Below are 42,037 nucleotides of genomic sequence, written 5' to 3'. Positions count from 1 at the left end.
GCCTGAAGTGCGCTGCACCGCAGCCAAGCTGAGCCGAACGACGGTCCACTGATCCCTGGTGGTGGCGACGTCTGCGCTTGCCGCCACGAATCGCCTGCACGAGCGCGTGCTGCCGGTTTGTGGGTAAAATGAAGCATCGTCAACCACCGTTCAGGGACCCTCGTGTTCGACCGCCTGCGTAGACAAATACGCACCATCCTGGTTGCCTGTGGGCTGCTGCTGAGCTTGGGCGGCTGTGATCTGATCCAGCAAAGACTCGGGCTCGAAGATCCGGCGGTCAAAGCCGCCCGACTCGAAGCCGAGGGGCAGGCAGTCGGAGGCGGCTGCCGGCAATCGGGACGCGCAATCGAAGACTGCTACGCGATCTACTCCTGGCTGCAAAAATCCGCGATCTATCAGGGCTGGCGCGACATGGACGGCTACATGCGCGAAAACAAGCTGGAAACCGTCGAGCCACTGCTGCCACCGCCACAGAGCCCGGGCGCCAGGCGGAGGAACATGGCGGCGACGCCCGCCGAGGTCAGCGACGAAGCGAAGGCCGACGCTGGGCCTGACAAACCTGACGCCGAAGCACGCGCCGCCGGCAAGCCGACCGGCAAATCGCTCTAGGCGTCCCGCGCCCGCTGTTCAGGGCGCCGGATTGGTGTACTGCAGATGGATGTCGTCGATCTCGGCCAGCAGCGCCGACGACAGGGGTACCACCCGAGCACCGAGATTCTCGTCGAGCTGTGCGATGCTCGTCGCGCCGATGATGGTGCTGGCCGTAAACCAGCGCGAGTAAACGAAAACCAGCGCCAGCTGGCTAGGCGTCAAGCGGTGGCGGTGGGCGAGCTCGGCATAGGCAGCGACGGCGGGCGCGACATTGGTCTTCGAGTAGCGCTGACCAAAGCCGGCGAACTGGGTGATGCGGCCTGGCCCCTTGGGGTCGGCCAGATACTTGCCGGAAAGCGTGCCGAAAGCGAGTGGCGAATACGCCAGCAAGCCAATATTTTCACGATGACAGACCTCGGCCAGACCGGTCTCGTAGACGCGGTTAAGCAGGCTGTAGGCATTTTGCACGGAAACCGGACGCGGCAGACCGTGCTCCCGCGCCAGGCGAACGAACTCCATGACGCCCCAGGGATGCTCATTGGACAGCCCAAAGTAGCGAATCCTGCCCTCGCGAACCAGCGTCGCCAGTGCCTCAAGTGTTTCAAGAATCGGTGTCGCGTCACTTTCCCGGTCGGGATCGTACTGCCACTGGCCGAACATCGGCTGATTGCGCGCCGGCCAGTGCAACTGGTAGAGGTCGACGTAATCCGTGCGCAAGCGCTGCAATGAAGCGTCGAGCGCGGCACGCAAGCTGGCCAGATCAAAAGCCAGCGGACCGCCACGAATCCAATTGAGGCCGCGCGCCGGCCCGGCCGCCTTGGTCGCCACAATCACCTTGTCGCGCGCCTGTCTGGCCAGCCAGTTGCCGACTATTTCCTCGGTTCTGCCATAGGTTCCCGCCCGCGGGGGCACCGGGTACATTTCGGCCGTATCGATGAAATTAACCCCGGCAGCGCAGGCGCGGTCGAGCTGCGCGTGCGCTTCAGCCTCGCTGTTCTGCTGGCCAAAGGTCATCGTGCCAAGACAGATTTCCGACACCTGCAGGGTACTGTTGCCAAGCTGGCTCTCGTTCATCTTTCCTCCGTTTGCGTGCTGCCGGCAACGACAGCAGTCCGCGAACCACCGCGGCAGCCTACGCCAAATACCGCGCGGCGGCCCACAGCTGCCATCCTCGTCTATAATCCATTGCTTAAACGGTGGGCCTCGGATCCGCCCTTTACCCGCCGCATACCTTACACCAATCGCGACCTCTCACTCGTCTCGTCTCTACTGACCTGAAACCGTTGCCAGACCATCGTCATTCGCCGCAGCGACCAGGAGAAGGCGCAGCTTCCTTCGGGATCCTGTGCGCCAGCAGAGACCTCTTTCAGCGGCGGCTAGAGGAACTCCTCAGGCAATCCGGAACTGGTACGCCAGCGCTGCTCGAAGCGTTCAGCCGTGAAGTCGGCGCAGCCCATGATCAACTGGCCTCAGCCAATCCGCTTGATGAATTCGACGCGGCAGCCAGTCTGACGGCCTCGCGGATGACACTGGTGGGAGACGACGACCTCGAGCTGGACATCCGCATCCGCGACATCGGCAGTCACCTGCGGGCCGCCGGGGGGCATGACCTGTGGCGCTGCCAATTGCGCTACATGGCGCTGCTGCAGCTCCCGGAAATGAAGGAGACCGGCAATCCAGTGGGCTCGGAAGCGATCTGCCAGGGACTATGGGCACTGTGCTTTCAGAGCAACTGCGACCTCGAACAGAAGCTGGCACTGCTCGACCATATCGAGGAACACTTCCGGCGGCAGCTGCCCGCACTTTACCGGGAACTCGACGAGCTGCTGGCTGACCACGGCGTCGAGCGGATGCCGGCACAGAGCACGCCAGATACGGTGGCCACCCGGTCCGACGCCAATCGATGGAGCGGAAGCGGAAGCGGAAGCGGAAGCGGAAGCGGCGAAACGATGGCCAATCCACTGTCGACACTGCAACAGACCATGCGCCTGCGGTTGGACGCTGGTCAACCGGCGTGTGCAAGGCCGGCCACTGGCGATACTGGCCCGCGATCGGGAAACGCGACGCTCGATGCTGCCGCGATGATGATGCTCAAGCACTTGCTGCATCGCCTCACCACCCTCGAAGACCGGGCCGCATCCGCAGGCACCACCGTGGTCGCCGCAGCGTCGCGGCCGCCGATGCCGCTGCACGCTCTAAAGTCAATGGATCTCGACCTGCCGCTGGGCAAGCCGGAAGCGATCACCATCGACACCATGGCTCTGATCTTCGAGTCGATCTTCGATGACGCCGACCTCCCCGACGCCGTCAAGGCAAGTATCTGGCGCCTGCAAATCCCTCTCCTCAAGCGGGCGATCGTCGATCCCTCGCTGTTCGCCGACAGCCAGCATCCGGCACGCCTGCTGATCAACCGGATGGCGCGGGCGGCCATCGGCCTGCCTCGTGGCACTAGATGGGAGCACCCCATCTGCGAGCGCATCGCCGCCGTGACCACCGCTGCCCGGGGGCCCCTGGAAGAACGAAACGCGGCGCTGGACCCGTTCCTTGCCGAACTCGATGTGTTGATCGCTGAACGCGACGAGGCGATTCGCCTGGCCGCTGACGGCCATGTACTACTGGTGGTCGAGCATGAGAAAAAGCTCTTCGCCGAGCAACGAGCCGGCGAATGGTTGCGTGCAAGCCTGGCCAGGACAGGTTCAAGGGAAATCGCATCGTTTCTCGAAAAATACTGGTTGCGGGTGATGCGCGCCGCCGCGCTGGCAGCCGGCACCGACGGCACGCGCTGGCAACAGAACGGGGCGACGGCTCAGGAACTGATCTGGAGCGTTCAGCCCAAGCACACCGCAGACGAACGTAAACGCCTTGCCAGCATGGCATCGTCTCTGGTCAGCCGAATCGGGGCCGGTCTCGATGAGATTGGTATCGCCAGCAGCGATAAAGGTGACTTCCTCAACATCCTGTTCGAACTGCAGACCGGAGCTCTGCGCGCCCAGGCACCCGTCACGGCATCACCGCCGGTCGCGCCCGGGGAAAGCCAGCGCGACAGCCCGGGTGCCGACCTGGTAGAAAACAGAGGGGCCAAAATCCTGACCGACAACGGGTCGCAGGTGCAGTACCTGGGACTGGCGGTGAAGGCGAGCCCGCCCACCAGACCCTCGGCTGCCGTCTGGCAAGTGGGCGACTGGCTACGCTTCTGCCTGCCGGACAAGAAGCCCCAGTGCGGGCTTTGCTGCTGGCAGAGCCCTTCCTCGGCGACGGTCGTATTGTTCAACCCGGACTGGGATGGCGCCGTCGCCATGCCACCGGCCGTCCTGGCCCAGCAGATCACCGATGGCCGGGCGCAGGTCATTTCCCGTATCGCCATCTTCGACACGGCTGCCGAACGCGCTCTGGGCCTGCTAGACCAACACTGACGCCCTGCCCGAGAGCAGCATCACGGTCCCCGACCGGTGCGCCAAATCGATGTATAATTGCGTTTTTCTGCGATTGAGCGTTGACTGTCTTGACCGATTCGAAGGCTTCACCCATACATTTCACTGATCTCGGCCTGGCGCCGGAACTGCTCCGAGCGATTGCCGACCAGGGCTACACCGAGCCGACGCCGATTCAGGCACAAGCTATCCCGGTAGTGCTTTCCGGCCGCGATCTGATGGGCGGCGCCCAGACCGGCACCGGCAAGACGGCCGCGTTCACGCTGCCGCTCCTGCAACGCATTCTTCCCTTCGCCAGCCCGAGCCCCTCCCCCGCACGCCACCCGGTACGGGTGCTGATGCTGGCGCCGACGCGCGAACTGGCAATCCAGGTGCACGAGTCGGTCAAGACTTACAGCAAGCACGTTCCGATCAGAAGCTGTTGCGTCTACGGTGGCGTCGACATCAAGGCCCAGATTGCCGAAATCCGCTGCGGCGTCGAAGTGCTGGTCGCCACCCCCGGACGCTTGCTCGATCTGGTCGAGCAGAAATGCCTGCACTTCAACAGCGTCCAGGCGCTGGTACTCGACGAAGCCGACCGCATGCTGGACATGGGCTTCATACCCGATGTCACGCGGATCATCAACATGCTGCCGCAGCAACGCCAGAGCCTGCTGTTCTCGGCGACTTTCTCGGAAGAGATCAAGAAGCTGGCCGACCGGATGCTCAAGTCGCCGGAACTGATCGAAGTCGCGCAGCGCAACACCGTCTCCGACACCATCACGCACCGCGTTCATCCCGTCGCCAGCGACGCCAAGCGTGCGCTGCTGGTCAAGCTCCTGAGGTCATCCGATTTCAATCAGGTGTTGGTGTTCACACGAACGAAGATCGAGACCAATCGGCTCGCTCGCGATCTGCAGCGCGCTGGAATCGCCGCCGATTCGATCCATGGTGACAAGAGCCAGCTGGAGCGCCTGAAGGCGCTGGAAGCCTTCAAGGATGGCTCGGTACTGGTGCTGGTAGCAACCGACGTCGCCGCGCGCGGCCTCGACATCGACGAGCTGCCGCACGTGATCAACTTCGAACTACCGCGCACGCCGGAAGACTATATCCACCGCATCGGCCGCACAGGTCGTGCCGGCAAACCGGGTACGGCAATTTCGCTGGTCGCGGCCAGCGAGGTCCAGTATCTTGCCGACATTGAAAAACTGATCAAGATTCAGGTCGAGCAGGTCATCGTGCCGGGCTTCGAGCCGGAATACGGCTACACCTATCCCCCAGGGAACAAGCACAGCCTTCGCCGGCAGCCTGTGGCGCCATCGCCGGCGCCGGCCTCGCCCGCTGCAGCACGCAGTGAGCGGTCGTCGAGCGCTCGCAACGCGGGGCGCGAGGGCCCAAACAGCCATGGTGGCGGCCGACGCGCCAGCCACATCGCAGCCGATGGCTTCGATTTCAGCAAACCCTACGAAAGCCCCGAACCTCATCCGCTTGCCGCCGCGGTTGACGAGCAAGCAGCAACCAAGCTCGGCCGGGTAGTCGAACACCCACACAAGCGACGCCGCGCCGTGGCCGCACTACTTGGTGGCCTCGGGCGCGAGTAGAAGCACCACCGCCGTAACCTAACAGGCCGGCGAGGGCAGCACCCCGACCGAGACCGGCAATCGGTAGAACCGGAAGCGCGTCAGGAGGGTGCTTCGACCAGCTTCAGGATGGCCAGCGAGATATTATCGCCGTCGCCCGCACCCGCTGCGCGAGCCTTGCCAATCAACAGCTCCGACGCTTCCCTTGCCGACGACGCGCCGTCGATCGCCCAAGCCAGTTCCTGATCAGTGAAGTAACCCCATAGCCCATCGGAACAGAGCAGAAAGGTGTCCCCCGCCTGCAGGTCCTCGACTTCCCCAAGAGCGATCTTTGGCGCGTCGACACCGCCCAGCGAAGTCAGCAGAATGTTTCGGTGCGGATGAACGAGCGCCTGTTCGCGCGTTATCTTGCCTTGCACGACCAGTTGCCCGACGTAGGAATGATCGGTGCTGCAGAACATCAGGCTGTCGCCCCGAAAACGATAAAATCGGCTATCGCCACAGTGCGCCCAACTGACCTTGCCCGGCTGCAGCAGGACCATCACGGCGGTACTGTGCGGCTCCTTCTCGTTGATGAAGCGCGAAGCCTTGATCAGCATATGCGCTTCATTGATGGTCGATTCCAGCAGGACCCGCGCCGATTCTGTGCGCGCCGAGAAAGTCTCCAGATTGTCGCGCGCGGTATGGATCACCTGCTGCGCGGCGATCACCCCGCCCGTATGGCCCCCCATGCCGTCGGCCAGCACCGCCATCACCACGCCGCCACCGCGTGGATGCGGCAGAATGGCCACCCGGTCCTGCTGCTCGCGACGGTCGCCCTGGTGCTGGGCAACGCAAGCGTCAAGTGAAATCGACATCAATCGCCTTGCCAGGCAGCACCGCTGTGGACAGGATCACCCTAGACATTCCGCTGTCGAAGATCGCCGGGGCGCTGCAAGTGACTGCTGGCATCTGGATGGCGCTCGATATAGACGCGGTGTGCGACAACCACCAGGGAATGAACCTCTTCCGTGGTCAGGGCAGGAAAACTCGCGCGCACCATACGATAGGCCAGATGCTCGAGCGACTGCCCCGCCCAGCCCTGCGCCGGATCGAAAAACGGCTCCATCATCACGAAAACCTCGTCGAAGGCGTCCCGAAGACCCGGATTCCGCCGCCGCTCTGGTTCCTCGCCGGCTGCCTGCTCAAGCTGTTCGCTCATTTCACTTCATCGCCTTTCCCGCTTTCACTGACTGCTCCTCTTCGCGCGCGCGCAGGACACGCCGCTGAACTTTGCCGGTGGTGGTCATCGGCAGGGCATCGACGAATTCTATCGCTTTCGGCGTCTGGTAGGGAGCCAGATACCGGCGTACCTGTTGCTGCAGCTCGTCAACCAGCGCCGGCGTCCCGACCACCTCCGGTTGCAGAACGACGAAAGCCTTGACCAGGGTACCGCGCACCTCGTCCGCGACGCCGATCACTGCGCAGTTGGCCACGGCTGGATGCTTGAGCAGACAGTTCTCGATCTCCGACGGACCGATGCGATAGCCACCGCTGTTGAAGACATCATCCGCTCGCCCCTGGTACCACAGATCGCCATCGTCATCGATCCTCGCCAGGTCACCGGTCAGCCCCCAGCCGTCACCCACGAATTTCTCCGCCGTCGCTTCGGGATTCTGCCAGTAGCCGAGCATGATTACCGGATCGTCTTCACCGTTGCACTGCCGATGCACCGCCACCTCGCCGAGCTCACCCGGCGGCAGGGGCTTTCCCTCGCCGTCGACGACCGCCACCCGATGGCCCGGATAAGCGCGCCCCATCGAACCCGCCTTCGCCGGCCAGCACGCCGCACAATTGCCGACGACATAGTTCATTTCGGTCTGCCCGAACATCTCGTTGATGGTCACCCCGAGCTGTTCCCTGGCCCAGTGAAAGACCGCTTCACCGACCGGTTCGCCGGCGCTCATGACGGTCCGCAGGTCGAGATCATAATGCGCCTTCGGCTCCGGCACCGCCTTCATCATCATCTTCAAAGCGGTCGGGAAGAGAAATGTGTTGCGGATGCCGTACTTCTCGATCAGCGCAAAGGCCTTGGCGGCATCGAAGCGTCCCTTGTAGGCCAGCAAGGGCATGCCGAAATGCCAGGTCGGCAGCAGCACGTCCCACAGACCGCCAGTCCATGCCCAGTCGGCTGGTGACCAGAACATGTCGCGCCCCTGCGGGAAGAAGTCGTGCGAGCAGGTATAGCCGCTGAGGTTACCCAACAGCGTCCGGTGCGCCATCAGCGCACCTTTCGGCTTGCCCGTCGTGCCACTGGTGTAGATGATCATCGCCGGATCGTCGGCGGCGGTGAGGGCTGGGGTGTAGCGCGGCGACGCGTGCTCGAGCACCTCCGCCCACGGCCTGACGTCGTCACCGACCGCCGCGCCGACGCCGATGACGTGCCGCAACTGCGGCAGGCGGAGGCGAAGCTGCCGCACGTCAGGCAGCGTCGTTTCATCGACGATGGCGATATGTGCACCGGCATCGCCGAGCCGGTATTCCAGCGCATCCGGCCCGAAGAGGTGCGACAAGGGCACCGCCAGAGCGCCCATCTGGTAGATCGCCACATGCGCGACGGCGGTTTCCGGACACTGCGGCAGGAGGATCGCCACGCGGTCACCAGGCAGCGTGCCGAGCGCCGCCAGCACATTGGAGAGCCGGTTCGCTTCGCGCTGAATATCCCAGAAAGTATGCGCCGAAGTGAATCCGCTCTCGTCCTCATAGTACAGCGCGAAGCGGTTGCGCTCGTCGGCCCAGCGGCCACAAACATCGACCGCGATGTTGAAGTGCTCCGGTACCTGCCAGCGAAACTCCTGACAGAGTGCCGCGTAGCTGCCGGCCGAACGATCGATCTCCATGCTTCCTCCGCTTGCCCGAGGCTCCGGCTGATCAGCCGCCGCTCAGGCGCTCGTCTATCAGTTCGATCCAGTGTCGTACCGGCATCGTGCTGCCGCTTTGCAGATGCGTCTGACAGCCGATGTTGGCAGTGACCAGCACTGCCGGCGAAGCGGCCGTCATGGCTGCCAGTTTGTTGTCGCGCAACTGCTCGGCGAGGACCGGCTGACTGATCGAATAGGTCCCTGCCGAACCACAGCACAGGTGCGGATCGGCCACCGGCGAGAGCTGGTAGCCAGCGGCCGCGAGCAAGGCTTCAACGACGCCCCGGATCTTCTGCGCGTGCTGCAGCGTACACGGGGAATGAAAGGCAACGCGCTCGCCGCCACCGGCACTGGCTTGACGCAGCAAGGCGATCAGCTGATCCTGCTCGGCGGCGAGGACCTCGGAAGCATCGCGCGTCATGGCCGCGATCCGTGCTGCCTTTTCGGCGTAGGTTGGATCGTCCTTGAGCAAGTTACCGTACTCGCGCACGTGCTCGCCGCAGCCGGAGGCGGTCATCACGAACCCTTCGACGCGACCACTTTCGACCTCCGGCCACCAGGCATCGATCACCTGCCGCATATCATCCAGCGCCTTCTCCTGTGCGTGCAGGTGGTAGCGCAGCGCACCGCAGCAGTTGGCGCCTCGCATCTCGACCAACTCGATACCGAGTCGATCGAGAATCCGTGCCGTCGCCGCATTGGTATTCGGGGTCAGGATCGGTTGCACGCAACCAGCCAGGGCAATCATCCGTCGCTGGTGGCCGGCGGACCGCGGCCAGGGTTTGGCGGCACCGCCAGCGGCCATGGGCACTTTTGCTGCCAGCGCCGCCGGCAGCAGTGGGCGCATCAACTGGCCAACGATCACCGCCGGCTTGAAGATCCAGCGCCGCGGCAGTGCCTCACAGAGCAGGAAACGCATCGCCCGGGCGGCGAGCGGGCGCGGCACCCGCTCCTCCAGCACCGCACGGCCGATCTCGAGCAGGCGATGATATTTCACGCCCGACGGGCAGGTCGTTTCGCAAGAGCGGCAACTCAGGCATCGATCGAGGTGGAGCTGCGTCGTTGCGGTGACCGCTTGCCCTTCGAGCATCTCCTTGATCAGATAGATGCGGCCACGGGGCCCGTCGAGCTCGTCGCCGAGCAACTGGAAGGTCGGACAGGTGGCGGTGCAGAAACCACAGTGCACGCAGGTACGCAGGATCGCGTCGGCCTCGCGCCCGGCGGCGGTGTCCTTGATGAAATCGGCTAGATTGGTTTGCATGGTCGGCGCACTCTCATAGTCCCGGATACATCCGGCCGCGGTTGAAAACCCCTTTTGGATCGAAGGCGTGCTTCAGCTTGCGATGAATGCGCAGCAGCGGCGGCGTCAGTGGCTGGAAGACACCGGCCGACGCCTTCAAGCTGTCATCCGCGCGAAACAAGGTCGCATGCCCGCCGACCTTTGCCGCCGCCACGCGGATCGCCCGCGCATCCCCCCCACGCAGCCAGCGCTGTGCGCCGCCCCACTCGATCAAGGTCGACCCGGCAAGCGCCAGCGGCGGCGCTACGGAAGGCACCGACAGACGCCACAAGGGTTCCTTCTCACCGCCAAAGAAGGCGTAGGTCTGCTCGCGCAGCGACTGCCAAAAGGCCGTCGACAGGCCATCTGGCAGCTCCTCGCCGCCGAGATCCCGCTGCGCAGCAGCCACCGCAGCGGCGGCTCCCGAAAGCCGCAGCGTCAGCACGTCCTCGTGCCAAGCCGACGCCGAAATCGGCAAAGGCCTGCCGCCCCAGTGGTTGAGCTTGCTCAGCGCGGCCGCCTCATCGATTTCGAAGCGCAGGCTTTTCTCGGCAACCGGCAGCGGCAGCACTTTGAGCGACACCTCGAGCACAACGCCGAGCGTGCCGAGGCTGCCGGCCATCAGGCGCGCCACGTCGTAGCCGGCCACGTTTTTCATCACCTGGCCACCGAAGGAGAGCACCTCGCCGGTACCGTTCAACATCTTGACGCCAAGGACGAAGTCGCGCACCGCACCGACCGCCTGCCGCCGGGGTCCGGACAAGCCGGCAGCAAGCATCCCGCCGACCGTCGCCGTGGGCCCGAAATGCGGCGGCTCGAAAGGCAGCCACTGCCCTTTCTCGGCCAGCGCCGTGGCCAGTTCGACGAGCGGCGTGCCGGCCCGCGCGGTCACCACCAGTTCGGTTGGCTCATAAGCGACGATGCCCCGATGAGCGCCGACATCCAGGCGCTCGCCGTCTTCCGTGCCGCCGTAAAACGCCTTGCTGCCGCCACCACGAATGGCCAGAGGTCTGCCCGACTTGGCCGCATCGGCGATGCGACCGATCCAGTTTTCGATCAATATGTCCATCACGACCTCGGCGGAGTGGCGGCCGTACCGGCGCGGGCCTGGGTGTATTCACGGCAGCGCGCCAGCGTCGGCACCCCCTTGCCGGGATTGAGCAAGCCATGCTCATCGAAGGCCGCTTTGAGCCGGTGAAAAGTGGCGATTTCCCCCAGGGTGAACTGCTCGGCCATGACGTCGATCTTTTCGATACCAACCCCGTGCTCGCCGGTAATGGTGCCGCCGAAGCGGACCGACAGTTCGAGAATCTCGGCCCCGAAGGCAACGGCACGCTCGAGCTCTCCCGGCTGGTTGGCGTCGTACATGATCAAGGGGTGAAGGTTGCCGTCACCGGCATGAAAAACGTTGGCACAACGCAAAGCGTATTTCTCGGACAGACTGTTGATCGCTTCCAGCATCTCGGCCAGACGTTTCCTCGGGATGGTACCGTCCATGCACAGGTAGTCGGGAGTCATCCGCCCGACGGCCGGAAACGCCGCCTTGCGCCCGGCCCAGAACTTCAGCCGCTCGGCCTCGTTCTGCGAGACGCGAATTCCGGAAGCGCCGCTGTTCTCGAGAACCGCCGTCATGCGACCGATTTCCTCGGCGACTTCCTCCGGCGTCCCGTCCGATTCGCAGAGCAGGATGGCCTCGGCGTCCATGTCGTAGCCGGCATTGACGTACGGTTCGACGGCGTGAATCGCTTTCTTGTCCATCATTTCAAGGCCGGCCGGGATGATGCCGGCGGCGATGATACTGGCCACCGCGTCGCCCGCACGCCGGACGTCGGCAAACGAGGCGATCACCACCTGCGCCAGTTCGGGTTTTGCTGTCAGTTTGACGGTCACCTCGGTGATCATCGCCAGCAAGCCTTCGGAGCCGTTGAGCAGCGCCAGCAGGTCGTAGCCCGGGGCGTCCAGCGCCGCGTTGCCGAACTCGACGATCTCGCCGTCGATGGTCAGCCCACGTACGCGCATGACGTTGTGCACGGTCAGACCATACTTCAGACAATGCACGCCACCGGCGTTCTCGGCGACGTTGCCGCCGATGGTGCAGGCAATCTGCGATGAGGGATCGGGCGCGTAGTAGAGGCCGTAGGGCGCGGCGGCCTCGGAGACCGACAGGTTGCGTACCCCGGGCTGTACTACCGCCGTCCGCGACAAGGGGTCGACGCTGATGATCTTCTTGAGCTTGGCCAGCGATACCAGCACCCCGTCGCGATGCGGCGTCGCCCCGCCCGAGAGACCCGTGGCGGCACCGCGCGGCACCACCGGTGCCTTCAGCTCATGGCATACGCGGAGGATCGCCTGCGCCTGCCCTTCGTTCTCCGGCAAGGCGACGATCAACGGCAACTGCCGATAGGCGGTAAGGCCGTCACAATCGTAGGGCCGCATCGCTTCTTCCTCGATCAGCAGCGCATGCGCTGGCAGTGCCTCGCGCAGACGCTCGATCAACGCCAGGCGGTCAACGGCGAAACGCCGGTCGGCAACAGTGCCTTCGGTGCTCATGGGCTATCCTCCAACGAAACAGATGATGATGGTGGGAAACGGCAGAAGCGGCCCGTAGGGTGACGCTCACCTGACATCGCCGAAGCCTTCGCTGACCAGATCGTCGGCCAGCGCGATACCCACCCGCAGGGCCGCGCCTCGCACGTGTTCATGGGCATGATATCTGGCGTTTCCTGGATCGCCGGCAGCGACCGCCGCGAAGATCAGTCGATGCTCGGCCTGCGCCTCCTGCGGCAAAGCACCGTTACGGCCGGGCATGGTCCACGCCAGCCGACGCGACTCGGAAAAATGCCGCCCGAGGAATTCGAGCAAGCGATGAGCGTAGCTGTTATGGGTTGCCGCGGCGATCGCCAGATGGAAATTGTCATCGGCTTCGGAACCATCGCTGCCGCTGGCCAGCGCATCGTCCATGGCCTGCAGGAAGCAGCGCATCGCCGTCACGTCCGCCGGCAGGCGCCGGCGCGCGGCGAGTTCGGCGGTCGAGCTTTCGACCATCGCGCGCAACTCGAAAATCTCGCGCAACTCGACCAGCGCCGGGCCGTCGCCCTGCCAGAACCTCAAGTTGAGGCTTTTTGGCACCAACGCGACAAAAGCACCCGCCCCCTGCCGTGTTTCGACGCGCCCGTCGGCCCTCAGCCGCGCCACGGCTTCACGGACCACCGCACGGCTGACACCGAAGGTTTCGGCCAGCACTTTTTCAACCGGCAGCTGCGCTCCAGGCTTGATCTCGCCACGCGCGATCTTCCCTTCGAGAGCGCGCGACACCTCTTCGCTCAAGCGCGGCCGGCGGACGATTGCCTTCAGCTCATTGGTGACCATGGCGCCCCAGTTGTCTGACAACTTTTTCGCAGAGTACACCAACTGGCTACCGATGCAATACCTGAGGCAACTGAAGGAAGCGCTCCGGCGCAGGGTATGGCGCCGCTCATCGTGTGCCGCAGCCAGCTCTCGCCAGCCATGGATCGATGCCAGAGCACTCTCGGCCCGATTTCGCTTTCTGATACAATCGCCCGCTCGCCGCGACAGCGCACCCGCCGCCAGCCGCAAGCGGCAGGGTCTGAACCAAAGGTCGAGGTCACAGAATGCAAGTTCTTGCTCATCTGAATCGCGTATTGCCGGGGCTGCAGCCCTTGGTCAAGTACCGTGCCGCCGACTGGCCGTACGATTTGCGGGCTGGTTTATCGGTCGCCGCGGTAGCCATTCCGATCGCCATCGCCTACGCACAACTGGCAGGCTTCAGCCCGTCGACCGGCTTGTATGCCTCGATCCTGCCGATGGTGGTGTATGCCTTCGCCGGCACCTCTCGCCAGCTGATCATCGGTCCCGACGCCGCCACCTGTGCGATGCTGGCCGCGGTAATCGCGCCCTTGGCGGGAGGCAATAGCGGGCTGCACCTCACCTACGCCATCGCGCTCACATTGCTGACCGGCATCTTCTGCCTGTCGGCAAGCTTCCTTCGCCTCGGTGGTCTGGCCGATTTTCTCGCCAAACCGATCATCATCGGCCTGCTCAACGGCGTCTCGCTATCGATCATGATCGGCCAGGTCGGTAAGGTTCTCGGCAGCACGCCGACGGCCACCCGCTTCTTCAAACAGCTGATGGAAATGCCCGAGCTGGTGCTTAAAGCGCACTGGCCGACAGTCATCCTGTCGATCTGCTGCGCAGCGGTGATGTTCTTCATGCCGCGCTACACGAAACTCGTTCCGGCGTCTCTGGTGACCATGATCGTCGCCGGTCTGGCCGCGTTTCTGTTCGGGCTTGACCATTTCGGCGTGGCGTTGATCGGTCCCGTCGCCGCTGGCTTGCCTGATCTGGAATTGCCCGAGTTGCACCTGGACGTCGTTGGCGAGCTGGCCGCTTCCGCAGCTGGCCTGGCCCTGGTCTTGTTTACCAGCGGCATGCTCACCGCGCGCAGCTTTGCCGAACGCAACGGCTACGACATTGACGTAGACCGTGAGTTTGCGGCTTTCGGTCTCGCCAATATCGTCTCGGCGCTGTCACAGGGCTTTGCCGTCACCGGCGCCGATTCGCGTACCGCGGTGAGTGACGCCAACGGCGGCCGTACCCAGATGGTCAGCATCGTCGCCGCGTTGGCAATCTCCTTGCTGCTGCTGGTCGGGACGGGCCCGCTGGCCTGGTTGCCAATACCCGCATTGGGCGTGGTGCTGATCTTCGCCTCCTGGCACTTGCTCGATTTTCAGGTCTTCAGACGCTATCACGCCATCGAGCGGTCGGCCCTGGTACTCGGCGTGATCACCATGTTCGGCGTGCTGGCCTTCGGCGCGATCAAGGCGATCATGCTCGCCGTGTCGCTGGCCCTGGTGATGTTCATTCGCAAGGTCGCGCGTCCCGCCTGCGAGGAACTGGTCAACATTCCCGGCAGGGCGGGGCTCTACAATCACAAGCTTTTTCCCGATGCGGAGATCATTGACGGGCTTCTGCTGCTGCGCTTTTGCGGCCCTCTGGTCTTTTTCAACGCCAACCATTTCCGTGCCGAAGTGCAGCGGGCGATTGCGCGACAGCCGGCGCCGGTCGAGCGCGTGGTACTCGACATGATCGCCATGACCGACGTCGATATCACCGGCATCGATACGCTTGAGCGGCTCGACGGGGAACTGGCCGCCAGGAACATCACTCTGATTCTGGCGGGACGGCAGATCGAGTTCGAGCAATGGCTGGTCAACACCAAGCACCCCGACGAGGCGCTGCAACAGCGTGCTTTCCCCACCATGCGCCAGGCGATTCGCCACTGGCGGGTGCGCGACGAACTGGAAACGGCAGCCGACGAAACGGACGGCGCAGCGGAACCGGCCAGCAACAAGGACGCCCTGCCGGCTTCACGCTAGCCGTCCAGGAGCTCACCTGGCCGACGAGATTACCGGCAGCCGGGCGACGCTGTGGTTTGGATGACTGCCGGAGCAGGATGCGACCACGCTCAGCCCGGCCGGAGACGCCCGGCGCGAGACAAAACGCCGCCTCAGCCCAGGCTTGCTGCCGCTCTCCGGCTATTGCTGCCCGAGAAATCAACCTACCTTCTCGTTCTCCAGTGCCTTGGCAGTGATCTGTTCGTACAGATCAATCAGCCTGGCCGCGATTTCGTTATATTCGGGATGCCGTGCCACGATGGGCCTGGCGTCATCGATGTCGGCAAACACCCGTTCGAGGAAGGCAATGTCCATGTCGTCGAGCCGCGCGCCGCCGTCCACTTTCTCCTTCAGATCGATAGCGCGGGGCAAGCGCTCCTTTGCCAGGTGCTCCAGCAATACTTCAGCCAGTCCCCGATCGTCCGATTCCTGAGTCATCACTTGCTCCTTCTCCGATGGCGGCGCCGATGCGGCGACTTGAACCGGGATAATGCCAGCTCTATCCAATGACTGGCAATAGCGGGTGGCAGCGTCCGCAGCCGCGGATCGAAGCGCCAGGCGCGCTCTGCGCTGCACAGCAAAACCCGGTCAAGCGCCATGCCGACGCTGGCAAATCACACGCCGTTACACAACCGGGACAGAGATGCCACAGATCATGAGCGGCGGATTCGCTACTCTCTTTCCTGTCGCTGCCGCGCCCTCCCCCCCTCCCCCGCGCGGCATTGACTGCAGCACCCGGCCCGCCCAGACTCTCCCTCTGTGCGGGCCGTTCCTTTTCTGGCAAGCGCTAATCAGCGTTCCCGCCGTCGACAAGCGCGCGACGGCTCAAGAAGCTGGTCATTCGACATTCAAGACATCTCGTGGAGTGGTGGTAATGAATCAATGGGTCAAAGCTACCGTATGCATGCTGTCGTCGCTCATTCTGGCCTTCGCACCGGCGACCGTCGGCGCTCGACAGGCCGCGCCGACAGGACTGGCGACCGGTGTCGAAAAGCTGAGTACGGTTGAAGGCATCAGCGAATACCGGCTGAGCAACGGCCTGCGCTTCATCCTGTTTCCCGACGCAACCAAGCCGACGGCCACCGTCAACCTCACTTATCTGGTCGGCTCGCGCCATGAAAACTATGGCGAGACGGGCATGGCGCATCTACTCGAACATCTGATGTTCAAGGGATCGAAGAACTTCCCTGACCCGACCCGGGAGTTCAAGTTGCGCGGTTTTCAGATCAATGGCTCGACCTGGCTTGACCGGACGAACTATTACCTCACTTTCCCCGCCAGCGAGGACAACCTCAAGTGGGCTCTGGCGTGGAATGCCGACGCGATGGTGAACTCATTTATCGCCAGGAAAGACCTGGATAGCGAAATGAGCGTTGTGCGCAATGAATTCGAGATGGGTGAAAACAGTCCGTCAAGCGTGATGCTGAAGCGTATGCAATCGATGCTCTTTGACTGGCACAACTACGGCAACAGCACGATCGGCGCCCGCAGCGACATCGAGAACGTCAGCATCGACAACCTCAAGGCTTTCTATCGGACCTTCTACCAACCGGACAACGCGGTCCTGACGGTCGCCGGCAAGTTCGACGAACAGCAGGTAGTGAAGTGGATTGTCGCCCGCTTTGGCAAGCTGCCGAAGCCGGCGCGCACGCTGCCGCAGTATTGGACCGTCGAGCCCACCGCCGACGGTGAACGCCAGTTCGTCATCCGGCGCAAGGGCGAGGTTCAGCTGCTCACTCTCGCTTATCGAACGCCTGCGAGCCTGCACGCGGACTCGGACGCCGTCAGCATGGCCGGTGAAATACTGGGCGACACGCCCAATGGTCGCCTCTACCAGGCGCTGGTGCGGCCCGGATTGGCGGCACAGGTGTTCGCCTACACCATGGGTGCCCGCGAGCCCGGCTTTGTGGTTTTTGGCGCGGTGGTCAACAAAGGCCAAGCACTGGAACCCGTACGCGACAAGATGATCGAGGCGATCGAGGGGGGCTTCGCGCGCGAAAGCGCGACGGCCGCCGAACTCGGCCGCGCCGTGCAGCAGGCTCGTACCGCCTACGAGCGGGCGCTGGCAGACCCGGAAGCTTTCGCAGTGACCCTGTCGGAATTCATCGCCTTGGGTGACTGGCGGCTGTTCTTTTACGGCCGCGACCAACTCGACCAGATCAAGCCCGAACAGGTGGACGCTGCCGCCAAAAAGTACTTCGTGCGGGACAACCGCGTGCTCGGCACTTTCATCCCCGAGGATTCGCCGCAGCGTGCGGTCATCACCGCTGCGCCCAGCGCGGCCAGTTTGCTGGCGAACTTCAAACCGCAGGAAAAAGGCGACGCGGGCGAAGCCTTCGACGCCACCAACGACAACATCAACCAGCGCTCGCGGTTGCCGAGCTTCGGTGACCTCAAGATCGCACTGTTGCCGAAAAAGAACCGCGGCCAAACGGTGAATGTCGCCACCAGCTTCCGCTGGGGTGACGAACAATCGCTCCGCAACCGCGAGATGGCCGGCACGCTGGCGATAGCCATGCTGACGCGTGGTACCAGCCAATTGAGCCGTCAGCAGATTGCCGACGAGTTCACCCGTCTGAAGATCAGTGGCGGCCTGACCCACTTCGAAACGACCCGTGAGCACCTGCCCGAAGCGCTCCGGCTAATGGCGAATCTGCTCACCGACCCCAGCTTCCCTGCGGCCGAATTCGACGAGCTCAAGCACCAGACGCTGACCGCCTTGCAGGCCCAACTCGACAATCCGCAGGCGCTGTCGAGCGATGCCCTGGCTGCGCATTTCAATACCTATCCCCCGGGCGATCCCCGTTACCACATGAAGCTGGGAGAAGCCATCGAACAGTTGCGCAAGACGACGCTGGACGAAGTCGTCGCCTACCACCGTGATCTGGTCGGAACGGCACGGGGCGAGATCGCCATCGTCGGCGACTTCGATGAAAAAGCAATCGTCGCCGAACTCGGGCAACTATTTCCCGACCACGTCTCGCGATCACCTTATGGGCGCGTCGACCGTGAGTTTCGCGAAGTCAAGCCGCAGAGGATCGTCATCGACACGCCGGAAAAGGAGAACGCTTTCGTCCGCGCCCGTCTCGACCTCGCGCTGCGCTACGACGATCCGGACGCACCCGCCCTGTACGTGGCGAACAGCATTTTCGGTGGCAGTAGCGGACTGTCGAGCCGGCTGGTAGACCGCCTGCGTCAGAAAGACGGCATCAGCTACAGCACCGGCTCGACCTTGTCGCTCGGTATGCACGAGAGAATGTCGAGCTGGACCTTTGCCGCCATGGCGGCGCCACAGAACGTCGTCCGTGCCGAGCAGGCCTTCTTCGAGGAGCTGCGGCGAGCCCGACGCGACGGATTCACGGCCGAAGAAGTGGCCGAGGCCAAGAAAGGCATCCTCGAATCGCGTGCCGTCACGCGCTCACAGGACAGTGCAGTCGCCGCCGGCTGGATATCCTGGCTTGATCTCGGCCGCGACTGGCGGTTTTCGAAGGCGTTCGAGGAGAAGATCGCGGCGCTGACCCCGGAACAGGTCAACGCGGCGTTCCGCAACTACATCGATCCCGAGCAACTGACCATCGTCATCGCCAGCGATACCAGCAAGAGCCCCGGCAGCTGACGCCAGCCCCGCACCGCCAACGGCCGCCGCGGCTTGCCTCCTCGTGATCGGCCTGCGCGGCGAGGGTGCCAGCACCGGCGGCACGGCATTGCCCCGCCAGCGCACTCCTCGACCGACTACTTCTTCAGGCTGTCGCGGATTTCGCGCAGCAGCAGCACATCCTCGGCCGGCTCGGGCGGTGCTTCCGGCGCGGCAGGCGGCTCGCTTCTCTTCAGGCGGTTCACCTGCTTGATCATCAGGAAGATGATGAAGGCGAGGATAATGAAGTTGACCAGGATGGTCAGAAAATGACCATAGGCGAAGACCGGAACCTGCGCCTTCTTCAGCGCATCGAGGGTCATCGCCGTACCTTCCGGGACACTGCCCAGAACCACGAACATCCCCGAAAAATCAAGTTTGCCGCCCATGATCAAGGCCACAACCGGCATGATCAGATCGCCAACAACGGCTTCGACAATCTTGCCAAAGGCGCCGCCAATGATCACGCCGACGGCGAGATCCATGACATTGCCCTTCATCGCGAACTCCTTGAACTCCTGCAGCATGCTCATGATTTCTCCTTTGTTTGGGGTTTGAAATGATCGCGACGAACGCCAGGCCCTTCTTGCTGGCGCGGTCAGGCGACCGTGTAAGCTTTGCCGGCATTCCGACAAGCGCATCTTCGCCAAGTTCAGAGACCGCGCAATCTTTCCCCTGCCGCGGCCAGCGTCGCTTCTTGCTTGGCGAAACAAAAACGGACGACGCGGTCGTCATGACCGTCATGATGGAACACCGACACCGGAATGACCGCCACACCGACTTCGCGGGTCAGCCAGCACGCAAAATCCCGGTCCGGCAAGTCAGAAATGGCGCGGTAGCCGGCCAGTTGAAAGTAGCTGCCGCGACACGGCAGCAATTCGAAGCGCGAACCCTGCAACTGGCGGCGAAAGAATTCGCGCTTCTGCTGATAGAACGCCGCCAGGCCGAGGTGACGGGAAGCGTCACGCATGTAGTCGGCGATCCCCAGCTGGCACGGGGTATTGACCGTGAACACATTGAACTGGTGAACCTTGCGGAACTCGGTCATCAGCTCGCGAGCGCCCAGCACGTAGCCGATCTTCCAGCCGGTGATGTGATAGGTCTTGCCAAAAGACGAGACGACGATGCTGCGCGCGGCCAGTTCCGGATGACTGGCGAGGCTCTGGTGCTGGGCACCGTCGAAAACGATGTGCTCGTACACCTCATCGGAGAGCACGATAATCCCCGTAGCACGCGTCAGCGCCGCCAGTTCGGCCAGATCGGCGCCGTCGAACAGGCTGCCGGTGGGGTTGTGCGGCGAATTGACAATGATCATACGCGTGCGCGGAGTGAGCAGCGAACGCACCTCTTGCCAGTCCGGCCGGTAGTCGGGAAAGCGCAGCGAAGCGTACACCGCCGTGCCGCCCACCGTTTCGATCGCCGGCACATAGCTGTCGTAGACCGGGTCGAAGACGATCACCTCGTCGCCGCCCCGCACGAATGCGGCGATCGCCGTGAAGATCGCCTGCGTGGCACCGGCAGTGACGGTGATCTCGTGCTCGGCATCGTAGGATGCGCCGTAGAGTGCTGCCACCTTGTCGGCAATCGCCGCCCGCAGTTCCGGCACGCCAGCCATCGGCGGGTACTGGTTTCTGCCCTCGCGCATCGCCCGCGCGGTCGCCTCGAACAAGGCCGGCTCGGCCTGAAAATCGGGGAAGCCCTGTGACAGGTTGATGGCACCGCAGTCGGCAGCGAGCTTCGACATCACGGTAAAGATGGTGGTCCCGACCCGGGGCAGCTTCGAGTCGATGGCAACGGGTGACTGGTGCATGGCAGTTAATGATCGGTGCGGTGAACAGAGAAGGAGCGCGTAGTGTAGGGGTGCCCTGCCGATCAAACAAGGCAGAGGCTCGGCGGCGGCGGGATCGTGCGCCAGCCGGCGGGGCAACTTGCAAGGCAATCTGCTAGCATTCGTCAATCAGTCAGCCTCACGCCTCTAATCGTCCTGCAACTCTCGCCATGGTCACTTACACCTCCACCTTGCGCTGCCTTGTGGCAGCTTTCGCTGCGCTCTTCCTGAGCGCGCACAGCGCCGACGCGGCCGCACCCCTGCCAGCGCTCGGCGCCGAGCTGCGCGAGTTGACCGTCTCCGGCGTCTCCTCGGGGGCCTACATGGCGGTGCAGTTCCAGGTGGCGCATTCGAAGCTGGTCCACGGTGCCGGCGTGATCGCCGGCGGACCGTACTACTGCGCCGAAGGGTCGACCAGACAAGCGCTCACGCGCTGCATGTCGCCTTCATCGTGGGCGCCGCTGCCGTCCGTAGCGGAACTGCGTGCCACGGCCGAAGCACTGGCCAGCAGCGGTCGCATCGATCCGCTCGATAACCTGCGCGACGACAAGGCGTGGCTGTTTGCGGGCGGCAAGGACAGTATCGTGGCGACCGCGGTAATGGACCGCCTGGCGGCTTTCTACGGCCAGTGGATGGCACCGGCGGCGATTCACTTCGTCAAGCTGCCCGACGCCGGACACGCGATGATTTCGGTAGTCGATCCGCAGGCCAACGTCTGTAGCAGCGAACAATCGCCGTTCATCAACCGCTGCGGTGATCTCGACGCGGCCGGTGAAATTCTCGCCCATCTGCTGGGCCCGCTGCAGCCGCCGACGGTAACGCTGCATGGCGAGTTGCTGAGCTTCGACCAGCGGCCCTTCATCGACGGCAAACCGATCGACGCGGGACTGGCCGACGAGGCCTACGCCTATGTTCCGCAAGCCTGCCGCAGCACCTCATGCCGGGTACATGTCGTCTTCCATGGCTGCCGCCAGAGCGCCGCGCAGATCGGACGACGATTCGTCGAGGGCGCTGGCTACAACAACTGGGCAGAGAGCAACCGGATCATCGTTCTCTACCCGCAAACGGTTCCACGCTATGGCGCGGCGATGGGCTCGTGGAAGTGGCTGAACAATCCGTTCGCCTGCTGGGACTGGTGGGGCTATTCGGGAAGCGACTACCACACGCGCGACGGCGTGCAGATCAAGGCCGTGCGCGCCATGATCGAGCGACTCGCAGCGCCGCGCCAGCCGTAGGGCGGACGCCCTGTGGCGCCAAGAAGCCCGCGAGCACCTGGCGGCTGAGGCGCTTACGGCGCCCGGTCGCGAAGCTTGCCGTAAATCAGCAGGATGATTACCGCCATGATTACCGAGGCGATGAAGCCGGCGCCTTCGCCGGCCCGGTACCAGCCAAGGAACTGACCAACTACGCCGGCCGCGAAAGATCCCGCGATGCCGAGCACAACGGTGACGACAAAGCCCATGTTCTCCTTGCCGGGATGGATAAGCTTGGCGATCACGCCGATGACAAAGCCAAGAACGATCGTCCAGATGATTCCCATAATCAACTTCCAGTCATCAACGCATCCCCAGCACAGCGCCCTGCGGTCGCTGGTGTGGGCAACAGTATTGAGCCAAACGCCCGAGGCAAATCAGAGCGGTGGAATGCGCAGCATCTGGCCAGGATAGATCTTGTCCGGGTCGCTGAGCATCGGCTTGTTGGCCTCGAAGATCAGCATGTACTTGTTCGCGTGGTCGTAGTGCAGCTTGGCAATCTTCGACAGGTTGTCACCGGCGACGACCGTGTAGAACAGCGCTTCCGGCGCGCTCTGATCAACCGACATCATGTCGTTGACCTTGGCCACGCCACTCACATTGCCGCAGCAGAGCAGGATCTTCTCCTTGCTGGCCTGGTCACCCGCGACGCCGAAGACCGTCGCCGCTCCGCTTGTGCCGTCGAAGGACACTGTCAAGCCGGTGACCGACAAGCCCTGGGTACCAATGTAGGTCTCGATCGCCGTACCGGCGTTGCGGTTCATCTCGTCGAGTTTCGCTCGGGCGGCAGCGTCATCGGGCGCACTGGCCGCCGCGTTCGATGCCGCTTCCGCATCCTGGGAACGAAAGAGTTTCTCGCCTGCCTGCTTGACGAAATCGAATAAGCCCATGCTGTTCCCTCCGTAGAACGGCGCCAAATGGCGCCGGATTGTTGCCTCGCGACGATCTGATGATGGTCCGTAAGGTGCAACGAGTCTAGCAGTTTCACCGCACTTGGCAAGCAAGGCGCGCGTGCCGAATGATGACCAATGGCCCCACAAGTCCCGGCAGCGGACCCCGACAGCACAACGCCCGGAGGACCGGGCGTTGCTTTGCTGCACGCAAACCTTGAGCTTAACCGTAGCGCCCTTCGATGTAGTCCGCCGTCTGCTTGTGGGTCGGCGTCACGAACATTTCCTGCGTCAGCGCGTGCTCGACGACCTTGCCCATGAGCATGAAAATACACTCCTCGCTGGCACGGCGGGCTTGCGCCATGTTGTGGGTGACGATCAGGATCGTGTACTGCCCGCGCAGCTCCCAGAGCAGTTCCTCCACCGCCTCCGTGCCCTTCGGGTCGAGCGCCGAACAGGGCTCGTCCATCAGCAACAGCTTCGGCTTCACCGGCAGCAAACGTGCGATACAGAGCTTCTGCTGCTCCTCCAGTGATAACTCGGTGGCCTTGCGCTTGAGTCGATCCTTGACCTTGTCCCACAGCAGCACGGTGCGCAGCGACTCCTCGACGATCTCGTCCGCGGTGCCCTGGTGCACATCACCGCCACCCTTGGCGTGCAGGCGATGGCTGAAGAGAATATTGTCGCGAATGGAAATGGGTAGCGGATTGGGGCGCTGAAAGACCATCCCCACCTGCTTGCGCACCTGAATCAGCTCGACACCCGGGTCATAAATATTCTGCCCCATGACGTCGATGCTGCCCTCGATGCGCACGTAGCCGAGACGTTCGTTGATGCGGTTGACGCTGCGCAGGTAGGTACTCTTGCCGCATCCCGAAGGGCCGATCATCGAGGTGATCATGCCTTGGCGGATGCGCAGGTCCACATCGTACAGAGCCTGAAAGGTGCCGTACCAGAGGTTGAGTTTCTTGGTATCGATCGCGTATTCTGGAACTGGCTGCAGCAGCGCTGCGGCTTGGGCGACGGTCATCTCGGTGTGTCCTTCTTAGACATTGTTTCAATCCGGCGGACGCCGTGGCCTGCTCCGCCTCGACTCCCCGCCACGTGAGGCGAGCGATGGCATCGTCGCAAGACCGATCGACTTCCGCATTTCGGCAAAGTGCTGCGCGCGGAGGCCCGGAGGCACCTCTGCTGCCGCAACACAGCAGAGATCCCCTTGGCCGGGCTCAGCCGAATCGTCCCTCCACGTAGTCGCGGGTGCGCTGATCCTTCACTTCACCGGTGAACAGGTCCTCGGTGATCCCGATCTCGACGCACTCGCTGTCCAGGAAGAACGCGGTCCGGTCGGCCAGACGCCGCGCCTGTTGCACCAAATTGGTGACCAGGATGATGGTCACCTCCTGGCGTAGTTCCTTGAGCACATCCTCGATGCGCATGGTGGTCACCGGATCGACGGCAATCGAGAACTCGTCGAGCATCAGCAGATCGGGCTCCTGCGACAGCGCCCTGGCGATCGTCAGCCGCTGCTGCTGGCCACCGGAGAGCAAACTGCCAAGTGCGTTCAGGCGATCCTTGACCTCGTCCCAGAGCGCCGCGCGAGTCAGGCAGCGCTGGACGATCACGTCCAGTTCGGCCTTGTTCGTAATCCCCCGCCAGCGCGGCGACAGCGCGACGTTGTCGTACACCGTCATCGGCAGGCCGACCGGCAGCGGAAAGACCACACCGATGCGGCTGCGCAGGGCGTACACGTTGTTCAGGCGGCGCGTGTCCAGGTCGTTGAAGCGCATCTCGCCGTCCACCCGCATTCCCGTGGTGAACATGTCCATGCGGTTGATCGCCTTGAGAAACGAAGTCTTGCCGGCGTTTGCCGGACCGATGATGCCGAAGATTTCGTGCTCGCGAATCTCCAGATTGACATCCCGCAAAGCGACGGCATTGCCGTAACGGATCGTCAGATCCTTGACCTGCAGTTTGATCCGGGCCTCGGCGGGATCGGCATGATCGTTGACCGTGATCGGCTTCAGAGCTGTTTGACTTACCATTTTTTCTTTCCCCTCAGCCACATGCGGAAGGCGATGGACGCACTGTTCATCAGCAATACCAGGCCAATGAGCACCAGCGCTATCCCGAACGGAATCTCGTCGGCGATCCCCGGCACCTGGGTGGCAGCGACGAACAGGTGCAGCGACAGGGCCATGGTCTGGTCGAACACGCTCTGCGGCAGAAACGGTGTGAAGAACACGGCGCCGGTAAACATGATCGGCGCGGTCTCGCCAGCGGTACGCGAAACCTCCAAGATCACGCCGGTCAGAATGCCGGTGATCGAGTTCGGCAGCACCACCTTGCGGATGGTCTGCCAGCGCGTCGCGCCCATGTTCCAGCACGCCTCGCGAAACGCTTGTGGCACCGCCTGCAAGGACTCGCGGGTGGCGACGATGACCACCGGCATGGTCATCACCGCCAGCGTCAGGCTGGCCGCCAGGATGCTGGTCCCGAAACCGAAGAAGATGACGAAGGCGCCGAGCCCGAACAAGGCATGGACGATCGACGGGACACCGGCCAGATTGATGATTGCCAGGTTGATGGCGCGCGTAAACCAGTTGTCGCCCGCATACTCGCTGAGGTAGATCGCCGCACAGACGCCGATCGGAACCGACAGCATCAGCGCCACTACCACCAGCCAGACGGTGCCCAGCAAGGCCGGCAGAACGCCGCCGGCGCGCATGCCATCGGTCGGCGCGGTGAACAGGAACTCCCAGGAGATCACGCCGCCGCCCTTGTACACCAGCGTCCCCAGGATCAGGAGGACCGGCGCGATCAACATCAGGGTCATCAGACCGAAGAGCATTCGATACAGAGCCTGGACCCGCTCGTTGCGCTGGTTCAGGCTCGAGGCCTGAAACATTACTGCGTTAGCCGTTGTCATTTTCTACCCTTTGCGGATGCCACGCACGATCAGGTCGGCGGTCAGGTTGACGGTGAAGGTGACCAGGAACAACAGGATACCGATGGTAAACAGCGCCTGGTAATGCTCGCCACCGACCACCGTTTCGCCCAACTCGGCAGCGATGGTGGCGGTCAGCGCGCGCACCGAATCGAATATGCTGTCCGGGATGTTTACCGCGTGACCGGTGGCCATCAGAACCGCCATGGTCTCGCCGAAGCCGCGGCCGACACCAAGCAGCACGCCGCCCAGCAGACCATTTTTGGCTGCCGGCAGGACCACCTTGTAGGTCACCTGCCAGCGCGTCGCGCCCATTGCCTCGGCCGCCTCGCGGTAACGATCCGGAACCGCCTTGAGGGCATCCTCGGCGATCGAGGTCATGATTGGTGCAGCCATCAAGCCGAGGATGATGCCGGCATTGAGCACACAAAGACCCACCGGCACGTCGAACCACTTGATGATCAGTGGGTTCATGATCACCAGCCCGATGAAGCCCCAGACCACCGAAGGGATCGCCGCCAGCAGCTCGACCAATATCTTCAGCGTTTCACGGGTCTTGCCGCTGGCGAACTCGGCGATGTAGATCGCCGCGCCCAGCGAAAACGGGATCGCCACCAGCATTGCCAGCCCGGTGACGCTGGCTGTCCCGGCGATCAGCGCCAGGATGCCGTATTCCGGGTCGTCGGCGTCGCTGGGCGACCAATAGGGGGTGAGGAAGAACTCGTGAAAGTTCATGTGCTCGAAGATGAAGCCGACACCTTCCTTGGTGACGAACACAAAAATTCCCAGGACGAAGATGATCGCCGAGATGCCGCAAACGAAGACGATCGCCTGCACCGCCTTGTCTAGATACCAGTCGAAATCGCGACGGTCGAAGGCGCCGGCCCCAGTGGTGCTGTTGGCCATGTCAGTCGGCCTCCTCGCCCCGCAGGGTGGTTATCAGGTTGCTCACCTGCACGGCGATCTCGCGAGTCAGGTTCTCGTAACGCTCACGCCGCTGCTCCTCGGGAAGCTCCGCCGCCACGCTGCCGCCGACATCCCACTCCAACGCCGCGGTGTGGAACGGGATGTTGTCGACGTACGACTTGACCGGACCCTGCAGGCTGACGATGACGTGAAAGTCGGCAAGATCCCGGAGGCTCAGATTCATTGCCTTGGGCTGATGGCGGGCCAGATCGACACCCGTATCCTGCAACAGGTTGACCATCTCCGGCGCCATCGCGCCGGCCTGGCGGCCCAGACTGCGGTATTCGCCGCCCTCGGGAAAATTCTTGCGGGCGACGGTCTCGGCAATCGGGCCGAGCAGGGTGTTGTCCTCGTCGAGGAAGAGAATGCGAAAGACCTTGTTCGCCTTGCTCTGGCCGGTCACCGCGAATACCGTTTCCTCGCAGATGTTCTTGGCCTGGTCCGAGACGCGCTCGAGCGAGTTGAAAACCCCCAGGTAGGCGAAGAGATCCTCGATGCTGAAGTTCTCCCCCTCAGTGACCAGATCGGCGAAGACCACATCGAAGGTCCGCTCGACCTGATCAGCCATGATCATCGTCGCCTTCGCCTTCTCGGCGTTGCCATCAATGAATCCGCATACCGCCTGCTTGAACATCTGCCGCGACTCGCCGGCGAGCAATTCGACCTCGCGCTTGATCAGCGCGTCCGGACGCTTGGCCAGATGTACCGATTCGCGGGCGATGGTCACCGCGTAGTCGCCGACGCGTTCCAGCGCGACGTTGGCGTGAATCATCGCCGTGATCAGGCGCAAATGCCCGGCGCTCGGCAGGTGCACGCCGATGAAAGCGTGGCACATCTTGTCCAGTTTGCGGTTTTCGGCGTTGATCCGCTGATCGCCGAGGACGGTGGCGTAGGCCAGTTTGTCGTCGCCGCTCAGCAGCGCGCGCACCGCGGTACCGAGGGCATCATCGACGCGCTTGGCCAGCAGGGTCGCTTGTTCTTTGATTCGGGACAGGTCTCGCTCGAGACGTTCTTCATAGTGACTCATCGGTTGCGGCTCCCCACAGCGCGTACGAACAACAGCTAAAAAAACGGGCACGAGGAGATCCTCGTGCCCGGACTCGAGAATGACTTACTTGCAGGTAACCTTCTTGACCGGCGCGTAGCCTTCCTTGGCGAGGATGCACTGGCCGACGTCGCTCATGATCCAGTCCATGTATTTCTTGACATCGTCCTTCGGCTTGCCATCGGTGTACATGAACAACGGCCGGGCGATCGGATAGGTACCGTCGAAGGCGGTGTCCTCGGTCGGCTTGACGCAGGGCTTGCCTTTTTCGGTCGCAATGCACAGCGTCTTGAGATGCTCGGTGGCGTAGGCCAGGCCGCTGTAGCCGATCGCGCAGGGGGTCTTCTCGACCAGATCGGCGACGTCCTTGGAGCCGTGCATGTCCAGCGTACCCTGACGGAACTTGCCCTTCTCGCCCAGCACAGCCTCCTGGAAGTAGGCATAGGTTCCCGAGTTGTTCTGGCGGCTGACCACCACGATTTCGTTTTTGCAGCCCGGAATGGTGATCCCCAGATCGCTCCACTTGGTCGCGCCGCCGTCACGGCCGTAGATCTTCGCCAGCTCCGGAATGCTGATCGAATCCAGCGGGAACTTCTTGTTCACGAAAATGGCGAGGGCGTCGTAACCGACGACGTTCTCCACCGGATGGTGACCTTTGGCCTCGGCCTCCTTGATCTCCTTGTCCTTCATCTTGCGACTGGCGTTGGCGATGTCCACGGTGCCATTGATCAACGCTGCAATGCCGGTGCCGGAGCCGCCACCAGAGACGGCAACGGCGACGTTAGGGTTGATCTTGCCGTATTGCTCGGCCCACGACTGGGCCACATTGACCAGGGTATCCGACCCCTTGTTCTGAATTTCGGTTCTTGCGGAAGCGGTGCCTGACGCCAGGGCGGCGGCGACGGCAAGGCTGAGGCTCAACAACATCGATTTCGAAGTCATTTGGGATTCTCCAAGGAAGGGAAATTTTTTTGAGGTCTTTAGACGTAGATCAAAGACTTCCGGTAAGGCGCGGCACAACTGAAGGGCACAGGTTAGCAGAAATAATCGTTCTGACAACCCCGGAAACGGAAAAAAAACGCCGAAAAGATCATAAAAAACTGACCAGATCCGCAGAAAAAACTCGCTGTCGCCCTACCATCAATTATCATACCGATCGCATCTAGCATGGCATATGCTTCTTACATGTTTCAAGCTCAGATATAGTAAGCCTATGCTTTTACGTTTGTTTTTCTCCAATATAGAATGCTATATGGCTTTTGCTAACTACATCCATGTTTGAAGTGCAGATTTATACTTGATAATACATATAATACACACCAACCCGTTTAGCACGGCCGGGTATATAATGCCTTTCTTGATATCAAGACTGAAGATTTACCTCATTAACTGGCCGCCCAAGGACCACAGCGAGGATCCAAATTTTGTTACATCAATCACTTAAACGAGACTGGCTCGCATCGCACGGATCGACGTTATTTTCCCTGCTTTTGACACGCATCATGGCCATGGCATTTTTCCATGGGGCGCTAGAAAGTGCTTTCCGACCGGCCCGGATAGCGAGCTTCTGATTCATCATCGGCGGTATGCGAAACGCACAAGCCGAGAGTGATTCGGAGGCCTGGATTGGACGCGTCAAGCAGCCAGAGGGAGTACCCCGTACAGGCCCAGGCGCGCAGCGATGAGCGTTTTTGTGCACCTGGCGGGCACCGGCAGGCGGTAGACAAGACGCCCGAGCGGCGGCATTTGGCGCCGTTGGCCCCCTTCGCACGCCGTCGCGACGGCAGAGAGGTACATCGCGCTGCGGGATGGCCGGAAAGAAGGAAGCACAGGGAAAAACACGGACTGACGGGAAGCCGTCTTGTGGTTGCGCCCGCGAGCTCGGCGCCAAGCGCCGCGCGCGCGCCGGGCTACTTGCTCAGCAGCCGCATCCCGCGCTCCAGCCCGTCGAGGGTCAGCGGAAACATCCGGCCGCCCATCAGGTTATGGATCAACGAGGTTGACTGGCGGTACTGCCAGGCATGCTCCGACTCGGGGTTGAGCCAGATCGCATGCGGCCAGGTGTCGGTTAGCCGGCGGAGCCAGGTGGCGCCGGGCTCGGCGTTGTTGTACTCGACGCTACCCCACTGCTGCAACAACTCGTACGGACTCATCGCCGCGTCGCCGACGAAGATCAGCTTGTAGTCGTTGCCGTACTTGTGCAGCACGTCGTGGGTGGCGATGCGCTCGCTGTGGCGGCGACGGTTGTCTTTCCACAGGAATTCATAGACGCAGTTGTGAAAGTAGTAGTACTCGAGGTGCTTGAACTCGCTGTGGCAAGCCGAGAACAGCTCCTCGCAGACGCGGATATGGTCGTCCATCGAGCCGCCGATGTCGAGGAAGAGCAGCACCTTGACGGCGTTGTGGCGCTCCGGCCGCAGATGCAGGTCGAGCCAGCCGGCGTTACGTGCGGTACCGGCGATGGTCCCTTCGAGGTCCAGTTCCTCGGGCGCGCCCTGGCGGGCAAAGCGACGCAGGCGACGCAGCGCAAGCTTGATGTTGCGGGTGCCCAGCTCGACACTGTCGTCGAGGTTACGGTACTCACGCTTCTCCCAGACCTTGACCGCCGAGCGATTTTCGCTCTTGCCGCCGACGCGGATGCCCTCCGGATGCGTGCCGCCATGGCCAAAGGGAGAGCTGCCACCACTGCCGATCCACTTGCTGCCGCCGGAATGGCGCTCCTTCTGCTCGGCCAGGCGCTGCTTGAAGGTTTCCATCAGCTTGTCCCAGCCGAGTTTTTCGAGCTTCGCCCGCTCGGCATCGGTCAGGTGTTTCTTCACCGCTTGCCGTAGCCACTCTTCGGGAATCATCCCGTCCATCCCCGGCAAGGCCTCGATGCCTTTGAAATACTCGCCGAAGGCCCGGTCAAACTTGTCGAAGTGGGTCTCGTCCTTGACCAGGAGCGCGCGGGCGAGAAGGTAGAAGTCGTCGATGCTGTGCCCGATGACGTGCTGCTGCAGGGCCTCGAGCAGATCAAGGAATTCCCTGATCGACACCGGCAGCCGGTTGGCCTTGAGATGGAGGAAAAAATCGATCAGCATCGTCCCTCTCGCTCACTGTGTTTCAGTCGGCAGACCAACAACGACGAGCGCCGCTCAGCGGTTCTGGCGCGCCATGAAGATCAAGCGCTCGAAGAGATGAACGTCCTGCTCGTTCTTGAGAAGCGCGCCGTGCAAGGGCGGAATCGCGCTCTTCTGGTCCTTGCTGCGCAGCGCCTCGGGGGAAATGTCTTCGGCGAGCAGCAGCTTGAGCCAGTCGAGCAGTTCCGAGGTCGAGGGCTTCTTCTTCAGGCCAGGGATTTCGCGCAGTTCGAAGAAGACTTCCAGAGCCTCGCGCAACAAAGCCGGCTTAAGACCCGGAAAATGGACGTCGACGATGCGCGCCATGGTCTCCCGGTCGGGGAACTTGATGTAATGGAAAAAGCAGCGGCGCAGGAACGCGTCGGGCAACTCCTTCTCGTTGTTCGAGGTGATGAACACCGCCGGCCGATGGCGGGCGCGAACGTTCTGGCGCGTCTCGTAGACAAAGAACTCCATGCGGTCGAGTTCGCGCAGCAGGTCGTTGGGAAACTCGATGTCGGCCTTGTCGATTTCGTCGATCAGCACCACCGACGGCGTTTCGCATTCGAAAGCCTGCCACAGGACGCCCTTGACGATGTAGCTGCCGATGTCCGCGACCTTCGCCTCACCGAGCTGCGAGTCACGCAGGCGGGAAACCGCGTCATACTCGTACAGCCCCTGCTGCGCCTTGGTGGTCGACTTGATGTGCCACTGGAAAAGCGGCAGGCCCAGCGACGCGGCCACCTCCTCGGCAAGCATGGTTTTGCCGGTACCCGGTTCCCCCTTGATCAGCAGCGGCCGCTGCAGGGTAACGGCGGCGTTGACCGCCAGCGTCAGGTCGCCGGTGGTGACGTAGCTTTCGGAGCCGGAAAAGCGCATCGGGACTTTCCTCGCGAAGGGTCATGACGGAAACGACAGATTGCCTGGGACGCAATGAGCAACGGCCAACGCGCCGGAGAGCGGCGGGGCAATGGCTGCCGCTGGTTGCCCCCGACTTCGCTACCGATTCTACCCGCAAAGACTGCGGCCATGCTTGGCGGTGGCGCGTCAGGCGCCAGCGGCGCGGCGCACGCAGTCGAGGTAAGCCACACCATCGATGGCCCCACCTTCGCGCTGGGCGCGCCAAAGCGCCTCGCCAAGACACTCGAGGATCGCATGTTCCGCGTCATGGACTTCAAGACGCGCGCGCAGCAGCTGGTAGGCGGCACGAATCCCGCGCGGCTGGTCGATGCTGATCTGTTCGGCGACGGCCAGGTGCAGCGAAAGATGGAGAAAGGGGTTCATCTGCCCGCTCTCGGGCGTGAACTCCTGCTCAACGGCCAGCGCCGGGTTTTCGAGCAGGGCATGATATTCAGGATGATGCTCGATCAGATCGGCGGCCACCACCTCGGCGCCTTCGAGAATCGAACGCTGACGGTGTTTGCGCCAGGCTTCGCAGAAGAACTGCCGCACCTGCTCACGGCTGGGATTGAACATCGGACCTCCGGACTGCGCTGCTGATGATGGCAGTGACGACAGCATTGTGCGGCAGGCGGTTGCCGACCGCCGGGTCGGCAGCGACCGTAGCCAGCCCGGCGACGCTCTGGCGCATGTCCACCGCCGCCTGAGGCCGGCGCATCGCCCACGCCAGGCCTTGCCCCGACCTGACCGGCTCGGCCAGGGTCACCGATTTGTCGGCATTGGCCGCGATGATCGCAATCATCTGCTGACTGCAGTCGGTGAATGCCAAGCGAGCATCAGCCGTAGAGCCGCCGCTTTACTCATCGACCAGCACCGTGCACGGCGAGGCCAGCGGCAGTCGTGTCTGCTCGCGACGCCCTGCCGGCAGGGCCTTGATCAGACCGTCGAACGCACTCTGGTCACCCAGTCTGAGCAACTCGTAAGGACGGCTGCTGGTCACCGGAGACGGAGCACCGAGCCGCTGCCAACCGCAGGAAACGCCGCCATCGACATGCGCCCCGGGCAAGCGGACGTTGCACTGCGCCGCCAGGCGAGCGGCCTGCCAGGCGAGCGGGTCGCTGCACCCGACGCTGCCAGCGAAATTGCCGCCGAAACGCGCCCTCGCCGGATCGCCCCAGCCACTCGGAAAACGGCTGCCGGCATCGGTTTTGCCCAACGCCCGACTGAGCGCTTCCTCGGCCAGCCGCGGCAACGGATCATTGCCCGAAACCAGCGCGCTGGCGACATTCATCCGGGCATCACGCCGAAGAGAACGGTTTTTTCCGGCCAGGCACAGAGATCGGCAATGTCGCAGCGCCAGCACTCCGGCTTGCGCGCCTTGCAAACGTAGCGCCCGTGCAGGATCAGCCAGTGGTGGGCCGATTGCCGAAACTCGTCGGGCACCACTTTCAGCAGTTCGAGTTCGACGGCCAGCGGCGTCTTGCCGGCGGCCAGTCCGGTGCGGTTGGCCACTCGGAAGATGTGCGTATCAACGGCAATCGTCGCTTCGCCGAAGGCTGTGTTGAGCACCACGTTGGCGGTCTTGCGGCCGACGCCGGGCAGCGCTTCGAGCGCAGCACGCGTGCGCGGCACCTCGCCGCCATGCACTTCGAGCAGCTGCCGACAGGTGGCGATGACGTTTCTCGCCTTGCCCTGATAGAGGCCGATGCGGTTGATGTAGCCGGCCAGCCCCTCCTCGCCCAGGGCCAGCATCGCCTGCGGCGTCGGCGCATCGGCGAACAGTTTCCGGGTCGCCAGGTTGACGCTCTTGTCGGTCGCCTGCGCCGACAGGATGACCGCGACCAGCAGCTGGAAGCTGGAGGCATACTCAAGCTCGGTGGTCGGCTGCGGATTGGCCGAGCGCAGCCGGGCAAACAGCTCCTGGCGGTGCATGCGGTCCATCGGAGGCGCCTCGGGCACCACTCAGGCGCCGTCGGCCAGCGCCATCGCTGACCCCTGCCCGGATCCGGGATCCGGCTTGCGCGCAGCGGCACGGGCTTCGACCCAGTTTTTCCAGGCGATCAGGCAGCCGAGCAGGATGAAGGCGCCGGGTGGCAGAATGGCGAGCAGGAAGCCGGGATAGTCGGCCGGCAGCAGCTGTAGCCCCTGCAGCGATGGCAAGACCATCTCGATACCGGAGAACAAGGTGCCGCTGCCGATCAGTTCGCGCAAGCCACCGAGCAGAGCCAGCGTCCACAGCAGGCCGACGCCCATGAACAACCCGTCGAGCAGTGATTGCAGGGGGGGGTTCTTGTTGGCGAAGGCTTCGACGCGCGCCAGGACGATGCAGTTGGTGACGATCAGCGGGATGAAAATACCGAGCACCAGATACAGCTCATGGAAGTAAGCGTTGAATACCAGGTCGACGACGGTCACCAGAGCGGCAACGATCAGGATGAACACCGGGATGCGAACCTCGTGCGGAATCAGGTTGCGCAGCGAAGCGACGGCGACGTTGGCTACCGCCATGACGATGATCGTTGCCAGCGAGAGCATCACGCCATTGACCAGCGAGGTGGTGATGGCCAGTAGCGGGCACAGGCCGAGGAGCTGGATCAGGCTGGAGTTCTGATGCCAGACCCCGTTGTCGATGATCTGGCGGAATTCTTCACGATTGATCACGGGCTTCCTCCTTGGCTGGCTGCCGGGATTGAAACAATTGCTGCTGATGCGCGGCGATGTACTGCAGCGCCTTGTGCACCGCCTTGACCACCGCGCGCGGTGAAACGGTCGCGCCGGCGAGCGAATCGAAGCGCCCCTGGTCCTTTTTGACCCGCCACTCACGATCGCTCACCGACGTCAGCGACAGGCCGTCGAACTGGCTGATCCACGGGCGCTCCTTGTTCCTGTCCTTTCTCGGGTCGATATAGTCGCCGAGCCCGGGCGTCTCCTTGTGCTGCGTCACACGCACGCCGACCAGCGTGCCGTCAGCTGCCACCGCCAGCAACAGGCGGATCTTGCCGGAATAACCATCGGGCGCGACCGCCTCGAAGATCAAGGCGCTGGGTGCACCACCCTTGCGCGCCAGATACGCTGTCGACACCTCGTCGAGTCCCAGCGCCGCACTTGGCGCGAGCTGCCGGCTATCGTTCAGCAAGTCGTTATCGTACAGTTCGCCGGGCAGCACTTCGCCAATCAATTTCATTTTCTCGTCAGCCGCTGCCGCCTGGATGGCCGGCTCGGTCCACCGGAAAGCAAGCGCCAGCAGGCTGGTGAACGCCACCACGAAGACGAACAGGACGATGGCCGTACGCACGGCCATCTTCGCCGCGCTGATCGGCTTGACGGGCGGCGTCATTTCTCGTTCTTCAGGCCGAAGATCGGCGGCTGCGAGTACATGTCGATCAGCGGCACGCAAAGATTCATCAGCAGCACGGAAAACGCGACACCGTCCGGAAAGCCGCCGAAGACGCGGATGATGTAGGCGATCAGCCCGGCCAGCAAACCGAAGATCAGCTTGCCCTTCGGCGTCGTGCATCCCGAGACCGGGTCGGTGACGATGAAGAAGGCGCCGAGCATCGCGCCGCCGGAGAACAGGTGGAAGAGCGGACTGGCGAACTGCTGCGGATTCCACGCCCACAGCGCCGCCGCCAGTAGCGACAGACCGACCAGGAAACCGAGCGGCGCCTGCCAGGTGATGATCTTGCGTTGCCACATCCACAAACCACCGAGCAGATAGCCGCCAGCGACCCACTCCCAGCCGCGCCCGGCGACGGCGCCGAAAACGTCGCGCGTGGCCAGCAGCGTGGCCACGTCGACCGTTCCCTCACCGAGCTTCAGGGCGGTCTTCATCGCGTCGAGCGGCGTCGCTCCGCTCATCACGTCGATACGCGGAACGAGACCGGCAATCAGCTGGAACTGGTCGGCGAAAGACACGTCGAAACCGAGCGGCGGCCACTGCGACATCAGGGCCGGAAAAGACACGATGCAGGCGGCGAAAGCGACCATCGCCGGGTTGAAGGGATTCTGGCCGAGGCCGCCGTAGAGGTGCTTGGCGACGACGATGGCGAACAAGGTGCCCACCACGATCAGCCACCAGGGGGCCAACGGCGGAAAACTCAGGCCGATCAGCCAGGCGGTGACGATGGCGCTGCCATCGGTCAGAAACAGGCCCAAGGGCTTGCGCCGCAGCTTGAGCATCAGCGCTTCTCCGGCCAGCGCGGCGAGCGTCGCAATCACCAGCTGCACGATGATGATCGGGCCGATCAGCCAGGCGTAGACGGCAATCCCGGGCAGCAGAGCGAGCATCACCTGCAGCATCACCCGCCGTACGCTGCTGCGCTCGAGGAGCAGAAAAGGGGGCGTGCTGAAGTCCATCATTCCGCCGGGCCCTCGGGCCTGGTTACCCGTTCCGGCGCTGCGGCAGCAGTTGCCGATTCCGCCGCTTGCAGCGCAGCCCTTCTCGCATCGACGGCGGCAAGCTGTCTCTTCTGTTCGAAGCTCAGTTGTTCGGTGTTTTTTGGCTGCACCGCCGCGCGTTGCGCCCGCGCGCGTTCCATCGCCGCAACGATGGTCGCCTTCTTGACCGCTTCGGCATCGAAGGCCGGGGCGACTGGCGTGGTGGGTGCTTTTGGTGTCGCTGACACTGCTGGTGTCTCTGGCTCTGCTGCTGTCGCCGGTGCCACTGGCGTCACCGACACCGTCTCCTCGACCGCAGTCGCCGCCGAGGGGGTGGCGGCTGGGCCGGCCTCGGGGGCGGCGCTGGCCGCCGAGTCCGCTTCGGCAACTGCGTTGGCGACCTTGGCTGCTGCCGCAGCGGCGGCGGCTTTTTTCTCGGCCGCTCGGGCGGCAGCGGCCCTGGCCAGGCGCTCCGCCTTCTCGGCCTGTTCGCGCTCCTCGCGTGCATTGCGCAGTTCGAAGCGCGCCTTGGCAGCGTCCGCGGCGTTCTTTTCCCGTTCGCGCGACCAGATTTCGCTCTTGGCGAAACGAAAATACTGCACCAGCGGAATGTGCGAAGGGCAAACGTAGCTGCAGCAGCCACACTCGATGCAGTCGAAGATGTGATACTCCTGCGTCTTACCGAAGTTGCGCGCCCGCGCGAACCAGTACAGCTCGAAAGGTTGCAGTTCGTGTGGGCAGACGTCGGCACAGGCGCCGCAGCGGATGCACGGCATCTCGGGCGGGTTGGCCGGAAACATCGTCGGCGAACCGGCGATGATGCAGTTGGTCGCCTTCACTACCGGCGCCTCCAGACTGGGCAACTCGAAGCCCATCATCGGCCCGCCCATCAGGTAGCGATCGGTGTCGGCTTTCGCTTTGCCAAGCGCCACCAGATCGCGCAGCGGCGTGCCTAGCCGCACTTCCCAGTTACGCGGCTGCTCGAGGTTGCCGGTCAGCGTGACGATGCGCGAAATCACCGGCTCCCCGTGCGCCAGCGCCCGATAGGCGGTATAGACGGTAGCGACGTTGAAACACTGCACACCGAGATCGGTCGAGCGCTTGCTGGCCGGGACTTCCTTGCCGGTCAGCACGCGAATCAACTGCTTGGCACCACCCGCCGGGTAGCGGGTGGGAACCGCGACCACCTGGTAGTCCTCGCCGAGCTGCTGCACCGCTTGCTGCATCGCCGCAACGGCCGCCGGCTTGTTGTCCTCAATGCCGATCAGGACGCGCCTGGCCGCCAGCAGATCGCGGAAGATGGCGATGCCGCGAATGATTTCCTCGCCACGCTCGCGCATCAACATGTCGTCGCAGGTCATGTAGGGCTCGCACTCGGCACCATTGATGACCAGCTCGTCGACCGGCACCGCCTCGGCGGCGGTGAGCTTGGCGTGACTCGGAAAAACAGCGCCGCCGAGGCCAACGACGCCAGCGTCGCGCAGCATCTCGCGCACCCGCTCGGGCGGCAGGCTGCGGTGGTCGACCGGGGTACGAGCGATCCACTGGTCACGGCCGTCAGGCTCGATGACCACGCTCAGCGTCGGCAGGCCGGAAGGATGCGCGGCGATATGGTCCTCAATCGCCAGCACGGTACCGGAAGTGGGCGCGTGAGCGGCGGCCGACACCCAGCCGTCGGCACCGCCGATGGCCTGCCCCTTGAGGACCCGATCGCCGACTTCGACCAGCGGGTTGGGCACACCACCGATGCTCTGGTGCAGCGGCACGACCAGGCGTGCCGGCAGCGGGGCCTGACCGATCGGCTCCTGCACCGAGGGCGTCTTGCGGGTCTCCGGCTTGACGCCTCCCTTGAAGCTGAACAGTCGCTGCAGCATGGCGGTCGTCTCAGGCGGCACGCTTGATTTCGATCACCGGGTATTTCCACTTCCAGTTGTCGAGGTTTTCGCTAACCGGCACCATGTAGATACACTCGACCGGACAGGGTTTGACGCACAGCTCGCAACCGGTGCACAGCGGTTCGATGATGGTGTGCATCTGCTTGGCAGCACCGACGATGGCGTCCACCGGGCAGGCCTGGATGCACAGCGTACAGCCGATGCAGGTCTGCTCATCGATGATCGCCACCTGTTTCGGCTTCTCCTCCGCCTCCAGCGGCTTGACTTCACGGCCGAGCAGGTCGGCGAGCTTGCGCACGCCATCCATGCCGCCCGGCGGACACAGGTTGATGTCCGCTTCGCCCGCCGAAATCGCCGTCGCGTAGGGTTTGCAGCCCGGGTAACCGCACTGACCGCACTGCGTCTGCGGCAGAATCGCGTCGATCTTCTCGACCAGCGGGTCGCCCTCGACCTTGAACTTGATCGAGGCATAACCCAGCGCGGCGCCGAGCACGACGGCGCCGAGCGCCATGATCGCGATGGTGATCATCATTGGTAGCGATCCAGCCCAGCGAAACCCATGAAGGCCAGGCTCATCAGCCCGGCGGTGACCATGGCGATCGCCGTTCCCCGGAAACAGGCCGGCACATCGGCGCCCTCGACGCGTTCACGAATGCCGGCAAAAAGAACCAGCACCAGCGAAAAGCCGATGGCGCTGCCGGCGCCGAAGAGCAGCGACTCGACGAAATCATGCTTGTTGGCGATATTCAGCAGGGGCACGCCGAGCACGGCGCAGTTGGTGGTGATCAGCGGCAGGTAGATACCGAGCACCTGATGGAGCAGCGGGCTGGTCTTCTGGATCACCATCTCGGTGAGCTGGACGATGGCCGCGATGGTGACGATGAACGACAAGGTGCGCAGGTATTCGAGCCCGAACGGCATCAACAGGTAGTGATCGATGATGTAGCTGGCACCGGTGGCGACGGTGAGCACGAAGGTGGTCGCCGCCCCCATGCCAAAGGCCGTCTCCAGCTTCCGCGAGACGCCCATGAACGGGCACAGGCCGAGGATCTTTACCAGGACGACGTTATTGACGAGGACTGCCCCGACGATGATGAACAGGTAGGTGATCATGGTTTGCGTAGGCAGTGGGCAGCGCAGTCCGGAGCGGACCGATTATCCTGTGCCGAGTGAGTGCATTCAACCACGTTATGAGTAACGCCTTCCGTCCTCAGGCAGCGCGCTGCCGGGCGATTGCGGCAGCCGCCTCGGCAACCAGCTCCGGGCCGCGGTAGATGAAGCCCGAGTAGAACTGGACCAGGCTGGCGCCAGCGGCAATCTTCGCTGCTGCGTCGGCCCCGTTGATGATGCCGCCGACGCCGATGATCGGCACTTCGCCGGCCAGCGCGGTGGCCAGCTTGCCGACCACGGCGGTGGACATCGCCAACAGCGGCGCTCCGGAAAGGCCGCCCGCCTGCTCGGCATTCGGCAGCCCCTCGACACCGACCCGCGAGACCGTGGTGTTGGTAGCGATGACGCCGTCCACCCGGTGCTTGCGCAAGAGATCGGCGATCGCCTGGATCTGTTCGTCCGCGAGGTCGGGAGCGATCTTCAAGGCCAGCGGCACGTACTTGCCATGGCGGTCGGACAGCCTGCCCTGCGCTTCCTTCAGGCTGCCGAGCAAGGCATCGAGCGCCTCGTCCTGCTGCAACTCGCGCAGGTTCTTGGTGTTCGGGCTGGAAATATTGACCGCGACGTAGCTCGCCGTCTGATAGACCCGATCCAGGCACAGCAGGTAATCGTCGGCCGCCTTTTCGATCGGCGTGTCGAAATTCTTGCCGATGTTGATCCCCAGCACACCGCCCCAGCGGGCGAATTTGGCGGTGGCCACGTTGGCCAGCAGCTTCTCGACGCCATCGTTGTTGAAGCCCATGCGGTTGACGATCGCCTGCCGCTCCGGGATGCGGAACAGGCGCGGCTTCGGATTGCCCGGCTGCGGACGCGGGGTGACCGTGCCGACCTCGATGAATCCGAAACCCTGGGCGGCGAGCGCATCAATGTGCTCGCCGTTCTTGTCCAGGCCGGCAGCCAGGCCAACCGGGTTGGGAAACTCGATCCCCATCACCTGCACCGGGTCTGGCGGCACCGAACGTGCCAGCAGACAGGAGACGCCAGCGGCATTGACGAAGTCGATGCCAGCCATGCCAATGCCGTGTGCGGTCTCGGCATCGAGCGCGAAGAAGAACTTGCGAAGCAGGGGATAAATCATCGCCGCATTTTACCGCATCGCAGCATGCGACGCTCGGCGGGCAGTGCTCGTCTTTATCGGTTTACTCTGCGGCCAGCGGTTTGTCCGAGCATCTGGCGCCGACGGCGCCTTCCTGCGAAAGCACTCGAACGCAAGCCCCGGCCAGCCGTCGTCTCGGCGTTCACGCCAACCCACGGTGACAAGACTGCCCAGTGTGCCTTCGATCGTGCTGTGGTGGTGGTTGCTGGCCGTTCGGCCAACCACCAGCAACAAGACCCGCGCCCGCTCCATCTGTTGCCGACCAGCCCTATCGTGGTCTGTCAGTGTTCGCCATTCGCCGGTGCCGGCTGCTTGTGCGGATAACGCATAGCCCCGGCTGCGCCGTCTGTGCGAACCCCAAAGTGAGGCTTGATTGGCCATCGAACGCCGCACCCGGAGGAGCGGCGTTGCTCGGCAAATGCCAACTACGCTCGCCGACGACGTGAGTAGGCAAGGCCGATAAACCCCAGCCCGAAAAGCGCGAGGGCGCCAGGTTCAGGCACCGCGTTGCCGTTGACGTTGGTGTTGACGGAGCGATTCGCACAAACATCGCTGGCGTTCGCGGAGGTGGATTGGGTCAGATACCAGCAACCTGTCTCGGTCCTGGCGTTGCTGCCGATGCTGCCGTCACCGATGGCCAGGACGTCGCTGGCACTGAATTGTCCCGGCCCGGTTCCGCCCAGAAACGTGTCCCACAGGGGAACAAAGGAACCTGCACCGTTGAATTTATGCGTGGCAAGTGCGGCCGGGGTGGTCAGTAGGTTGGATTGCTGCAGATCCAGCAACACGCCGTCAAGATAGATCGCGAAATGATGACTCGCATCGGTCGTCAGTTCGATGCGCGTCCAGTCGGTAATGGCATGCGGAAGGGCGAAGTTGTATGAATAGCTCCAAGCGTAATAGTCCTTGAAGATGGAGATATTGTTGGTGCCGAGACCAATGCCCAGGTTGTAGCCGCCAAGGCCGACAAAGGTATAGGCGCCACCCCAGTAATAGCTCGGCGTTGCCGGCTCGCTTTCCTGGACCTTTACGTCCCAGGTCAGCCTCCATGGCAAGGCGTCGTAGGTCCCAGCGGCGGGCGTCCTGGTGTAGTAGCTGTAGTTCTGGAAGTTTACGTTGACGTCGTAGGGCATGGTGTCCCACGCCAAAGTACCGTTGGCCGAAAAGACTCCTTCACCGATGTTTGATCCGTTGTTCGTCCACCCTTGTGCGGATGGCAGAGTGTTCAGCCCCAAGGCGTAGTCAATTGGGGTTGCCGACGCCGGCGCGGTGAGCAACAGGCCGCTTGCGAGAGACAACAGTCCGGCGGCAAATTTGGGTTGACAACGCATGTCGATCTCCACGATAAATGGCGTTTCTCTCAGCAAATAGCGTGCCATTAATTAAATTGATGGCAAAACAATAAGTTGAAAACGCTTCTGTAGTCCGACTGTAAAATTTTTCGACATTTTGGTCGTCGAGGGCGCGATCGAGCTGGCGTAAGCGCCCAAGCATGTGGCATCGAGCAGGCGACTTTCTGCCCATGGCTGCCTTCGGCGAGGGGAAGGTATGCCAATCCGCGGCATTCGGCCTTTGTTCTGGCGGGGCAGCGCTGTAACTCCTGGAGAGTGTCGGAGCCTTGCGGAGGCATGGGCGGCCCCCTCGACCCGAGGTCAATGATCCGCCAGAAGCATCAGGGTCAGCAGTGCATCGCAGGAGAGTACATCGGGGTCAGTACATCGGGGTCAGCAGTACATCGGGGTCAGTGCTAACAATCCAACATTTTTT

39 protein-coding genes are annotated in these 42,037 nt (G+C 63.1%); 6 read left to right on the top strand and 33 right to left on the bottom strand.

Going from position 1 to position 42,037, the window contains the following annotated elements; all coding sequences use genetic code 11:
* Positions 1-162: 162 nt before the first annotated feature.
* Positions 163-609, top strand: coding sequence for a hypothetical protein (locus RUW20_RS11625; RefSeq protein ID WP_313952384.1), 447 nt, complete (start codon positions 163-165; stop codon positions 607-609).
* 18 nt (positions 610-627) lie between these two features.
* Here the strand turns inward: RUW20_RS11625 and RUW20_RS11620 are convergent, their stop codons facing one another.
* Positions 628-1,665, bottom strand: a complete 1,038-nt coding sequence (locus RUW20_RS11620; protein WP_313952383.1) for an aldo/keto reductase — start codon at positions 1,663-1,665, stop codon at positions 628-630.
* A gap of 122 nt (positions 1,666-1,787) precedes the next feature.
* Between RUW20_RS11620 and RUW20_RS11615 the strand changes: the two genes are divergently transcribed.
* Positions 1,788-4,004: a DUF1631 family protein gene (locus tag RUW20_RS11615; protein ID WP_313952382.1), complete on the top strand. Its 2,217-nt coding sequence runs from the start codon at positions 1,788-1,790 to the stop codon at positions 4,002-4,004.
* Positions 4,005-4,117: 113 nt separating this feature from the next.
* Positions 4,118-5,602: a DEAD/DEAH box helicase gene (locus RUW20_RS11610; protein ID WP_313952386.1), complete on the top strand. Its 1,485-nt coding sequence runs from the start codon at positions 4,118-4,120 to the stop codon at positions 5,600-5,602.
* Between the two features lie 80 nt (positions 5,603-5,682).
* On the opposite strand, the gene RUW20_RS11605 is transcribed toward RUW20_RS11610, so the two are convergent.
* From RUW20_RS11605 to RUW20_RS11575, 7 genes are all read right to left on the bottom strand, one after another.
* Positions 5,683-6,438, bottom strand: coding sequence for a PP2C family protein-serine/threonine phosphatase (locus RUW20_RS11605; protein WP_313952381.1), 756 nt, complete (start codon positions 6,436-6,438; stop codon positions 5,683-5,685).
* 41 nt (positions 6,439-6,479) lie between these two features.
* Complete coding sequence (locus RUW20_RS11600) at positions 6,480-6,782, bottom strand: hypothetical protein (RefSeq protein WP_313952380.1); 303 nt, start codon at positions 6,780-6,782, stop codon at positions 6,480-6,482.
* A 1-nt stretch (position 6,783) separates the two neighbouring features.
* The gene (locus RUW20_RS11595) at positions 6,784-8,460 is read right to left on the bottom strand and encodes an AMP-binding protein (protein ID WP_313952379.1); all 1,677 of its coding nucleotides are present in this window, start codon (positions 8,458-8,460) and stop codon (positions 6,784-6,786) included.
* Between the two features lie 31 nt (positions 8,461-8,491).
* Entirely contained in the window at positions 8,492-9,742 is a 1,251-nt protein-coding gene (glcF, locus tag RUW20_RS11590) for a glycolate oxidase subunit GlcF (RefSeq protein WP_313952378.1), read from the bottom strand.
* A 13-nt stretch (positions 9,743-9,755) separates the two neighbouring features.
* Positions 9,756-10,829: a glycolate oxidase subunit GlcE gene (gene glcE, locus RUW20_RS11585; protein ID WP_313952377.1), complete on the bottom strand. Its 1,074-nt coding sequence runs from the start codon at positions 10,827-10,829 to the stop codon at positions 9,756-9,758.
* On the bottom strand, positions 10,829-12,310 hold the full coding sequence (locus RUW20_RS11580) for an FAD-linked oxidase C-terminal domain-containing protein (protein WP_313952376.1): 1,482 nt from the start codon (positions 12,308-12,310) through the stop codon (positions 10,829-10,831). The genes glcE and RUW20_RS11580 overlap by 1 nt, the downstream gene beginning before the upstream one ends.
* A gap of 66 nt (positions 12,311-12,376) precedes the next feature.
* Complete coding sequence (locus RUW20_RS11575) at positions 12,377-13,168, bottom strand: FadR/GntR family transcriptional regulator (protein ID WP_313952375.1); 792 nt, start codon at positions 13,166-13,168, stop codon at positions 12,377-12,379.
* 224 nt (positions 13,169-13,392) lie between these two features.
* Between RUW20_RS11575 and RUW20_RS11570 the strand changes: the two genes are divergently transcribed.
* Positions 13,393-15,156, top strand: a complete 1,764-nt coding sequence (locus RUW20_RS11570; protein ID WP_313952373.1) for a SulP family inorganic anion transporter — start codon at positions 13,393-13,395, stop codon at positions 15,154-15,156.
* 177 nt (positions 15,157-15,333) lie between these two features.
* Here RUW20_RS11570 and RUW20_RS11565 read toward each other — a convergent pair whose 3' ends face one another.
* A complete protein-coding gene (locus RUW20_RS11565; protein WP_313952372.1) occupies positions 15,334-15,612 on the bottom strand; it encodes a hypothetical protein in 279 nt (92 codons plus the stop codon).
* A 436-nt stretch (positions 15,613-16,048) separates the two neighbouring features.
* On the opposite strand from RUW20_RS11565, the gene RUW20_RS11560 reads away from it, so the two are divergent.
* Positions 16,049-18,790 carry a pitrilysin family protein gene (locus RUW20_RS11560; RefSeq protein ID WP_313952371.1) on the top strand — a complete coding sequence of 914 codons (2,742 nt, stop codon included), beginning with the start codon at positions 16,049-16,051 and terminating at the stop codon, positions 18,788-18,790.
* 116 nt (positions 18,791-18,906) lie between these two features.
* On the opposite strand, the gene mscL is transcribed toward RUW20_RS11560, so the two are convergent.
* A complete protein-coding gene (mscL, locus tag RUW20_RS11555; protein ID WP_313952370.1) occupies positions 18,907-19,341 on the bottom strand; it encodes a large conductance mechanosensitive channel protein MscL in 435 nt (144 codons plus the stop codon).
* Positions 19,342-19,460: 119 nt separating this feature from the next.
* Positions 19,461-20,618: a pyridoxal phosphate-dependent aminotransferase gene (locus RUW20_RS11550; protein WP_313952369.1), complete on the bottom strand. Its 1,158-nt coding sequence runs from the start codon at positions 20,616-20,618 to the stop codon at positions 19,461-19,463.
* A 188-nt stretch (positions 20,619-20,806) separates the two neighbouring features.
* Here RUW20_RS11550 and RUW20_RS11545 point away from each other — a divergent pair, with 188 nt between their 5' ends.
* Positions 20,807-21,871, top strand: coding sequence for a poly(3-hydroxybutyrate) depolymerase (locus RUW20_RS11545; RefSeq protein ID WP_313952368.1), 1,065 nt, complete (start codon positions 20,807-20,809; stop codon positions 21,869-21,871).
* 53 nt (positions 21,872-21,924) lie between these two features.
* On the opposite strand, the gene RUW20_RS11540 is transcribed toward RUW20_RS11545, so the two are convergent.
* The 22 genes from RUW20_RS11540 to RUW20_RS11435 form a co-directional block, all read right to left on the bottom strand.
* Entirely contained in the window at positions 21,925-22,176 is a 252-nt protein-coding gene (locus RUW20_RS11540; protein WP_313952367.1) for a GlsB/YeaQ/YmgE family stress response membrane protein, read from the bottom strand.
* A gap of 90 nt (positions 22,177-22,266) precedes the next feature.
* A complete protein-coding gene (gene lysM / locus RUW20_RS11535; protein ID WP_313952366.1) occupies positions 22,267-22,779 on the bottom strand; it encodes a peptidoglycan-binding protein LysM in 513 nt (170 codons plus the stop codon).
* 223 nt (positions 22,780-23,002) lie between these two features.
* Positions 23,003-23,809 carry a phosphate ABC transporter ATP-binding protein gene (locus tag RUW20_RS11530; protein ID WP_313952365.1) on the bottom strand — a complete coding sequence of 269 codons (807 nt, stop codon included), beginning with the start codon at positions 23,807-23,809 and terminating at the stop codon, positions 23,003-23,005.
* A 196-nt stretch (positions 23,810-24,005) separates the two neighbouring features.
* A complete protein-coding gene (locus tag RUW20_RS11525) occupies positions 24,006-24,821 on the bottom strand; it encodes a phosphate ABC transporter ATP-binding protein (RefSeq protein WP_313952364.1) in 816 nt (271 codons plus the stop codon).
* Positions 24,815-25,684, bottom strand: a complete 870-nt coding sequence (gene pstA / locus RUW20_RS11520) for a phosphate ABC transporter permease PstA (protein WP_313952363.1) — start codon at positions 25,682-25,684, stop codon at positions 24,815-24,817. Before pstA ends, RUW20_RS11525 begins: the two co-directional genes overlap by 7 nt.
* Positions 25,685-25,708: 24 nt before the next feature.
* Positions 25,709-26,629, bottom strand: coding sequence for a phosphate ABC transporter permease subunit PstC (gene pstC / locus RUW20_RS11515; protein WP_313952362.1), 921 nt, complete (start codon positions 26,627-26,629; stop codon positions 25,709-25,711).
* A gap of 1 nt (position 26,630) precedes the next feature.
* Positions 26,631-27,716 (bottom strand): PhoU domain-containing protein, encoded by a 1,086-nt coding sequence (locus tag RUW20_RS11510; RefSeq protein WP_313952361.1) that lies wholly within the window; start codon positions 27,714-27,716, stop codon positions 26,631-26,633.
* Positions 27,717-27,800: 84 nt separating this feature from the next.
* A complete protein-coding gene (locus RUW20_RS11505) occupies positions 27,801-28,676 on the bottom strand; it encodes a PstS family phosphate ABC transporter substrate-binding protein (RefSeq protein WP_313952360.1) in 876 nt (291 codons plus the stop codon).
* Positions 28,677-29,644: 968 nt separating this feature from the next.
* Entirely contained in the window at positions 29,645-30,814 is a 1,170-nt protein-coding gene (locus RUW20_RS11500) for a VWA domain-containing protein (RefSeq protein WP_313952359.1), read from the bottom strand.
* Positions 30,815-30,868: 54 nt separating this feature from the next.
* The gene (locus RUW20_RS11495) at positions 30,869-31,711 is read right to left on the bottom strand and encodes a MoxR family ATPase (protein WP_313952358.1); all 843 of its coding nucleotides are present in this window, start codon (positions 31,709-31,711) and stop codon (positions 30,869-30,871) included.
* A 168-nt stretch (positions 31,712-31,879) separates the two neighbouring features.
* On the bottom strand, positions 31,880-32,308 hold the full coding sequence (locus RUW20_RS11490; RefSeq protein WP_313952357.1) for a DUF1841 family protein: 429 nt from the start codon (positions 32,306-32,308) through the stop codon (positions 31,880-31,882).
* Positions 32,289-32,534, bottom strand: coding sequence for a hypothetical protein (locus RUW20_RS11485; RefSeq protein ID WP_313952356.1), 246 nt, complete (start codon positions 32,532-32,534; stop codon positions 32,289-32,291). Before RUW20_RS11485 ends, RUW20_RS11490 begins: the two co-directional genes overlap by 20 nt.
* 54 nt (positions 32,535-32,588) lie before the next feature.
* Positions 32,589-33,023, bottom strand: coding sequence for a hypothetical protein (locus tag RUW20_RS11480; RefSeq protein WP_313952355.1), 435 nt, complete (start codon positions 33,021-33,023; stop codon positions 32,589-32,591).
* A complete protein-coding gene (gene nth / locus RUW20_RS11475) occupies positions 33,020-33,673 on the bottom strand; it encodes an endonuclease III (RefSeq protein ID WP_313952354.1) in 654 nt (217 codons plus the stop codon). The genes RUW20_RS11480 and nth overlap by 4 nt, the downstream gene beginning before the upstream one ends.
* A gap of 21 nt (positions 33,674-33,694) precedes the next feature.
* On the bottom strand, positions 33,695-34,390 hold the full coding sequence (locus RUW20_RS11470; RefSeq protein ID WP_313952385.1) for an electron transport complex subunit E: 696 nt from the start codon (positions 34,388-34,390) through the stop codon (positions 33,695-33,697).
* Complete coding sequence (rsxG, locus tag RUW20_RS11465) at positions 34,380-35,069, bottom strand: electron transport complex subunit RsxG (protein WP_313952353.1); 690 nt, start codon at positions 35,067-35,069, stop codon at positions 34,380-34,382. Before rsxG ends, RUW20_RS11470 begins: the two co-directional genes overlap by 11 nt.
* Complete coding sequence (locus tag RUW20_RS11460) at positions 35,066-36,088, bottom strand: RnfABCDGE type electron transport complex subunit D (RefSeq protein ID WP_409559348.1); 1,023 nt, start codon at positions 36,086-36,088, stop codon at positions 35,066-35,068. Before RUW20_RS11460 ends, rsxG begins: the two co-directional genes overlap by 4 nt.
* A complete protein-coding gene (gene rsxC, locus RUW20_RS11455) occupies positions 36,088-37,983 on the bottom strand; it encodes an electron transport complex subunit RsxC (RefSeq protein ID WP_313952350.1) in 1,896 nt (631 codons plus the stop codon). Before rsxC ends, RUW20_RS11460 begins: the two co-directional genes overlap by 1 nt.
* 10 nt (positions 37,984-37,993) lie before the next feature.
* A complete protein-coding gene (gene rsxB / locus RUW20_RS11450; RefSeq protein WP_313952349.1) occupies positions 37,994-38,536 on the bottom strand; it encodes an electron transport complex subunit RsxB in 543 nt (180 codons plus the stop codon).
* The gene (rsxA, locus tag RUW20_RS11445; RefSeq protein WP_313952348.1) at positions 38,533-39,117 is read right to left on the bottom strand and encodes an electron transport complex subunit RsxA; all 585 of its coding nucleotides are present in this window, start codon (positions 39,115-39,117) and stop codon (positions 38,533-38,535) included. Before rsxA ends, rsxB begins: the two co-directional genes overlap by 4 nt.
* 97 nt (positions 39,118-39,214) lie before the next feature.
* Positions 39,215-40,252 carry a quinone-dependent dihydroorotate dehydrogenase gene (locus RUW20_RS11440; RefSeq protein ID WP_313952347.1) on the bottom strand — a complete coding sequence of 346 codons (1,038 nt, stop codon included), beginning with the start codon at positions 40,250-40,252 and terminating at the stop codon, positions 39,215-39,217.
* A 443-nt stretch (positions 40,253-40,695) separates the two neighbouring features.
* A complete protein-coding gene (locus RUW20_RS11435) occupies positions 40,696-41,649 on the bottom strand; it encodes a PEP-CTERM sorting domain-containing protein (protein ID WP_313952346.1) in 954 nt (317 codons plus the stop codon).
* Between the last annotated feature and the right edge of the window lie 388 nt (positions 41,650-42,037).

The organism is Accumulibacter sp. (assembly GCF_032229525.1).
GTDB lineage: Bacteria > Pseudomonadota > Gammaproteobacteria > Burkholderiales > Rhodocyclaceae > Accumulibacter.
Note: the sequence above shows the minus strand (reverse complement) of the source record. Positions and strands in the feature narration are given on the sequence as shown.

Coding starts and splice junctions, on each gene's coding strand:
- glcE (WP_313952377.1), bottom strand. CDS start 10,829: ATGGACATATTGATCGAAAACTGGATCGGTCGCATCGCCGATGCGGCC.
- RUW20_RS11510 (WP_313952361.1), bottom strand. CDS start 27,716: ATGAGTCACTATGAAGAACGTCTCGAGCGAGACCTGTCCCGAATCAAA.
- RUW20_RS11560 (WP_313952371.1), top strand. CDS start 16,049: ATGAATCAATGGGTCAAAGCTACCGTATGCATGCTGTCGTCGCTCATT.
- RUW20_RS11435 (WP_313952346.1), bottom strand. CDS start 41,649: ATGGCACGCTATTTGCTGAGAGAAACGCCATTTATCGTGGAGATCGAC.
- lysM (WP_313952366.1), bottom strand. CDS start 22,779: ATGGGCTTATTCGATTTCGTCAAGCAGGCAGGCGAGAAACTCTTTCGT.
- rsxC (WP_313952350.1), bottom strand. CDS start 37,983: ATGCTGCAGCGACTGTTCAGCTTCAAGGGAGGCGTCAAGCCGGAGACC.
- mscL (WP_313952370.1), bottom strand. CDS start 19,341: ATGAGCATGCTGCAGGAGTTCAAGGAGTTCGCGATGAAGGGCAATGTC.
- RUW20_RS11490 (WP_313952357.1), bottom strand. CDS start 32,308: ATGTTCAATCCCAGCCGTGAGCAGGTGCGGCAGTTCTTCTGCGAAGCC.
- RUW20_RS11480 (WP_313952355.1), bottom strand. CDS start 33,023: ATGAATGTCGCCAGCGCGCTGGTTTCGGGCAATGATCCGTTGCCGCGG.
- RUW20_RS11580 (WP_313952376.1), bottom strand. CDS start 12,310: ATGAGCACCGAAGGCACTGTTGCCGACCGGCGTTTCGCCGTTGACCGC.
- rsxB (WP_313952349.1), bottom strand. CDS start 38,536: ATGATGATCACCATCGCGATCATGGCGCTCGGCGCCGTCGTGCTCGGC.
- rsxA (WP_313952348.1), bottom strand. CDS start 39,117: ATGATCACCTACCTGTTCATCATCGTCGGGGCAGTCCTCGTCAATAAC.
- RUW20_RS11550 (WP_313952369.1), bottom strand. CDS start 20,618: ATGCACCAGTCACCCGTTGCCATCGACTCGAAGCTGCCCCGGGTCGGG.
- pstA (WP_313952363.1), bottom strand. CDS start 25,684: ATGTTTCAGGCCTCGAGCCTGAACCAGCGCAACGAGCGGGTCCAGGCT.
- RUW20_RS11485 (WP_313952356.1), bottom strand. CDS start 32,534: ATGATTGCGATCATCGCGGCCAATGCCGACAAATCGGTGACCCTGGCC.
- RUW20_RS11505 (WP_313952360.1), bottom strand. CDS start 28,676: ATGACTTCGAAATCGATGTTGTTGAGCCTCAGCCTTGCCGTCGCCGCC.
- RUW20_RS11530 (WP_313952365.1), bottom strand. CDS start 23,809: ATGACCGTCGCCCAAGCCGCAGCGCTGCTGCAGCCAGTTCCAGAATAC.
- RUW20_RS11605 (WP_313952381.1), bottom strand. CDS start 6,438: ATGTCGATTTCACTTGACGCTTGCGTTGCCCAGCACCAGGGCGACCGT.
- RUW20_RS11620 (WP_313952383.1), bottom strand. CDS start 1,665: ATGAACGAGAGCCAGCTTGGCAACAGTACCCTGCAGGTGTCGGAAATC.
- RUW20_RS11440 (WP_313952347.1), bottom strand. CDS start 40,252: ATGATTTATCCCCTGCTTCGCAAGTTCTTCTTCGCGCTCGATGCCGAG.
- rsxG (WP_313952353.1), bottom strand. CDS start 35,069: ATGACGCCGCCCGTCAAGCCGATCAGCGCGGCGAAGATGGCCGTGCGT.
- pstC (WP_313952362.1), bottom strand. CDS start 26,629: ATGGCCAACAGCACCACTGGGGCCGGCGCCTTCGACCGTCGCGATTTC.
- RUW20_RS11595 (WP_313952379.1), bottom strand. CDS start 8,460: ATGGAGATCGATCGTTCGGCCGGCAGCTACGCGGCACTCTGTCAGGAG.
- RUW20_RS11600 (WP_313952380.1), bottom strand. CDS start 6,782: ATGAGCGAACAGCTTGAGCAGGCAGCCGGCGAGGAACCAGAGCGGCGG.
- RUW20_RS11570 (WP_313952373.1), top strand. CDS start 13,393: ATGCAAGTTCTTGCTCATCTGAATCGCGTATTGCCGGGGCTGCAGCCC.
- RUW20_RS11525 (WP_313952364.1), bottom strand. CDS start 24,821: ATGGTAAGTCAAACAGCTCTGAAGCCGATCACGGTCAACGATCATGCC.
- RUW20_RS11500 (WP_313952359.1), bottom strand. CDS start 30,814: ATGCTGATCGATTTTTTCCTCCATCTCAAGGCCAACCGGCTGCCGGTG.
- RUW20_RS11495 (WP_313952358.1), bottom strand. CDS start 31,711: ATGCGCTTTTCCGGCTCCGAAAGCTACGTCACCACCGGCGACCTGACG.
- RUW20_RS11565 (WP_313952372.1), bottom strand. CDS start 15,612: ATGACTCAGGAATCGGACGATCGGGGACTGGCTGAAGTATTGCTGGAG.
- RUW20_RS11545 (WP_313952368.1), top strand. CDS start 20,807: ATGGTCACTTACACCTCCACCTTGCGCTGCCTTGTGGCAGCTTTCGCT.
- glcF (WP_313952378.1), bottom strand. CDS start 9,742: ATGCAAACCAATCTAGCCGATTTCATCAAGGACACCGCCGCCGGGCGC.
- RUW20_RS11460 (WP_409559348.1), bottom strand. CDS start 36,088: ATGGACTTCAGCACGCCCCCTTTTCTGCTCCTCGAGCGCAGCAGCGTA.
- nth (WP_313952354.1), bottom strand. CDS start 33,673: ATGGACCGCATGCACCGCCAGGAGCTGTTTGCCCGGCTGCGCTCGGCC.
- RUW20_RS11540 (WP_313952367.1), bottom strand. CDS start 22,176: ATGGGAATCATCTGGACGATCGTTCTTGGCTTTGTCATCGGCGTGATC.